The 55262-nt window shown below is 60.7% G+C and carries 57 protein-coding genes and 1 pseudogene (1 of these 58 running past the window's edge); 29 read left to right on the forward strand and 29 right to left on the reverse strand.

The window, feature by feature from the left end; translation table 11 throughout:
• From JFU58_RS20380 to JFU58_RS20390, 3 genes are all read left to right on the forward strand, one after another.
• Positions 1–693, forward strand: a 693-nt coding sequence (locus JFU58_RS20380) for an alpha/beta fold hydrolase (protein ID WP_201141940.1), incomplete at its 5' end; no start/stop codon positions are given.
• A 136-nt stretch (positions 694–829) separates the two neighbouring features.
• Positions 830–1882 carry an alpha/beta fold hydrolase gene (locus JFU58_RS20385; protein ID WP_201141942.1) on the forward strand — a complete coding sequence of 351 codons (1053 nt, stop codon included), beginning with the start codon at positions 830–832 and terminating at the stop codon, positions 1880–1882.
• On the forward strand, positions 1882–2391 hold the full coding sequence (locus JFU58_RS20390) for a cytochrome P460 family protein (RefSeq protein ID WP_063029738.1): 510 nt from the start codon (positions 1882–1884) through the stop codon (positions 2389–2391). Before JFU58_RS20385 ends, JFU58_RS20390 begins: the two co-directional genes overlap by 1 nt.
• A gap of 152 nt (positions 2392–2543) precedes the next feature.
• Here the strand turns inward: JFU58_RS20390 and JFU58_RS20395 are convergent, their stop codons facing one another.
• The 4 genes from JFU58_RS20395 to JFU58_RS20410 form a co-directional block, all read right to left on the reverse strand.
• On the reverse strand, positions 2544–2972 hold the full coding sequence (locus JFU58_RS20395; protein WP_201141944.1) for a TOBE domain-containing protein: 429 nt from the start codon (positions 2970–2972) through the stop codon (positions 2544–2546).
• Positions 2973–3135: 163 nt separating this feature from the next.
• Positions 3136–4545: an OprD family outer membrane porin gene (locus JFU58_RS20400; RefSeq protein ID WP_201141946.1), complete on the reverse strand. Its 1410-nt coding sequence runs from the start codon at positions 4543–4545 to the stop codon at positions 3136–3138.
• A 204-nt stretch (positions 4546–4749) separates the two neighbouring features.
• Positions 4750–6159, reverse strand: coding sequence for an amino acid permease (locus JFU58_RS20405; RefSeq protein WP_201141948.1), 1410 nt, complete (start codon positions 6157–6159; stop codon positions 4750–4752).
• Between the two features lie 77 nt (positions 6160–6236).
• The gene (locus JFU58_RS20410) at positions 6237–7271 is read right to left on the reverse strand and encodes a histone deacetylase family protein (RefSeq protein ID WP_201141950.1); all 1035 of its coding nucleotides are present in this window, start codon (positions 7269–7271) and stop codon (positions 6237–6239) included.
• Between the two features lie 118 nt (positions 7272–7389).
• On the opposite strand from JFU58_RS20410, the gene JFU58_RS20415 reads away from it, so the two are divergent.
• The gene (locus JFU58_RS20415; protein ID WP_201141952.1) at positions 7390–7896 is read left to right on the forward strand and encodes an Lrp/AsnC family transcriptional regulator; all 507 of its coding nucleotides are present in this window, start codon (positions 7390–7392) and stop codon (positions 7894–7896) included.
• Between the two features lie 26 nt (positions 7897–7922).
• Here JFU58_RS20415 and JFU58_RS20420 read toward each other — a convergent pair whose 3' ends face one another.
• Positions 7923–8960 (reverse strand): alpha/beta hydrolase family protein, encoded by a 1038-nt coding sequence (locus tag JFU58_RS20420; protein ID WP_201141954.1) that lies wholly within the window; start codon positions 8958–8960, stop codon positions 7923–7925.
• Positions 8961–9074: 114 nt separating this feature from the next.
• On the opposite strand from JFU58_RS20420, the gene JFU58_RS20425 reads away from it, so the two are divergent.
• Together JFU58_RS20425 and JFU58_RS20430 are read left to right on the forward strand one after the other, a co-directional pair.
• Complete coding sequence (locus JFU58_RS20425) at positions 9075–9656, forward strand: DUF6630 family protein (protein ID WP_201141956.1); 582 nt, start codon at positions 9075–9077, stop codon at positions 9654–9656.
• Between the two features lie 16 nt (positions 9657–9672).
• Positions 9673–10293, forward strand: a complete 621-nt coding sequence (locus JFU58_RS20430) for a LysE family translocator (RefSeq protein ID WP_201141958.1) — start codon at positions 9673–9675, stop codon at positions 10291–10293.
• A 2-nt stretch (positions 10294–10295) separates the two neighbouring features.
• Here JFU58_RS20430 and JFU58_RS20435 read toward each other — a convergent pair whose 3' ends face one another.
• The gene (locus JFU58_RS20435; RefSeq protein ID WP_201141960.1) at positions 10296–11000 is read right to left on the reverse strand and encodes a CerR family C-terminal domain-containing protein; all 705 of its coding nucleotides are present in this window, start codon (positions 10998–11000) and stop codon (positions 10296–10298) included.
• Positions 11001–11099: 99 nt separating this feature from the next.
• On the opposite strand from JFU58_RS20435, the gene JFU58_RS20440 reads away from it, so the two are divergent.
• From JFU58_RS20440 to JFU58_RS20450, 3 genes are read left to right on the forward strand one after another with little or no spacing between them, the layout of a single operon-like run.
• Positions 11100–12212: an HlyD family secretion protein gene (locus tag JFU58_RS20440; protein WP_177026091.1), complete on the forward strand. Its 1113-nt coding sequence runs from the start codon at positions 11100–11102 to the stop codon at positions 12210–12212.
• Positions 12205–13785 (forward strand): DHA2 family efflux MFS transporter permease subunit, encoded by a 1581-nt coding sequence (locus JFU58_RS20445; protein WP_201141962.1) that lies wholly within the window; start codon positions 12205–12207, stop codon positions 13783–13785. Before JFU58_RS20440 ends, JFU58_RS20445 begins: the two co-directional genes overlap by 8 nt.
• The gene (locus tag JFU58_RS20450) at positions 13782–15203 is read left to right on the forward strand and encodes an efflux transporter outer membrane subunit (protein ID WP_063029718.1); all 1422 of its coding nucleotides are present in this window, start codon (positions 13782–13784) and stop codon (positions 15201–15203) included. Before JFU58_RS20445 ends, JFU58_RS20450 begins: the two co-directional genes overlap by 4 nt.
• 130 nt (positions 15204–15333) lie before the next feature.
• Here the strand turns inward: JFU58_RS20450 and JFU58_RS20455 are convergent, their stop codons facing one another.
• The 5 genes from JFU58_RS20455 to JFU58_RS20475 all read right to left on the reverse strand — a co-directional run bounded on the left by JFU58_RS20455 (position 15334) and on the right by JFU58_RS20475 (position 20533).
• On the reverse strand, positions 15334–17529 hold the full coding sequence (locus JFU58_RS20455; RefSeq protein WP_063029716.1) for an OsmC domain/YcaO domain-containing protein: 2196 nt from the start codon (positions 17527–17529) through the stop codon (positions 15334–15336).
• A 101-nt stretch (positions 17530–17630) separates the two neighbouring features.
• Positions 17631–18437 carry an alpha/beta fold hydrolase gene (locus JFU58_RS20460; protein ID WP_063029714.1) on the reverse strand — a complete coding sequence of 269 codons (807 nt, stop codon included), beginning with the start codon at positions 18435–18437 and terminating at the stop codon, positions 17631–17633.
• Between the two features lie 129 nt (positions 18438–18566).
• Positions 18567–19193, reverse strand: a complete 627-nt coding sequence (locus tag JFU58_RS20465; protein WP_063029712.1) for a hypothetical protein — start codon at positions 19191–19193, stop codon at positions 18567–18569.
• Between the two features lie 41 nt (positions 19194–19234).
• Positions 19235–19567 carry a DUF2388 domain-containing protein gene (locus tag JFU58_RS20470; RefSeq protein WP_063029710.1) on the reverse strand — a complete coding sequence of 111 codons (333 nt, stop codon included), beginning with the start codon at positions 19565–19567 and terminating at the stop codon, positions 19235–19237.
• 81 nt (positions 19568–19648) lie between these two features.
• The gene (locus JFU58_RS20475) at positions 19649–20533 is read right to left on the reverse strand and encodes a LysR family transcriptional regulator (protein WP_201141964.1); all 885 of its coding nucleotides are present in this window, start codon (positions 20531–20533) and stop codon (positions 19649–19651) included.
• A gap of 112 nt (positions 20534–20645) precedes the next feature.
• Between JFU58_RS20475 and argC the strand changes: the two genes are divergently transcribed.
• Entirely contained in the window at positions 20646–21578 is a 933-nt protein-coding gene (argC, locus tag JFU58_RS20480) for an N-acetyl-gamma-glutamyl-phosphate reductase (RefSeq protein WP_201141966.1), read from the forward strand.
• On the opposite strand, the gene JFU58_RS20485 is transcribed toward argC, so the two are convergent.
• Positions 21562–22692, reverse strand: coding sequence for an epoxide hydrolase family protein (locus tag JFU58_RS20485; RefSeq protein ID WP_177071540.1), 1131 nt, complete (start codon positions 22690–22692; stop codon positions 21562–21564). The genes argC and JFU58_RS20485 overlap by 17 nt on opposite strands.
• A 45-nt stretch (positions 22693–22737) precedes the next feature.
• Positions 22738–23109 (reverse strand): hypothetical protein, encoded by a 372-nt coding sequence (locus JFU58_RS20490; protein ID WP_063029703.1) that lies wholly within the window; start codon positions 23107–23109, stop codon positions 22738–22740.
• 121 nt (positions 23110–23230) lie between these two features.
• Here JFU58_RS20490 and JFU58_RS20495 point away from each other — a divergent pair, with 121 nt between their 5' ends.
• Both JFU58_RS20495 and JFU58_RS20500 read left to right on the forward strand, forming a co-directional pair.
• Positions 23231–23767, forward strand: coding sequence for an AAA family ATPase (locus JFU58_RS20495; RefSeq protein ID WP_201141968.1), 537 nt, complete (start codon positions 23231–23233; stop codon positions 23765–23767).
• Between the two features lie 12 nt (positions 23768–23779).
• Positions 23780–24838, forward strand: coding sequence for an NAD(P)/FAD-dependent oxidoreductase (locus JFU58_RS20500; protein ID WP_201141970.1), 1059 nt, complete (start codon positions 23780–23782; stop codon positions 24836–24838).
• Between the two features lie 42 nt (positions 24839–24880).
• Here JFU58_RS20500 and JFU58_RS20505 read toward each other — a convergent pair whose 3' ends face one another.
• Positions 24881–25444, reverse strand: coding sequence for a recombinase family protein (locus JFU58_RS20505; RefSeq protein WP_201141972.1), 564 nt, complete (start codon positions 25442–25444; stop codon positions 24881–24883).
• Between the two features lie 318 nt (positions 25445–25762).
• Here JFU58_RS20505 and JFU58_RS20510 point away from each other — a divergent pair, with 318 nt between their 5' ends.
• Complete coding sequence (locus JFU58_RS20510) at positions 25763–26830, forward strand: fatty acid desaturase (RefSeq protein ID WP_201141974.1); 1068 nt, start codon at positions 25763–25765, stop codon at positions 26828–26830.
• Between the two features lie 71 nt (positions 26831–26901).
• A complete protein-coding gene (locus JFU58_RS20515; RefSeq protein ID WP_201141976.1) occupies positions 26902–28047 on the forward strand; it encodes a serine hydrolase domain-containing protein in 1146 nt (381 codons plus the stop codon).
• A 176-nt stretch (positions 28048–28223) separates the two neighbouring features.
• Here the strand turns inward: JFU58_RS20515 and JFU58_RS20520 are convergent, their stop codons facing one another.
• Positions 28224–28790, reverse strand: a complete 567-nt coding sequence (locus JFU58_RS20520) for a hypothetical protein (RefSeq protein ID WP_201141978.1) — start codon at positions 28788–28790, stop codon at positions 28224–28226.
• 239 nt (positions 28791–29029) lie between these two features.
• Here JFU58_RS20520 and JFU58_RS20525 point away from each other — a divergent pair, with 239 nt between their 5' ends.
• Together JFU58_RS20525 and JFU58_RS20530 are read left to right on the forward strand one after the other, a co-directional pair.
• Entirely contained in the window at positions 29030–29650 is a 621-nt protein-coding gene (locus JFU58_RS20525) for a LysE family translocator (protein WP_177026104.1), read from the forward strand.
• Between the two features lie 70 nt (positions 29651–29720).
• Positions 29721–30884, forward strand: coding sequence for a GGDEF domain-containing protein (locus JFU58_RS20530; protein ID WP_201141980.1), 1164 nt, complete (start codon positions 29721–29723; stop codon positions 30882–30884).
• Positions 30885–30897: 13 nt separating this feature from the next.
• Here JFU58_RS20530 and JFU58_RS20535 read toward each other — a convergent pair whose 3' ends face one another.
• Positions 30898–31377, reverse strand: a complete 480-nt coding sequence (locus tag JFU58_RS20535) for a VOC family protein (protein ID WP_201141982.1) — start codon at positions 31375–31377, stop codon at positions 30898–30900.
• 106 nt (positions 31378–31483) lie between these two features.
• Here JFU58_RS20535 and JFU58_RS20540 point away from each other — a divergent pair, with 106 nt between their 5' ends.
• Positions 31484–32452 (forward strand): alpha/beta hydrolase fold domain-containing protein, encoded by a 969-nt coding sequence (locus JFU58_RS20540; protein ID WP_201141984.1) that lies wholly within the window; start codon positions 31484–31486, stop codon positions 32450–32452.
• Between the two features lie 292 nt (positions 32453–32744).
• The gene (gene dapA / locus JFU58_RS20545; protein WP_201141986.1) at positions 32745–33608 is read left to right on the forward strand and encodes a 4-hydroxy-tetrahydrodipicolinate synthase; all 864 of its coding nucleotides are present in this window, start codon (positions 32745–32747) and stop codon (positions 33606–33608) included.
• Between the two features lie 17 nt (positions 33609–33625).
• Here dapA and JFU58_RS20550 read toward each other — a convergent pair whose 3' ends face one another.
• Positions 33626–34312 (reverse strand): GntR family transcriptional regulator, encoded by a 687-nt coding sequence (locus tag JFU58_RS20550; protein WP_201141988.1) that lies wholly within the window; start codon positions 34310–34312, stop codon positions 33626–33628.
• Between the two features lie 2 nt (positions 34313–34314).
• Positions 34315–36114 carry an allophanate hydrolase gene (atzF, locus tag JFU58_RS20555; RefSeq protein WP_201141990.1) on the reverse strand — a complete coding sequence of 600 codons (1800 nt, stop codon included), beginning with the start codon at positions 36112–36114 and terminating at the stop codon, positions 34315–34317.
• Between the two features lie 263 nt (positions 36115–36377).
• Between atzF and JFU58_RS20560 the strand changes: the two genes are divergently transcribed.
• Positions 36378–37754, forward strand: coding sequence for a pyridoxal-phosphate dependent enzyme (locus JFU58_RS20560; RefSeq protein ID WP_201141992.1), 1377 nt, complete (start codon positions 36378–36380; stop codon positions 37752–37754).
• On the forward strand, positions 37751–38917 hold the full coding sequence (locus JFU58_RS20565; protein ID WP_063029674.1) for a cystathionine gamma-synthase: 1167 nt from the start codon (positions 37751–37753) through the stop codon (positions 38915–38917). Before JFU58_RS20560 ends, JFU58_RS20565 begins: the two co-directional genes overlap by 4 nt.
• 42 nt (positions 38918–38959) lie before the next feature.
• Here the strand turns inward: JFU58_RS20565 and iolG are convergent, their stop codons facing one another.
• Together iolG and JFU58_RS20575 are read right to left on the reverse strand one after the other, a co-directional pair.
• Positions 38960–39964, reverse strand: coding sequence for an inositol 2-dehydrogenase (iolG, locus tag JFU58_RS20570; protein ID WP_063029672.1), 1005 nt, complete (start codon positions 39962–39964; stop codon positions 38960–38962).
• A gap of 36 nt (positions 39965–40000) precedes the next feature.
• Positions 40001–41026: a LacI family DNA-binding transcriptional regulator gene (locus tag JFU58_RS20575; protein WP_177026109.1), complete on the reverse strand. Its 1026-nt coding sequence runs from the start codon at positions 41024–41026 to the stop codon at positions 40001–40003.
• A gap of 123 nt (positions 41027–41149) precedes the next feature.
• Here JFU58_RS20575 and JFU58_RS20580 point away from each other — a divergent pair, with 123 nt between their 5' ends.
• From JFU58_RS20580 to JFU58_RS20590, 3 genes are read left to right on the forward strand one after another with little or no spacing between them, the layout of a single operon-like run.
• Positions 41150–41995, forward strand: a complete 846-nt coding sequence (locus JFU58_RS20580; protein WP_063029668.1) for an SDR family oxidoreductase — start codon at positions 41150–41152, stop codon at positions 41993–41995.
• Positions 41995–43137, forward strand: coding sequence for a phytanoyl-CoA dioxygenase family protein (locus JFU58_RS20585; protein WP_201141994.1), 1143 nt, complete (start codon positions 41995–41997; stop codon positions 43135–43137). Before JFU58_RS20580 ends, JFU58_RS20585 begins: the two co-directional genes overlap by 1 nt.
• A gap of 47 nt (positions 43138–43184) precedes the next feature.
• Positions 43185–44108, forward strand: coding sequence for a sugar ABC transporter substrate-binding protein (locus tag JFU58_RS20590; RefSeq protein ID WP_008436286.1), 924 nt, complete (start codon positions 43185–43187; stop codon positions 44106–44108).
• Here the strand turns inward: JFU58_RS20590 and JFU58_RS20595 are convergent.
• Positions 44098–44520, reverse strand: coding sequence for an MAPEG family protein (locus JFU58_RS20595; protein WP_093209496.1), 423 nt, complete (start codon positions 44518–44520; stop codon positions 44098–44100). The two genes, JFU58_RS20590 and JFU58_RS20595, sit on opposite strands and share 11 nt — an antisense overlap.
• The gene (locus JFU58_RS20600) at positions 44520–44837 is read right to left on the reverse strand and encodes a DUF2834 domain-containing protein (protein ID WP_063029662.1); all 318 of its coding nucleotides are present in this window, start codon (positions 44835–44837) and stop codon (positions 44520–44522) included. Before JFU58_RS20600 ends, JFU58_RS20595 begins: the two co-directional genes overlap by 1 nt.
• Before the next feature lie 116 nt (positions 44838–44953).
• Between JFU58_RS20600 and JFU58_RS20605 the strand changes: the two genes are divergently transcribed.
• Entirely contained in the window at positions 44954–45757 is an 804-nt protein-coding gene (locus JFU58_RS20605; protein ID WP_242488302.1) for a helix-turn-helix domain-containing protein, read from the forward strand.
• 123 nt (positions 45758–45880) lie between these two features.
• Positions 45881–46300: a hypothetical protein gene (locus JFU58_RS20610; protein ID WP_242488303.1), complete on the forward strand. Its 420-nt coding sequence runs from the start codon at positions 45881–45883 to the stop codon at positions 46298–46300.
• Positions 46301–46306: 6 nt separating this feature from the next.
• On the opposite strand, the gene JFU58_RS20615 is transcribed toward JFU58_RS20610, so the two are convergent.
• Together JFU58_RS20615 and JFU58_RS20620 are read right to left on the reverse strand one after the other, a co-directional pair.
• Entirely contained in the window at positions 46307–47041 is a 735-nt protein-coding gene (locus JFU58_RS20615) for a CPBP family glutamic-type intramembrane protease (RefSeq protein ID WP_201141996.1), read from the reverse strand.
• 6 nt (positions 47042–47047) lie between these two features.
• Complete coding sequence (locus JFU58_RS20620; RefSeq protein ID WP_201141998.1) at positions 47048–47518, reverse strand: RidA family protein; 471 nt, start codon at positions 47516–47518, stop codon at positions 47048–47050.
• Between the two features lie 255 nt (positions 47519–47773).
• Here JFU58_RS20620 and JFU58_RS20625 point away from each other — a divergent pair, with 255 nt between their 5' ends.
• The gene (locus tag JFU58_RS20625) at positions 47774–48205 is read left to right on the forward strand and encodes a nuclear transport factor 2 family protein (protein ID WP_063029654.1); all 432 of its coding nucleotides are present in this window, start codon (positions 47774–47776) and stop codon (positions 48203–48205) included.
• A 10-nt stretch (positions 48206–48215) separates the two neighbouring features.
• Here the strand turns inward: JFU58_RS20625 and JFU58_RS20630 are convergent.
• Positions 48216–49532, reverse strand: a pseudogene (locus JFU58_RS20630) (aminotransferase-like domain-containing protein); the annotation flags it as partial.
• A gap of 90 nt (positions 49533–49622) precedes the next feature.
• Here JFU58_RS20630 and JFU58_RS20635 point away from each other — a divergent pair.
• Entirely contained in the window at positions 49623–50516 is an 894-nt protein-coding gene (locus JFU58_RS20635; protein WP_201142000.1) for a DMT family transporter, read from the forward strand.
• Here JFU58_RS20635 and JFU58_RS20640 read toward each other — a convergent pair.
• Complete coding sequence (locus JFU58_RS20640) at positions 50513–51667, reverse strand: MFS transporter (RefSeq protein WP_201142002.1); 1155 nt, start codon at positions 51665–51667, stop codon at positions 50513–50515. The genes JFU58_RS20635 and JFU58_RS20640 overlap by 4 nt on opposite strands.
• 42 nt (positions 51668–51709) lie before the next feature.
• Complete coding sequence (locus tag JFU58_RS20645; RefSeq protein ID WP_201142004.1) at positions 51710–52264, reverse strand: YceI family protein; 555 nt, start codon at positions 52262–52264, stop codon at positions 51710–51712.
• A 118-nt stretch (positions 52265–52382) separates the two neighbouring features.
• On the opposite strand from JFU58_RS20645, the gene JFU58_RS20650 reads away from it, so the two are divergent.
• Together JFU58_RS20650 and yghX are read left to right on the forward strand one after the other, a co-directional pair.
• Positions 52383–52877: a PaaI family thioesterase gene (locus tag JFU58_RS20650; RefSeq protein ID WP_063029646.1), complete on the forward strand. Its 495-nt coding sequence runs from the start codon at positions 52383–52385 to the stop codon at positions 52875–52877.
• Positions 52878–52921: 44 nt separating this feature from the next.
• On the forward strand, positions 52922–53809 hold the full coding sequence (gene yghX, locus JFU58_RS20655) for a YghX family hydrolase (protein ID WP_201142006.1): 888 nt from the start codon (positions 52922–52924) through the stop codon (positions 53807–53809).
• A gap of 42 nt (positions 53810–53851) precedes the next feature.
• Here the strand turns inward: yghX and phzG are convergent, their stop codons facing one another.
• Both phzG and JFU58_RS20665 read right to left on the reverse strand, forming a co-directional pair.
• The gene (phzG, locus tag JFU58_RS20660; protein ID WP_201142008.1) at positions 53852–54520 is read right to left on the reverse strand and encodes a phenazine biosynthesis FMN-dependent oxidase PhzG; all 669 of its coding nucleotides are present in this window, start codon (positions 54518–54520) and stop codon (positions 53852–53854) included.
• On the reverse strand, positions 54517–55262 hold the 3' portion of the coding sequence (locus JFU58_RS20665) for a PhzF family phenazine biosynthesis protein (RefSeq protein WP_063029640.1). It continues 91 nt past the right edge of the window; 746 of the gene's 837 nt are visible here — the last part of the coding sequence; its start codon lies off the right edge, out of view; it ends in the stop codon at positions 54517–54519. The genes phzG and JFU58_RS20665 overlap by 4 nt, the downstream gene beginning before the upstream one ends.

Genomic DNA, 55262 nt, shown 5'->3' on the forward strand with positions numbered 1-55262 from the left:
CCGCAACTACAACGTTTTCGCATGATCACCTACGACCTGCGCGGCCATGGCCTTTCGAGCAAACCCGCCGAAGACGCGGCCTACATCGAAGGCCGTCGCTGGGCGGATGATCTCAATGCGGTGATAACCGCCTCCCATGCCGACAAACCCTTACTGGTCGGCTGGTCGCTGGGCGGCGCAGTGATTTCCAACTACCTGGCCCGGTACGGCGATAGCCAGATTGCGGGCGCGGTGTATGTCGACGGCGTCATTGAGCTTAAGGCGGACCAAATCGTGGCGCATCCCGAGGTGTACCGCGACTTGAACTCGCCAAACCTGAAGACTCATCTGGACACCGTGCGCGAGTTCCTGGCCCTGTGTTTTCACACCCAACCCGACAGCCGCACATTCGAACGCCTGCTGGCCAACGCAGCCATGGCTTCCTGGGACATGCAGCGCGCCGTGCAATCCATGACGGTCGACGCCGCCAAAGGCCTGGGCGGCGCGAAAGTGCCGGTGTTGCTGCTGTATGGCGCCCGCGATGCCCTGGTCCAGGCGGGGCCGGCCATCGCCCGGGCGAAACAGCTCAATCCACAGGTGCACAGTAGGTTGTATGCAAACGCCGGCCATGCACCGTTCACCGAAGAGCCCGACCGATTCAATCACGACCTGGCAGGTTTCTTCGACGCGCTCCAGGCCAACGCCAATCATTAACCTGCCTTGTATCGCAGTGTGTCCAAACCACTCTGCGATACAAAAGCTTTAACCCAAGGGTTTTCCCGAAACAGGCGGGATACACAACTGCGTTCAACTGTGAGCCAGGCACATCACCCGCCGCTGGAGACTCACCATGCACACACAGTTGAACACCCCGCCCGGTTTCAAACCCCGCCGCCTGATGGGCGGGTCGTTGCTGGCCTTTGCGCTGTTGCAGTTCGGTGCCGTCGGCGTAGCCAGTGCACAGGACACACAAGCACCTGCGGTTGCCAGCGCAAGTGCCCACACCGCGCTTGGCCCGTTGAAGCATGTAAAGGCCGGCTTGCTGGATGTGGCCTACGCCGAAGTCGGCCCGGCCGATGGACCGGTGGTGATCCTGCTGCATGGCTGGCCCTACGACATTGACAGCTACTCCGAAGTAGCGCCGCTGCTGGGCGCCCAGGGCTACCGGGTGTTGGTGCCTTACGCCCGCGGCTATGGCGACACACATTTCCTGTCGGCGAAGACCCTGCGCAACGGCCAGCCGGCCGCACTCGCGGTCGATCTGATCGACTTCATGGATGCACTGAAAATCAAACACGCGGTGCTCGGCGGCTACGACTGGGGCGCACGCACCGCCGACATCGTCTCCGCGCTGTGGCCGGAGCGGGTCAAGGCGCTGGTGTCGGTCAGCGGCTACCTGATCGGCAACCAGGCTGCCGGCAAGAACCCGCTGCCGCCCAAGGCCGAGCTGCAATGGTGGTACCAGTTCTACTTCGCCACCGACCGCGGCGCCGCCGGCTATGCAAAAAACACCCACGACTTCGCCAAGCTGATCTGGCAGATCGCCTCGCCGAAATGGGCGTTTGACGACGCCACCTTCGACCGCAGCGCCAAAGGCCTGGACAACCCCGACCATGTCGCCGTGTCGATCTTCAACTACCGCTGGCGCCTCGGGCTGGTGCAGGGCGAAAAGAAATACGCAGCGCTGGAGCAAAAACTCGCCACTGCCCCGTCCATCGGCGTACCCACCATCACCCTGGAAGGCGACGCCAACGGCGCACCGCATCCGGCAGCGGAAGACTACGCCAAGCGCTTTACCGGCAAATACGAGTACCGGTTGATCAGCGGCGGCATCGGCCACAACCTGCCGCAGGAAGCACCGCAAGCTTTTGCCAAGGCTGTAATTGATGCGGATCACCTGTGATGAAGCGCCTGCATCTTGCTGCACTCGTCGCTGCAACCGCCGCCGTGGTGGCCACGGCGACCGGGTTCGCCTTTGGCGGCTCTACCACCAGCGAGCCATCGCCGATCTACGGCGTGACGATTCCCGACGGCTACCGCCAATGGGAACTCGTCGCGCCGGCCCAGGAAGCCGACCCGTTGAATGAACTGCGCGTGGTACTCGGCAACAAGGTCGCGCTCAAGGCCTACCGCGACGGTACGCTGCCCTTCCCCGACGGCACCGTGCTGGCCAAGCTCGCCTGGAAACATGTGCAGTCGCCCGAGTTCAAGACCGCGTCGATTCCCGGCGCGGCCACCACCGTGCAGTTCATGGTCAAGGATTCGAAGAAATACGCAGCGACGGGAGGCTGGGGTTTTGGGCGGTTCATCAATGGCAAACCGGTGGACCAGGCGCAGCATGAGACGTGCTTTGCCTGCCATCAGGCGCTGGTGAAGAACCACGATTATGTGTTTACCCGGCTGGCGCCTTAGCGCAATAGCCCTCTCCCACAACAAACGCCGCGGCAACCGGACATCCCGTAGCAGCTTTCGAGCCCGAGCGAGGCTGCGTCGGCGGTGTGTCAGATACACCGCAAACGCAGCCTCGCTCGGGCTCGACAGCTGCTACGTTGTGTGGGGTGTTATCAGGCCGGCACGCCCAGGATGATATGGGACGCCTTGATCACCGCCGTGGCACTCACGCCCGGCTTCAAACCCAGCTCGGTTACCGCATCGCAGGTCACGATGGAAAACACCTTCGAACCGCCCGCCAATTCGATTACCACCTCAGCATTCACCGCGCCGTCATTCACGCTCAGCACCTTGCCTTCCAGGCAGTTGCGGGCCGACAGGCGGATGTCGCTGGATTCAGTCATCAGCATCACCCACGGCGCCTTGATCAGCGCGACCGCTTCCTTGCCTACGGCAATGCCCAGGTTGCGGATGCTTTCCATGGTCACCACCGCCACCAACTGTTCGCCGCCGGGCAGGGTCAACACCACTTCAGCGTTGACCGCGCCGTCCTGGACCTGGCTGACCTGGCCTTTGAATACGTTGCGTGCACTGACTTTCATGGGAACGGTCCTTTTCTTGACTTATGGGTTAGGAATTGCCGCGCATGATCAAACGTAGCGTTGTGTAAAAACAACTATAGCGCCCTGCTCTGCCGGAAATCCCGCGCAAAAAAAAGGCCGCCCAATGGGCCGGCCTTCGGGTGGAGCGTTTACCGACGACTCATTAAAACAGCGCGTAGGTGTAGTTGAAGATCAGGCGGGTTTGATCCTGGTCGGCAGTGCCGGTGTTGTGGCCGTGGTAGCTACCGGTACGGAAGGTGGTACCGAAGCCTTTCAGCGGGCCTTCCTGCACGACGTAATCAAGACGGAAATCGGTTTCGCGTTCCGACTGATCGCTGCCACCGGCAACCTTGGCCTTGATGTCGCTGCCGTTGAGGTAAGCAATGGACGCTTTGAGGCCAGGCACCAGGGTTCTGAAGTCATACAGATACTGGCCGAAATTGACCTGCTCGCCCGCGCGGGAGAACTGCCCAACCACTGCGTCCGTAAACAGGTAGAAGTCGGAGCCCGCCGCGCCTTGTGCGGTTGGGTCGGCGATGCTGCCCTGGTTGACCCAGACGAAGCCGCCGTCATCGCTCACGCCAATGTGGCCGAGCATCAACTGACTGCCGCCCAACTGGTACGTGAATGCAGCACTGTAGGTTTTGTTGTCGACTTCACCAGCGTGCTTGGCATAGCCGCCGTTGTTGTTGAACGCATAGCCGGCCGAACCGTTTTTACCGTCGCTGGTGCTGTCGAAATAGCGCAGGTCGGTTTTGAACGATTGGTCATTGCCCAACGGCAGTACGTGCACCAGGCCGAAATAGTTCTGTTTGTAGAAGTCTTCCAGGTTGGCGTAGTAGTACTGCAACGTCAGGTTTTTAGCGATGACGTTGTCAGAAGAACCAAACGGCTGGTAGTCAACGCCGCCAAAACGGAAGCTGTCGCTGTCACGAGTGGCACCGGCAACGCTCAAGCCTGTGGAGTTACTCGATGCACGACCTTCAGCCTTGTTCAGCTCGCCACCGGTGAAGGTGACGTTAGGGATGTCCTTGGAGGTCAGGATACCGCCGTCGAACGTTTGCGGCGCTGCGCGGCTATCGTTGGACACCAGGATCGGCAGGATCGGCGCCAAACCACCGCCCACGTGCAATTCAGTCTGGGAAATACGGAATTTAACGTTGCCGGCTGCACGACCGAAGCTGTCAGCAGGCTCGGTGCCGTTGTTCTTCACCGGGAAGAAGCTGTTGCCGTTACCCGACAGGCCATTGCCCGCTGCGTGGCCATCGCCACCGTCGAGACGCAAGGCGCCGAACGCCATCACGTCAAAACCTACCCCGACGGTGCCTTGGGTGTAGCCGGATTTGTAGTCGAAACGCAGTACTTGAGCCGCTTCACGCAGGTCGTTCGCGGTGCCGGAGTGAACGTCGGCGTTGTAGTACATGGTGCGCGAACTGATCGACGAGTGGCTGTCTTCGAGGAAGCCGCTATGGCCGTCACCCGTGCCGAGTGAACCAAGACCAAAACCATCTGCGCTGGCTTGTTGTGCAAGGACAGCCGCCGTGATGGCCAACGCTAATGTAGAGAGTTTCATTTACTGCGCCCCTGTGAACATTATTTTTTTACTGTCCTTCGAGCGAATACCGTTGCGGCCCTGCAAACGCTGCGGATTGTGGCATGGGGTCTATGGCGCAGATTGTGAAATCTTTGTCATGTTGGAATGAAAAAACCGTCATGAAAAGGCCGTAAAAGCCGGCCTTTTCCGAGGATTGAATGCCGTTGAGTTGTATGACGACCGCTAACGTGCGGTGTGCTGATCAGGCTGGAGTCGGTGGCGAAAATGCGAGAAATGGTAGGCAACCGCCAGCCACATAAACCAGGCAGGCATCACGCAAAGGGCCAGGCGGGTATCTGGGCGAAGTGCCAGTAAGCAAAGTACGAACGCCAGGAAGCCAAGTGAAACCCACGCCAACGGCACGCCACCGGGCATTTTGTAGAGGGATTTTTCATGTAGCTCCGGGCACTTTTTCCGATAGGCAATGTAGGACGCCAGGATAGTCGACCAGGTAAAGATCACCAGAATCGCCGAAACGGTGGAGACGATGGTAAAGGCCGTCATCACTTCCGGGACTATAAACAGCAGCAGCAAGCCAAGCAGCATCAGGAAGGTGGTAAACGCCAGGCTGATAAACGGCACGCTGCTTTTTGATAGCCGTCGGAATATCCCCGGTGCGTCCCCCAGATCCGCCAAACCAAACAACATGCGACTGGCCGAAAACACCCCACTGTTGGCCGACGAAGCCGCTGACGTCAGCACCACAAAATTCACAATCCCCGCGGCGGCAGGAAAGCCGGCCACCAGGAACAGCTCGACAAACGGACTCTTGCTCGGTGACACCTGCTCCCAGGACGTCACTGCGATGATGCACGCCAGGGCCAGCACATAGAACAGGATGATCCGCAGCGGAATCGAGTTGATCGCCTTGGGCAGCGTCTTCTCCGGCGAGCGGGTTTCCGCCGCCGCCGTGCCAATCAACTCAGTGCCGGCAAACGAAAAGATCGCCATCTGGAATCCGGCAAAGAACCCGAACAAGCCATTGGGAAACGCCGCCTGCTTATCCAGCAAATGATTGAGGGAGGCCGTGACACCGGTGGGTGACACAAACGAGCTGACGATCAATACCACGCTCACGCTGATCAAGGTCACCACGGCGATGATCTTGATGATCGCAAACCAGAATTCCACCTCGCCGAATAACCTCACCGTCAGCACATTCAAGGCAAACAGGGTCAGCAACATCGCTATCGCCGGGATCCAGGCCGGCACGTCCGGGAACCAATACTGGAAAAAGCCCCCGACCACCACCGCATCCCCCACCACCGCTACGCTCCAGCTCAGCCAATACGACCAGCCGAGAAAAAACGCCGCACGCGGCCCCAGGTACGCACCGGCAAAGTCGGCGAAGCTTTTGAACTTGAGGTTGGATAACAGCAGCTCGCCCATGGCGCGCATCACAAAATACACAAACAGCCCGATGATCATGTAGATCAGGATGATCGAGGTGCCGGACAGCGCGATGATCTTGCCCGAGCCCATGAACAGGCCGGTGCCAATCGCACCGCCCATGGCCATCAGCTGGATATGCCGGTTGTTGAGGGTGCGTTGCAAAGCGGGCTTTTCAATCAGCCCGGGCGCGGTTGTTTTCATCACAAAACCTCTTGTTATGTTTTTGAGTTTTGGCAGAAAAAAGTCAGGCGGTTTTTATTGTTGGAATGGGGTCGGGATCAGGCGTGTTTGTTCTCGAAACCATGCAGCACGTTGACGGCATTGATGCCGATTTCATCGACCATGTAGCCGCCTTCCATCACAAACAGGGTGGGCACGCCGACGCTGGCGATGATCTCGCCAATGCCCAGGAAGTCGCGGCTTTCGAGGAGGAAATGGCTGATGGGATCGTCCTTGAAGGTGTCGACGCCGAGGGATATCACCAGCACTTCAGGTGAGAACTTTCGCAGTTGGATGCAGGCGTCGAGCAACGCGTCTCTATAGGTGCTCCAACCGGTGTTTTTTGCCAGCGGGTAGTTGAGGTTGAAGCCCTCGCCTGCCCCTGTGCCGCGCTCGGTACTGAAGCCCGAATAGTACGGATACGACACGGACGGTTCGCCATGCAGCGAGACGAACATCACGTCACTGCGGTCGTAGAAAATGTTCTGCGTGCCGTTACCGTGGTGGAAATCCACGTCCAGCACCGCAACACGCTTGGCGCCTTGAGTGATCGCCTGCTGCGCTGCGATGGCCGCGTTATTCAGGTAGCAATAACCGCCCATGTATTCCCGCGCCGCATGGTGGCCCGGTGGACGGCACAAGGCGAAGGCGCTGTTGTGGCCTTCATCGATCAACGCCAGTCCGGTGAGCGCGATATCGGCGCTGGTCTTCACCGCTTCCCAGGTGGTACTGGTGATGGGTGAACCGGCATCCATCGCGAAGAAGCCGAGCTTGCCGTCGATGAATTCCGGCACCTGCTCATTGGCCAGGTCACGCACCGGCCACACCAGCGGCAAGGCGTCGTGGGCACGGCCGATGGCGGTCCATTCAGCCCAGGCGGTTTCCAGGAAAGACACGTAGCGTTCACTGTGGGCGTTGACGTAACAGGCCCGGTCAAACTTGCGCGGGACGATGATATCGCCCAGGCCCACATGCTTGACCCGGTCACGCACGGTGTCGGCCCGGCTGGGTTGTTCGAAGGACGGTTTGAGCACGCCATCCTTGAGTTCGGTGCCATGGTGCAAACGATGAGAATCACTAAAAACAGTCAACATGAAAGACATCCACCCGTGAAAGACAGGTGATTATTTTGTTCTGGCTACGGTGGGCTTTCTTTGCTTTTATGTGCGCCGATGCTAGCGTAATCGGGCATTTTTACCCCAATGAGCCGCCATGAAGAAAAATAAAACCAAACAGGTCGCACTTGACGACACCGATCTCGCCATCCTCGCGTTGCTGCAGGAAGACGCGAGTATCTCCAACGCCGAACTCAGCGAACGCCTGTCCCTTAGCCTCACGCCGTGCTGGAGACGGCGTAAGCGGCTGGAGGAAGAAGGCGTGATCAAGGACTACCAGGCCAACCTCGATCGCAAGATGTTGGGCCTGGAAATCATGGCGTTTGTGCACGTGCGGTTTGCGGTGCATTCCGACCATACGCCGGAAGATTTTGAGGCAGTAATCAAGGAACTGCCGCAGGTGCAGGCGTGCCACAAGATCACTGGGGATGCGGATTATCTGTTGCAGGTGCTGGCGGAGGATCTGGATGCGTACAGCGATTTTTTGGAGAGCGTGTTGCGACGGCAGTTGGGGATTGCGTCGATTCAGTCGAGTTTGGCGTTGAAGGAGGTGAAGGCGACGAGTCGGGTGGCGATTCCGGCGGCAGACCGGAATCGAACATAACGCCTCGACGCAAAGGCAGCTAACGGCTAGCGCAGGGACTGCTGCAGGAACTCACTGATCAAGCTGATTACCTGCTGCTGAATCTGCGGCTTGGGACGAGCCCCCTTGGCATCCAGGCAGATAAAGCCTTCACCGGGGTCGCTCTGTTCAATCCGCTCCACCGCGCCCGGCTTGCAGAGGGGCAGGAAGCTGAAGTGCGTGGCGTCGCTGATTTCCACGTAGCGCGACGTGGCCTGCGGCAAGCGCTTGGCCAAGTCGGCCGACTCCAGCGCGGCGGGCAATTCCGGGGACGGCGTACCCGCCGCAATCACCAGTGTGGGCCGGTTCAGCGCCGCCAGACTTTCGTCGCTGAAGCCGCGGGCAAAGCCCAGGTCCAGCGAAACGATGGCCGCCACGCGCTTGTCGCTCAAGTCCTCGGCCAGGCGCTGTTTGGCCTGCTCCGTGCGACCCACCTCGATCAGGTCGTACGCCTTGCAAGGGGCGATCTCGGAATGCACCTTGCAGTCCTCGGTAAAGCGCTGTGGGTCGAAGCGTGCGCCGCCAACTTCCATCGCGGTCCAGCCGCCGAGCGAGTGCCCCACCACGGCGATCTTGTGCTCGGCCACCGCGCCAAAGCGTTTTGGCTGTGCGATCACGGCATCAATCACCCGATGGATATCAAGGGGACGTTTCCATAGTTCGGAGGCCGCGGGCTGGGTGCGGTCCTTGCTGGTAGTGCCGGGGTGGTTGGGCGAGGCAACGATGTAACCCTGCCCGGCCAACGCACTGGCGAGCCACGACTGGTTGATCCAGTTGCCGAAAATGCCGTGGGAGATCACCACCAGCGGGTGTTCGCCAGCAGCCGGCGTGGCCTCCTTCAAGGCGGGTGCGCCGACAAACACCGGATTGTCAGCAATCAGTTCTGGTGTGCCGGAAGCATGGGTCGGGTACCACACCGCCACCTGCAACGGCCTGCCGTGCTCAGCGTCGGGAATCACTATTTCCTGGAAGCCGATCCGAACCTCATTGGCCTGGACCAGGGTGGTTACAACCGTCAACAACAGCGCAGCACACAGCGTTTTCATCCTTGAGTTCCCTAAGTGGCTAAGCGCCATATTCTTGCACAGTATCGACAGCCCTGCGTCCATGACAGTAACCTGCTTCACCAATAAGGAAAGCCGCGTATACAGGGAGGCAGCATGGGCATTTGGGATCGTCTGTTTGGCGGGCGCTTTACCATGCCACCGCCCGAGGAAACCAACGCCAGCCATGCCGCCATCATGCGAGAGATGCGCCCTCCCGAATTCCCGCAGCAGAAGCAGGCGCTCAAAACACTGACCCAAACGCTGCTGGCCCGTGCGCCGGAAGAGGAAAGCGCCAGGCTGGTACGGCGAGTGCTGCGCCAGTACTCCGTCCGGCAAGACGCAGTCACTGCACTGTCGTTGGGTTTGCTTGAAGACACCCGCGGACAGAAACTCGACTACCTGACGCTGCTGGCTGTCGATTGGCGTGGGTATGACAGCTTTGAATACCTCGCGCCCTACCTGGCAAGCGCCAGCGGCGTGCAAGAACCTTACGTCTACGTGCATGACGGCAAGTCATCAATGGCTGAGGTGCTGGAACGTTTCGACCAATGGCTGGCTCGATTCGGCAAGCGTTACGTCCACCTGGACTCGGGAGATGACGATTTCCAGGGCTTTATCATCGATGCTGAACAGGTCGACGCAACCATCCAGCTGGCGCGTGTCGCCGGTATCAACGCCAGTCTTGAGAATTTCTGATTTCAGGTAAATATCCATGTCCATCACCGATAACCTGCTGGCCTTTACCTTCGCCGCCACACTGCTGACGCTGACCCCAGGGCTGGACACGGCCCTGGTGCTGCGCACCGCCACCGTCGAGGGCAAGCAACAAGCGCTGCGCGCCACCCTGGGCATCAACGCCGGCTGTTTGTTATGGGGTGCCGCGGTTGCCTTTGGGCTGGGCGCGTTGATTGCCGTGTCCGAGGTGGCCTTCAACGTCTTGAAGTATTGCGGCGCGGCTTACCTGGCGTGGCTGGGCTTGAACATGCTGTTGCGCCCGCGCATCTCACTGGCGCCAATCGAGAACGATGGAAAATCCGGCGCCAACTGGTTTTTGAAGGGCATGATGGGCAACGTGCTCAACCCCAAGATCGGGATTTTCTACGTGTCTTTCCTGCCGCAGTTCATTCCCCAGGGGCATTCCCTGGTGGTGTGGACGTTCGGCCTGGTGAGCATCCATGTGGTGATCAGCCTGATCTGGTCACTGATACTGATTGGCGCCACGCAGCCTTTGGCCGGTGTGCTGCGGCGCGAAAAGGTCATCAAGTGGATGGACCGCACCACCGGCATGATCTTTGTGCTGTTCGCGGCCCGGCTGGCGTTCAGCAAGCGCTGAGGTCAGTGCCGGCCCCGGTGCCGCACCAGACCTTCGAGGGTGAACCGCGCCTGCATCAGCACCACCTCCCGCACCAATTCCATTTCCTTCTGGTTCACTTCAGTCCAGTTCAAAGCTGATAGCAGCTTGGGTTTCTGCACCCGAAACGCCAGGCCCTGGGTGAACAGCGCCATGGAGTGAATCACCGTGCGCTCGTCGTCAACGGCAAGGCCCGCCAGGCGCGCGATCAGCAGGCGGATCACGTTGGCGATGCGCGCCTTGAAGCGTTCCTCGAAAGCCATGGTCGCGCTTTCGGGGCACAGTCCAACCTGATGACGATCAAGAAACGCTCGCCACGCAGTAGTCTGGGGACTGTCCTGGATCGTGGAAACCACTGCGCCCAGGATGCCCAATGAGGCTTCGATCAACCCTTGATCATTAGCGCCGTCTTCCGCCAATGCGCTTTCGGCCGCTTCAACAGTGGGCGCCATTTTCCGCCATAACAGCGTGATCAAATGCTCGACGCATTCCAGGTAGACGCCTTCCTTGCCGTCGAAGTAGTACTGGATCGCTGGCGCATTGACCCCGGCGGCATTCGCGATGTCCCGGGTGGACGCACCGTCGTAGCCGCGCTCGCCAAAGACCACGACGGCAGCCTCGACAATACGTGCACGGGTTTCTTCACCCCGCTGATAACCCCCTTCGGCGGCCGGTTTGTGTCGTGCCATGGGTAACTCCATTTTTTTAACGTAACCAAAATATACCAGTTGACAAATTTTCGCGAAAAAACGAATTTATTCCAACTGATATAAAACTGGAGTGACTTGATGTCCGCTGCACCTCCCTCTTCTCAGGTCATTCCTGAAACCACCGTCAACGGCCAACGCGGCAAAGCCCGACGGATTCTGCTGAGTCTCGCCGGCGTGGCGCTGTTGGCCGGGCTGGCGTGGGGCGCCTGGTGGTGGCTCACCGGGCGCTTTATCGAGACCACCGACGACGCTTACCTGCAAGCCGACAGCATCAGCGTCGCCCCCAAAATCAATGGCTACGTCGCCGAGGTGTTGGTGGCGGATAACCAGAACGTGAGGCGCGGCGACGTGCTGGTGCGCCTGGACGCCCGCAAATACCAAGCGGTGAGTGACGAAGCCTCGGCGACGATTGCCGCCCGCGAGGCCGACTTTGCCAAGGCCCAGGCCGACCTGGTGCAACAGGACTCGACCATCGCCGAGGCGCGCGCCCAACTCCAAGGCGCCCAAGCCGACGCCCAGCACGCTCAAACCGAAGTCGCGCGTTATGCACCCTTGGCGCGCTCAGGAGCCGAGCCGGAAGAGCGCCTGGCGCAGCTCAATAACCAACTCGCCCAAGCCCGCAGCACCGTGGCCGCCAAGCAGGCCGCATTGCGCTCCAGCCAAACCCGCTACGGCACCCTCGAAGCCCAGCTCAAGCAAGCCCAGGCGCAACTCGGCGTGGCCAAGGCCAGTGAAGCGCAAAGCCAGCTGGATGTGGACGACGCGGTGATCCGCAGCCCCCTCGATGGTCGCGTGGCTGACCGTGGTGTGCGTGTCGGCCAATACGTGCAGCCGGGCACGCGCCTGTTGACGGTAGTGCCAGTCAGCGCGATCTACCTGACCGCCAACTACAAGGAAACCCAGATCGGCGAGATGCGCGCCGGGCAGACCGTCACCGTGCATGTGGATGCACTGCCCGGCCATGCCATCCAGGGCCATATCGACAGCCTCTCCCCTGGCACGGGCGCACAGTTCGCGTTGCTGCCGCCGTCGAACGCCACCGGCAACTTCACCAAGATCGTGCAGCGCGTGCCAGTACGGATTTCCCTGGATGTACCGGATGACGACGTTCGCCAGGCACTGGTGCCCGGCTTGTCCGCCACCGTAGACGTCGACACTCGCACCCACACGGCAGACGCCAACCATGGCTGAAGCCATCTTGACCGAGGTGCCTGCGGACAAACCGCGCAATGCTTCGCTGACGGACTGGATCGCGGTCGCCGCCGGTTCTCTGGGGGCTTTGCTGGCGACCCTGGACATCTCGATCACCAACTCGGCACTCCCGCAAATCCAAGGCCAGATCGGCGCAACCGGGACTGAAGGCACGTGGATCGCCACGGGTTACCTGATGTCGGAGATCGTCATGATCCCCCTCGCCGCCTGGCTGACTCGGGTATTCGGCCTGCGCCGATTCCTGATCGGCACCGCGTTGATGTTCACGTTTTTCTCGATGTTCTGCGGCCTGTCTTCAAGCCTCGGCGCGATGATTGCCGGGCGCATCGGCCAAGGCTTTGCCGGCGGTGCAATGATCCCGACCGCGCAGACCATCGTGCGCACCCGCCTCCCCGCCCACCAGTTGGCAATCGGCACCACAATGTTTGGCATGACCGTGATCCTCGGCCCACTGTTGGGCCCGGTGATTGGCGGATGGCTCACGGAAAACATCAACTGGCGCTGGTGCTTCTTCATCAACCTGCCTGTCAGCATCACCTTGATCACCCTGCTGATCACCGGCCTGCCCAGCGAGCGCATGAACCTTCAGCAATTCATCAAGGCCGACTGGCTGGGCATCATTGGCCTGGCCATGGGCTTGAGCTCACTCACCGTGGTGCTGGAAGAAGGCCAGCGTGAACACTGGTTCGACTCGCAGTTGATCATCGGGTTAAGCATCACGATGGTGATCGGTTTCTTCCTGATCGCCGTCGGGCAAGTCCGCTCGAGCACGCCGATCCTGCGCCTGCAACTGGTGCTCAACCGCAGCTTTGGCAGCGTGCTGCTGATTGCCACGGCGGTCGGCGCCGGGTTGTATGGCACGGCGTATCTGGTGCCGCAGTTCCTCGGGATTTTGTCGGGCTACAACGCGCAACAGTCAGGTTCAATCATGCTGCTGTCGGGGATTCCGGCGTTTTTGCTGATGCCGATTCTGCCGAGAATGCTTGGCCGCCTGGACCTCAGGATGATGGTCGGCGTGGGTCTGTTGATGTACTGGGCCAGCTGTTTTCTCGACACCCAGCTCACCGCCCAGAGCGTCGGCCATGATTTTTACTGGTCGCAGATACTGCGGGGCTTCGGGCAGATCCTGGTGATGATGCCCCTCAGTCAGCTGTCCATGCGCTCGGTGGAAACCCGCGATGCGGGCGATGCCGCCGGGCTCTACAACATGTCGCGCAACCTGGGCGGCACCTTGGGGCTGGCGCTGCTCGGCGTACTGATGGACCGGCGCAGCCACTTTCATGACGACATGCTGCGCGAAGGCATCCAGGCCAACACCCAGTTGACCCAGGACCAAATGGCGAGCAACACCGCCAGCTACCTGGCGCAAACCGGCGACCCGTCCACCGCCTCGCTGCAAGCCCTCAGCCACCTGGCCAACGACATCGCACAACAAGCGGCGGTGATGGCCTATAACGACGCGTTCTACGTGCTGGGACTCGCCATGCTGGCGTGCCTTCCCCTGATCTTCATCCTGAAAAAGCGCGCGGCGCAGGCAGGCCAACGAACATGATTTATCGCTCACTTCCCCTGCTCTTCACCGTCGGGCTGCTGGCAGCCTGTACTGTGGGGCAGGACTACCATGGCGCGCCAGATGCCGCGCCAAAAACCCTGGGGGCCGGGCGCTTGCCCCACGCCGATACGGGTCTGCCGCGCACCCCCGCTGTCGCCCAATGGTGGCAAGCCCTCGGCGATCCGCAACTCAATCAACTGGTGGCCCAGGCGCTGCAAAACAGCCCGGACATGGCGACTGCCCAGGCCCGACTCAAGCAATCGCGGGCCAGCCTGAGTGGCGCCAATGCCAACGCCCTGCCCAAGGTCACCGGCGATGCGGCGATGCTCAAGCTGCGCTCCCCCGACACCTCGGCGCTGGGTGGCAACAGTGGCGGCGGCCGCGGGCCATTGAGCCTCTACCTCGCCGGCTTTGATGCCAGCTGGGAAGCCGACCTGTTTGGCGGCACCCGGCGTGCCATCGAGGCGGCCCAGGCGGAAAACGACGCTTCGCAGGCGCAACTGGCCGATGCCCAGGTGCAGTTGGCGGCCGAGGTGGTGCAGACCTACGCCGACCTGCGCGACCAACAGGCACGCCTCGCCTTGGTGGACGCCAGTGTCGATATCGAGCAGCAGGCGCTGGACTTGACCCAGCAACGGCGCAGCCGTGGTGTGGCCTCACAGTTGCAACTGGAGCAGGTACTGACCCAGGCAGAAAATACCCGGGCCCAGCGACTGCCGTTGCAAGCCTCCATTGTCGAGGCCGTGGATCAACTGAACCTGCTCTGCGGCCTGGAACCGGGCGAGCTGGACGCACAGCTCAGCACGCCCCGCGCCCTGCCCGCCATCCCGAGCCAGGTGCCGTTTGCCGACCCGGCGGCGATCCTGAAAGCACGGCCTGACATCCGCGTCGCCGAGCGCCAGCTGGCCTCCAGCAACGCGCAGATCGGTGAGAAAACCGCCGACTGGTTTCCCAAGCTCAGCCTGATGGGTGACTTGTCGTTCTCGGCGGCCGACCCCGGGCACCTGGCGCGCAAGGACAGCGGCACCTGGCTGCTGTTGCCGCGTTTGACCTGGAACGCACTGGATTTCGGCCGGGTGGCGGCCAGTGTCAAAGGCGCCGAAGCCGGGCGCGATGAGGCCCTCGCGCATTACAAAAGTGTGGTGTTGAGTGCGTTGCGTGATGCGGATGTGGCGTTGGCCCGGTATGGCAACCAGCGGCAGAACGTGGTGCTGCTGCGTAATGTGGAGTCTTCGGCGGTACGGGCTGCGGACCTGACGCGCCAGCGTTATAAAGCAGGCACGGCGAGCACGCTGGACTGGCTGGATGCGGAACGTACGCGGTATCAGGCGCAGGAAAGCCGGATTTCCGGGGATGCGGCGTTGCTCAAGGACTTTGCGTCGTTGCACAAGGCGCTGGGGTTGGGTTGGACTCTGTAACGCGTCAGGACAACGCTAAACCCTGTGGGAGCTGGCTTGCCTGCGATGGCATCAACTGGGTGTACCAGATACACCGAGTTGCCTGCATCGCAGGCAAGCCAGCTCCCACAAGGGTTCCCTCACTAGCAGGTTAGCGCGCCGTATTGGCCCGCGCCGCGTGCAGCTTCTTGTAGCTGTCGATCAACCGCAGGTGCCGATCCAGCCCTTCCAGCTTCATGCTCGTCGGCGTCAAACCATAGAACCGCACGCTACCATTCACCGACCCTATCGCCGCATCCATCCGCTCGTTGCCAAACATGCGGCGGAAGTTCACTTCGTAATCCGCCAGTTCCAGATCTTCGTCCAGCTCCATCTCCAGCACCGCATTCACGGCCTGGTAGAACAAGCCACGCTCGACCGTGTTGTCGTTGTACTGCTGGAACATTTCCACCAGTTCCTTGGCCTCTTCAAACTGCTGCAAGGCCAGGTAAATCAGCAGCTTCAATTCCAGAATCGTCAGCTGACCCCACGCCGTGTTGTCATCAAATTCGATGCCGATCAAGGTGGTGATGTCGGTGTAGTCGTCCAGCTCGCTTTCCACCAGACGCTCAACCAGACCCTTCAATTCAGCCTCATCAAGGCGATGCAGGTTCAGGATGTCTTCGCGGAAAAACAGCGCCTTGTTGGTGTTGTCCCAGATCAGATCGTCGATCGGATAGATCTCCGAATAATCCGGCACCAGGATGCGGCAGGCGGTCGCGCCGATGTGCTCGTACACCGCCATGTACACTTCCTTGCCCATGCCTTCGAGGATGCCGAACAAGGTTGCCGCCTCTTCGGCGTTGGAGTTTTCACCCTGGCCGGAGAAGTCCCACTCGACGAACTCGTAATCCGACTTGGAGCTGAAGAAGCGCCACGACACCACGCCGCTGGAGTCGATGAAGTGCTCGACAAAGTTGTTCGGCTCGGTCACTGCGTGGCCTTCAAACGTCGGCTGCGGCAAGTCGTTCAAGCCTTCGAAGCTGCGGCCTTGCAACAGCTCGGTCAGGCTGCGTTCCAGCGCCACTTCCAGGCTTGGGTGCGCGCCGAACGAAGCAAATACGCCGCCGGTGCGCGGGTTCATCAAGGTGACGCACATCACTGGGAATTCCCCGCCCAGGGACGCATCCTTCACCAGTACCGGAAAGCCTTGGGCTTCCAGGCCCTGAATACCGGCGAGGATGCCCGGGAATTTCGCCAGCACTTCCTGCGGTACATCCGGCAGCGCGAATTCGCCTTCGATGATTTCGCGTTTTACCGCGCGCTCGAAGATTTCCGACAGGCACTGCACCTGCGCTTCAGCCAGGGTGTTACCGGCACTCATGCCGTTGCTGAGGTACAGGTTCTCGATCAGGTTGGACGGGAAATACACCACCTCGCCATCGGACTGGCGCACGAACGGCAGCGAAACAATGCCACGATCTTCGTTACCTGAGTTGGTGTCGTAAAGGTGCGAGCCACGCAGTTCGCCATCGCGGTTGTAGATGTGCAGGCAATGGGCGTCGAGAATTTCCGGCGGCAGTTCGTCTTTACGGCCCGGCTTGAACCAGCGCTCGTCCGGGTAATGCACAAACGCCGCATTGGCGATGTCTTCGCCCCAGAACTGGTCGTTGTAGAAGAAGTTGCAGTTCAGCCGCTCGATAAACTCGCCCAATGCCGACGCCAGCGCGCCTTCCTTGGTCGCGCCCTTGCCGTTGGTAAAGCACATTGGCGAGTGCGCATCGCGGATATGCAGCGACCACACGTTGGGCACGATATTGCGCCACGAAGCGATTTCAATCTTCATGCCCAGGCCCGCCAGAATGGCCGACATGTTGGCGATGGTTGTTTCCAGCGGCAGGTCCTTGCCCGCGATGTAGGTGCCCGCATCCGACGCCGCGCTTGGCATCAGCAATGCCTGGGCATCGGCATCCAGGTTTTCCACTTCCTCGATCACAAACTCCGGCCCGGCCTGCACCACTTTCTTCACGGTGCAACGGTCGATGGAACGCAGGATGCCCTGGCGGTCTTTATCAGAGATATCCGCCGGCAGCTCTACCTGGATCTTGAAGATCTGGTTGTAGCGGTTTTCCGGGTCGACAATGTTGTTCTGGGACAGGCGAATGTTGTCGGTGGGGATGTTGCGGGTTTCGCAGTACAACTTCACAAAGTAAGCCGCACACAACGCCGACGAAGCCAGGAAGTAATCGAACGGACCCGGGGCCGAGCCATCGCCTTTGTAGCGAATAGGCTGGTCGGCCACCACGGTGAAGTCGTCGAACTTGGCTTCAAGTCGAAGGTTGTCGAGAAAATTGACCTTGATTTCCATGCGGGTTTACCAGAATAGCGAGCAAAATATGGCCGCCATTATCCGGGTTTCGAGGCGTAAGTCTTGTGCTTTCGGGCCTGTCTGATCGCTGGCGGTTGAGATCAGCTGTGCTGAAAGTCCGCAATCTGCTGCCACATCGCGATCGGGTTGGAGTACATCGGGAAGTGCCCGCACTGCGCAATCGGCGCCAGCCGCACGCCCTGCGCCTGGATATGCGCCAGGTACGACAGGTGTGCATTCTGCTCGCCGTACATGAACAGGCGCGGGCATTCCAGGCCGAGGAACTTGCCCATCAGGTCGGCGTTATCGGACAGCTCGACCATGGACTGGAAAATCCCCCGCACCGCACCGGCGCGCACCTTGTGCCTCAGGCTCGCCGAATACAGCGCGCTGGCGTAGGCCGGTGCCTGGCGAGTGCGCTCGATAAAAGCGCTGAAGAACGCCTCGGGATCATCTGCCGGGTAGTCGACGATCTGCCGGCTGAGGAAGCAGTCTTCCGGCGCGATATTGCCTTCGATATCGACAAAGCTCAGCACCCTGCCCGGGAACTGGTGCGCCAGCATCAGAGCGGTGAGCCCGCCCATGGAGTGGCCTACCAGATGGAAGCGCTCGATGTTGAAGTGGTCAAGCACTTGCGTGGCGGTTTGCAGCAGAAACGGGATCGAGATCTTCGACAGGTCGCTGCACTGGCTTTCACCGCAGCCAGGGGCGTCGTAGGCCACAAACGGGTGACCGTCGAATGCAGGTTGCTGGACGATGTCGGCGTAGTCTTCCTTGGTGGAGCCAAAGCCATGCAGGAACACGATTGGCGCCAGGCCGCCCGCGCGGTGGATCGTTGCGATGCTCAACGGCACACCGTCGACCGTCATGGGGAGCTGTGCATGGGTGAACGGTTCGGGTAGGGACATATGGCTGACTCCTTGAAAAAAACGACCGCGCCAATCTCAAGGAGATTCAGGCCTGTGTAAATTCCTGAGTCACTAAGGCACTCATAGCCCAATCGTATGATTCAGCGCGTCATGGTCAAGGACAGCGCATTACTTCTTAACCGGCGCATCCCAGCACTCCGGGTTACGTGCGCACACGTTGTATTGTCGGTCCATCAAGGCCATGCGATTGATATGCGCATCGGCAGCGGCGCGCAGCGATTGCTCGCTGGTCTTTATGTACTGCGACAGTCTATCGGCCATGCGGGCGTTCCACTGACGCCGCGTCTGCTCATTCAGCGTCTTGGGCGCCGTGGCCATGACTTGCAGCGTGCTGTCATCGACTCGGCTCAATTCGTCACGATACGTCTGCTCGTACTGCACACGGGCGGCGTCATGCTGGTGATTGAGGTCGTACTGCATCGCTTCAAGGTTTTGTTTGTAGAGTGCCCAGTAACCGTCAGGCAGTGCGCCGCCGTCTGCTTTGCGTAGTTTGGCGATGCGCGCATCGTTATCAGAGGCCGCGAGAACCGGCTTTTGCGATGAGATCACCACCGGGTCCTTGACGATGATCTGGTCGATCAGCGCAGTACGGACGCTGGTCTGCGCCAGCGGCTGGCCCAGGGGTTCAAGATCAAAGGGCGCCGCCGGTGCGACAGTAACCTGAGGGTTTGCACAGCCTGAAAGCAACAGCGCTAAGGCGAGATGGGTAAAAACGAGGACGTTACGAAATGGCATAAGCTCTCCATGAGCAGGTCAAGTTCAGGGTTGAAACGTGTTTACTCAATCACCGCCACCGCCTCGGCAAACTGCGCATCGCTGACATCAGGGTTACCGCCAGCACCGCGAAAATCCCGCAACGCCTGCTCAAAATACGCACCCCGGATCTGGCCCTCGGACCCTACAAACGCCAACGCGTCATTCTTGGCTGAAAGAAAGCTGCCGGGACGGGTGGTCAGTTCCGAAGTCAGCAAGGTGAAGGTGGAGAACTTCAGGCATGACCACCCAAGCGGATCGTCGCCAAAGGAGACACCGTCTTTAGCCTGGGCAACGCTGCAACCGAGCAACAGGCCTAATCCCGCCAACCCGATCACTCCTTGAAAAATCCTCACGCGCGCTTCCTTCCTTGAAATGGCTAGTTACATCGGGGCGCAAGGCTACCCGTCCCGCACGGTACACACAACTTTAAGGCGCTACCCCGCACTCAACCCCCACAACACATCCAGCACATGTTGCGTTGGCCGCTCGATGTCCCCGGCGCGGTGGGCAATCCCCAGTTGGCGCCACAGCAAGGGCTGGATTGGACGCATCACGATCCGGCTGTCAGGCAAAGGCGTGCTCGCTTCATGGGGCAACAACGTAGCGCCATAACCGGCAGCCACCAGGCTTTTGATTGCGTCGTTATAGTTGAGTTGAATACGCGGCGTGGGCTGATGCCCGTCACTGGCGAACCACTCCGAAGTCAGGCGTGAAAGCCGGGTGGTGGTGTCATTCAGAATCAAGGGCTGGGCGGCCAGCCAAGCAGGTGTCACCACTTCCGGGCATTCCCGGCGCGCCGGCAAAAATGCCATGACCGGATCCCGCCGCCAGGGCTCGATGCGCAAACCCTTCACTGGCGCCTGCGGCAGCGCCACCAGGCCAATTTCGAGTGCGCCTTCGGCAAGTTTCTTCAGCGTGTCCTGCGAGGTGAGCACTGCGACCTGCACATCGATGGCTGGGTGGTGTTGGCTCAAGGTCTCGAGGGCTTGCGGCAGCAACTGTGCGATGGCCCCGGTCGAGGCGCCAAGACGCACCCGCCCTGCCAGACCCAGCACCTGACGCTCCACGTCTTCAAGCGCCTGTTCCGCATCCGCCAACAACCGGCGTGCACGCTCCACCAGGGTTTCGCCAATCGCCGAAGGCTGAACCCGCCCACGGGTACGCGACAACAGCTTGCCGCCCACTCGCGACTCAAGATCAGCAATGTGCAGGCTGACCGTCGGTGGCGCGAGGTTCAGCATGCGGGCCGCCTCGGCGAACGAACCAAGGTCGGCAATCGCCACGAGTGTGCGCAGGCGGTCCAGGCTGATTTCGCGCATGGGTCAATCCTTATTCAGAAAACCTGAACTTCATCGTTTGGAAATTCAACTTTTCCTATCCTAGCGGCTCGCCGAAGATTGGAACACCTGATTTCCTCTGCGAGTGCATCCCATGGCAAATCCTCTTGTATTTATCGACGGCGACCAAGGCACCACCGGGTTGCAGATCCATCAGCGCCTGCGCGACCGCACCGATCTGCAACTGATCACCCTGAGCCCGGAACACCGCAAGGACCCGCAGCAGCGCGCCGAGATGATCAATGCTTGCGACATCGCGATTCTCTGCCTGCCCGACGACGCCGCACGCGACGCCGTCGCCAGCATCCAGAACCCGGCTGTGCGAGTGATCGACGCGAGTTCGGCCCACCGTACTCACCCTGAATGGACCTACGGTTTCGCCGAAATGAGCCCGCAACAGGCGCAACGCATTGCCACGGCGCAGCGAGTCAGCAATCCCGGTTGCTACCCCACCGGAGCGATCGGACTGTTGCGCCCCTTGCTTGAGGCCGGATTGTTGCCAAAGGACTATCCGACGACCATTCATGCCGTGTCGGGCTATTCCGGCAAGGGCCGCGCCGGGGTGCAGGAACATGAGGGCGCCGACGCCTCACAAGCGCCCGCCTTCCTGGTGTATGGGCTTGGGCTGGCACACAAGCATGTGCCGGAGATTCAGCTGCAAAGCGGGCTGACGGAAAGGCCCATGTTTGTGCCGGCCTACGGGGCGTTCCGCCAGGGCATCGTACTGACCATTCCGCTGCAACTGCGGCTGTTGGCCCCGGGCGTGGACGCGACACGCTTGCATGCCTGCCTGACGCAGCACTACCGCGATACGAATCACGTCCAGGTGCTGTCGATGCAGGCCGCCAAAGAACTGACCTACCTCGATCCTCAAGCGCTGAACGGCACGGACGATGTGCGTTTGATCGTGTGTGAAAACCACGAGACGGGCCAGGTCCTGCTGGCGGCGGTGTTCGACAACCTCGGCAAGGGCGCCGCAGGTGCCGCCGTGCAAAACCTGGACTTGATGATCAAGCACAGACCTTAGCAATGAAGGCTCTCAAGTCCGCCAGCATCAACGCCGGCTGCTCCCAGGCCGCAAAGTGACCGCCGGCGGGCATCTCGCTCCAGTGCACGATGTTGAAGGTCTTTTCGGCAAATGAGCGTGGCGGCGGCACGAACACCGGGTCGCGAAAGGCGGCAAATCCGGTCGGCACCTGGATGCGGGTGCCGGCCGGGAATCTCGATGAGCCCTCCAGGCGTTTGCCGTGATACATCCACGTCGCGGTGACCATGGAAGACGGCGCGAGATACAGCATGATGTTGGTGAGCAGTTGCTCTTCGGTAAAGGTGTGCCAGAGGTCCGGACTGCCGTCAGCGGTCCTGGGCAGATCGGCCCATGTACCGATTTTTTCGAGAATCCAGCCCGCGGCGCCCACCGGGCTATCAGCCAGCGCGACGCCCAGGGTTTGCGGACGGGTTTCCTGCTGGTGGTTGTAGCCGGTTTCCCAGTCAATCAGCACTTTACGCCGGGCGACGAAAGCCTCCTCTTCAGCCGTGGTTGCAACGGTTCCCTTGGCCAGCAGGTCGGCCATATTCAGGTGAATCCCCAATAACGCCTCAGGCCGATCATGGGCCATCCAGCCCGCGATGCCTGAACCCCAATCTCCGCCCTGAACGATGAAGCGGGATGGCCCGAACAAACGAACCATCAGCCCGTGCATCAGTTCGGCAGCCCGGCGCGGACCCATTACGCCGGTGATCGGCTTGGAAAACGCAAACCCCGGAAGCGACGGCACGATCACATCGTGTCCGTCAGCCGCCAGCGGCTCAAGCAACGCCTCGAACTCCAGGTACGAACCTGGCCAGCCGTGGAGCAACAGCACCGGCGGCTTGGAACCGTCCCCCCGCACATGGAGGAAATGCAGATGCTCGCCCTCAATTTCGGTGATGAAGTTGGGTAGTTGATTCAGATGTTTTTCGACCTGGCGCCAGTCGTAGGACTCAAGCCAGTAACGGGTCAGGCGCTTGAGGTCGCTGACGCCTACACCCGACTTCCACCCGCCCAGATCGGGAAGTTGGGTCCAATCGTAGGCGGCGACTTTGTCGCGGATGGCGGCAAGACGTTCGTCGGGGATGTTGATGGTGTAGGGCAAGATCATGGGGGGCTCCTGGTGAGTTTCCATGGACGCTGCCAGCGCACTCCATCACGACTCCGGGACTAGCTCGACATAGCTGGACTCCCCGCCGCCCGTCGCGCCTGACAACCAACCCCATACGAAGGCCAGGGTGGTCCGCCCGGTGTGATCAACGCTTACCGTGCCCCGCGACCAACCGGCCAGAATCTCGCCCTCTGTGGTCAGGCACTGATAAAGCAGCTCAATTGTATCGGGCCCTGTGGCGCGCCCGACCTGATTACCCATACGAATCCGGCCACCCTGGTAAGTTCCCCAGATGGCATTGGCGTCAACATGGTAATCAAACACGGTGCCTGTACCGGACAGTCCATGGGTGTTGCCCGCTACGACAAATCGGCGATTGTTCAGGCGTTCGCTGATTTGGGAAAAGGCGGTTGGCATATGAAGGCGCTTCCTTGGTCGACAGGGTCCGTTCCCTGGGTGGTCAACCTACCGCATATGGCTTTAACCGGTCATGCAAAACCTGCACAATTGCGGGCTTTTCCGCGACAGGACGCCCCTCATGCAACGCATCGTGATTCTCGGCAATGCCGGCAGCGGAAAATCCACCCTCGCTCGGGCCCTCGGCGAACGTCTGAGCCTGCCCGTGGTGCACCTCGACACCTTGTTCTGGTCGCCCGGCTGGGTCGAGCCCGATGCCGAGCAGTTCCGAACGCGGGTTCGCAACGCAGTCGCACCCGATGGATGGGTCTGCGAGGGCAACTACGCTCGACGCACGTTCGACCTGCGCCTGCCCCGGGCCGACCTGATCATCTGGCTCGACACGCCACGGCTCACCTGCTTCGGCCGGGTGATCCTGCGCAGTGTGCTGAACCGCCCGCGCCCGGACATTCCCGCAGGCTGTACCGAGAAACTCGACCGGGAGTTCCTGACGTTCCTGAAGTACGTGTGGACGTTTGATCGCAGCTACCGGCCCAGTATCGAGGCGGTGCGCCTGGCAGCAGGTCCGTTGGTGCCCGTGGTGCACTTGCGCGGTGGCCAGCAGATCGCCGAATTCCTCGACGGTTTGCCCGCAGCCTCTGCAGGCTGCTTTGAATAGATGGAGCAGGATATGAAAGAGCAAGGAGAAAAGCGCGTCGTGGTCATTGGCGCAGGCATCGTCGGCGCTTCCCTGGCGTATCACCTTGCCGTCAAAGGTGCGAGCGTGACCTTGGTCGAGGCTGCAGAAGTCGCCTCCGGCGTGACGGCCACTTCATTTGCCTGGATCACCACTTCACACCGAGGGCCGGACCCGATCGCCGCCTTGCGTGGTGAGGCCGTCAACGACTATCACCGTCTTGAAACCCAACTGCCGGGCCTGAACATTCGTTGGACAGGCGCCCTGTCTTACGGCGCGAACTCAAGGGCGTTGCAGCAACCTTCGGCGCACCGGTTGTCGCGCTCGCAGATTCTCGACCTTGAGCCCAACCTGAGAAACCCTCCCGAACATGCCCTGTATGTCGCCGAAGAAGGCGCCCTGGATGCGGTGCACGCCACCCATACGTTGGTCGCTGGCGCCCAGGCACTGGGCGCGAAGGTACACACACAAACTCGGGTTCTCGGCTTCAAAACCGCGAATGGCCGGGTGACGGGCGTCGAAACCGCCAAGGGCATCATCGATGCCGACGTTGTGGTAATGGCCGCCGGGACGGGCATCTCGACGCTGGCAGACATGCTTGGGGCACCCCTTCCCATACACGCATCGCCCTCCATTTTCATCCGCTACACCGCGCAATCCAACCTGGTGCAGACACTTATCTCCAGCCCGGAAATGGAAGTCAGGCAAGCGGCCGACGGTACGTTGCTGGCGGCAGAGGATTACCTGGGCGATGCCGTGGAAAACCAGCCGATGGCGATCGCGCTACGCACGGCCAACGCCATTCGGCACGAGTTCCATGGAGTTGGTTCGATTGAGCCGCAGTTGGCGTGTATCGGACTCAGGCCCATCCCCGCAGACAGCATCCCCATCATTGGTTATCTACCCAACGTCAAGGACGTGTACGTATGTGTGATGCACCCTGGGGTTGCGCTGGCCGCAATAGTGGGCCGTCTTGCCAGTGAAGAAATCACTGATGGCAAGACCTGCGCCGCTTTCGGGCCATGTCGTCCTGACAGGTTTTTTCAACGGTAGGGGCTTGTTGGCACCCGTTCCCGCGCGCTACCTGAAGATGCCCTATCTAGATCTCAGGTACCGATAAAGCGTCTGCCGACTGATCTCAAAATCACGTGCCAATTTAGATTTACTTTCTCCAGCACCGGCCCGGTCAATTAGATTTACAACCTGATTGTCAGACAGTTTCTTCTTGCGGCCCTTGTACATCCCCCGGACCTTTGCAGTAGCAATGCCTGCCGCTTGTTTTTCCCTCATCGCCGCGCGCTCGAATTCTGCAATCAGCTCCATCACCGCAATGATGGACTCCACAACTTCAAGGCAGTCATGCCGGAAAATCAGGTTTTCGTTCAAGCACTCCAGCGTGACCTGCTTTTCAATCAGCCGGCGAATGAGGGTGCACAGCTGCTCCGTACTGGAGGTGAGGGAGGCCATGCTGTCCACTACCACGGTATCTCCACACTGCAGGTAGCGAAGTAGCCTTTCCTGGCCCGCGGGATTCGCGGCATTGTCTGCCGGCTCATCGCAAAACACGGCATCAAATACATCATCGCTCGTTATTGTCTCTATAGCGCCCTCGGACGCTTGTAGGGAACGCCGAAAATATTTGATGCGATGCAATCTCATGGTGCCTCCTTGGCAATACTTGTACAGAGTCTTTTTTATACTTGTACAAACTGTAACTAAATTATCAAACCCTTACACCGATACTTGTAACACTGACCCCACCCAAAATACACAGTTGCAAAGAGTTGAACTTGCCTTATCATTTTGAAGCTTGGAATTCTAACAAGCTTTTCGCAAAAAAGTCGATTTCATATTTCTTGGATGACGCAAGTAATTCAAGGAGGCGAATATGAATAACTACTGTTTTATAGCTCAAACAATTGACTTGACCGGCTTCACTCGGCTGGTAATTTCCCAATGCAATCAGAGGATGAATGGATGAAGGTCTTGGAAAACGCCATCGAAATTGATCACCCAACTACCGATCAGGAAAAGATTGATAAGGTAACTCGGAGCATTACGGACCATGGAAACTACCTGCGAAAGCGTTATCCGATCCTGCAGCACCAGGATGCGCTGGGCACGGGTGTCATGGCGTTCTCCCTGATAGGGATGGTCATTACGGGAGGGCTCTATATAAAGGGTTTTATCCCCGCATGGATGTGTATTCTGGTCAATGCGCTGCTGACTTCGTTCATTCATGAAATCGAACACGACCTGATTCATCGCCTTTATTTTAGAAAACAGCCGCTGGCCCATAATGCCATGATGCTCTTCTGCTGGCTGGCACGCCCGGGTATGCCCAGCCCGTGGCTAAGACGTAATCTGCACTTTCATCACCATAAGGAGTCCGGAACTGATTCTGATGTTGAAGCCTGGATCACCACGAGCGGCAGCCCTTGGGGAATACTGCGATTATTGAAACTGGTGGACGGATTTGTATTTGGTTTTCTAAATGCGATTTTTGCCCCGGGATGGCGGCAAAAGGTAAAATTGTTAGGCAAGATTATTCGGCTCAATACACCATTCGGGCTTCTGTATTGGGGGTGCTGGTATGTGTTCCTCGGCTACCACCTGTATGTCTGGTCAGGGTCAATGATTGGGATGGAGGTTCATAGCTCTGCCACGACGCTGGAATTAATGGATATCGTTAATAGCGCAGTAGTTATTCTTATAGCGCCCAATATGATACGGCAGTTCTGCCTATTTTTTATAAGTTCAAACATGCACTATTACGGCGATGTTGCCCCGCGTAACGCATTACAACAAACCCAGGTGATGAACCCTTGGTGGCTGTGGCCCTTCCAGTTGTTCTGTTTCAACTTTGGCAGCACCCACAGCATCCATCACTTCGTGGTGAGAGACCCGTTTTATCTGCGTCAGATGACGGCACCTTATGCTCATAAAGTCATGGCCCAGGCCGGTGTCAGGTTCAATGACTTCGGCACCTACAAGCGAGCGAACCGCTTCTCCGTGGAGCACTCCCAAACTCGGTCTCGTGGGTGAATTCCCCGACAACCATTATCGGTGTTCGGCAAGTATCAAGGGCCACACTTTAAATACGAGGACGTTGAGGTATGAAAGCGCAAGGGATGTGTGCGAAGCAGTTTGAAGCGGTCAAGCAGGCCTTCGAGGACATGTTTGATGATCCGCAGGAACGTGGGGCCGGCCTATGCGTGCAGGTAGGCGCAGAGACCGTTGTCGACCTCTGGGCGGGCATGGCGGATCTGGCAGGCACGAAGCCCTGGACCCGCGATACGCTGGCCAATACCTTTTGCGTTATAAAACCCTACGTCGCGGTGGCCGTCCTGATGTTGGTCGAGGACGGCAAGTTGGAGCTGGATGCGCCCGTGGCCCGTTACTGGCCTGAATTCGCCCAGGGCGGGAAAGCACGGGTCACCTTGCGCCAGGTGATGAACCACACCGCAGGCCTGCCGGCGCTGCGAGCACCCGACCATAACCCGATGATGTATGACTGGGAACATATGCTGCGGGTGCTGGAGGCCGAGCCGCTTTGGTGGGAAGCGGGAACAGACCTGGGGTACGGCACCACCACGTTTGGCTGGATTCTCGGTGAATTGATTCGTCGGGTGGACGGACGCGATCCCTGTGTGTTTATCCACGAAGAGATTCTGGATCCCCATGAGTTGGACGTGCACCTTGGCGTGGACGAAGAACACTTTCATCGTATCGCGCGTTTCGACAGTGCCACCGGACGGGTCGGTGATCCTTACTCGCAGGCATTGCGAACCGTGGTGAAAAACGAGCCGTCGCATATCGCGACACTCGCCTTCACCAACCCCGGAATGGTGCCCAGACGAACCAGTGACCCGCGCTGGTGGGCCTACCGGCAACCCGCCGTATGTGGACACGGTTCGGCTCACGGCCTGGCCGGTTTCTACAGTGCATTGATGGCAGGAAACTTTATCGGTCCCGAACTGCTTACTGAATTCAGCCGTGAGCACAGTCATGGCATGGATCGAGTATGGATGCGCCCCATGCGTTATGGATTGGGTTGCATGCTCGAGCAGCAACGCGACCCGACGGCTTCCCATGCAATGGGCCCGAACACCTTTGGCCATATCGGGCTTGGTGGCCCGATCAGTTTCGCTGATCCCGAAAAACAAGTGAGCTTCGGTTTTGTCACCACGACTTCGGGCAGCCATTCGATGATTGATCCACGCCCACGCCGACTTTCATCCCTTGTCTATGCGGCGCTTTGAGAGGCAAGGGGCGGATCTGTTCATCTGAGGCTTTCAAGGGGGCGCAATACTGCCGAATGCAACGCAGCAAGTTTGTGGCAAAACACAAGTTGCTGATGGCAAACCGAAACCTTCCCCTCCCGGCCAACAATGAGTCATTGGCTTATGAACGAAGGCTGGTACAACGACGACATGATTTATTTATAAATAAATTCATACCCCTCGATATAAGAACCTATCTTGTTTGAATGGGCAGTCACCCACACTGCATTCATGCCTTTCTTTCTTTGATCGTTGAATTCCGACTGAGTGGTACAAAGCTCAACCCAGCGTTCAGTCTTTAAATCCTTAATCCGCAGACCCGCCTCACAACGACTGAACTTTCCAACGTAGGGCCCCGGAGTAACCAGCTCGTAAGGTGACGCATACTGAACAATGTCGCCGGGCAACAGGTACGTAACGACGTCATAACTGTGCAAGGACAAAATCAGACCCAGGCAAAAACCACCAAAAAAAGATTCTCCAACACGGTTCGGGTTTCTTACAGCCGGACGATAGTAGGTGGCCCTTGCAGCAAAAAAGAGTCCAACCAGACAACCAATGACTATATAGGTCGTCCACTCGGGAATCGATGGCATTAAAACCGTTCGCATTACAATGCGACCGGCCCAGAGCATATAAGCAATCCATGCTCCAAATACCAGACACACCACCAACAACAAGGTTCTTTTCTTTGATTTGTTTTCAAATGAAGGATATTCCATTCCCTGCCTACTCTATTTTTAATTCCCGGGAAAAGCGCTTCGTGCTTCACGCCAACTTCCTTTACCCGATTGGCATGCCGGGCATATTAACGAATGAGCGTCATGGTGACCGATCTATTTACCCACGACTCACAGACATGGCCAGAGCACCATCGGTTCTACCCATCAGCGCAAATTGTTCAACCGCCTCACATCCCTTATCCTCGTGGCCTTACCTGCCAACGCCCGCCGGAGCCCTCATGGACCTCGCCACCCTCACCCTCTTCCTCCCGGCCTGCTTCGCCCTGAACATGGCGCCCGGCCCGAACAACCTGCTGTCCGTAAGCAACTCCACCCGCTACGGCTACCGTACTTCGTGCCTGGCGGGCGTCGGGCGCTTGTTGGCCTTTGCCGGGATGATCGCCCTCGCGTCCGCCGGGCTGGCGGTGGTGTTGCAAACCTCGGAGTTGTTGTTCTACGGGATCAAGATCCTGGGGGCGGCATATCTGTTTTATCTGGCGTATCAACTGTGGCGGGCCAATCCGCAGGCGGAGGCTGAGTCGACAGCGCCCAAGGCAGGTTTGTGGGCATTGGCAAGACAGGAGTTCCTGGTGGCCGCCGGCAATCCCAAGGCGATCCTGATTTTTACCGCCTTCCTGCCGCAATTCGTCGACCCGGCACAGCCGATCACACCGCAATTCGCCCTGCTGGGGGCGATGTTCCTGGCCCTGGAATGGGTCGCCATCAGCGCCTACGCCTACATGGGTTTGCATATGCGCCGCTGGTTCGCGCAGCCTCGGGGCAAGCGGATTTTCAACCGGTGCTGTGCGGGGTTGTTGTCGGCCGCCGCGACGGTATTGCTGATGGCGCGCAAGGCCTGAGCACTGCGAAAAACTGGCCAAAACGCTTACAATCGCCGTCTCACCGCAACTCAGGCAGGCCAGTTCGCCCATGGCGCTCGACCCCATCACCATACTGGTCCTCACCATCGCCCTGGCAGGCGCCGCCGCGCTGTACCTGGCGGTCGAGTGGCGCAACGTTCGCGAACCGTCGCTGCTGTACTGGACCGCCGGTTTCGCCATCATCAGCGTGGGCAGCACCCTGGCGCTGTTGCGGGCCAGCGGCCTGGTGTTGATCGGCATCTGGTTCGCCAACGGGTTGCTGATCACCGCTCATTGGCTGTTCTTGCTGGGCGTTGCGCGTTTTACTCAGGTGCGCCTGTCTCGCGCCTGGTGCCTGATCTTCGTGGCCTGGTTTGCCATGCTGCTGTTGCCGGAAGGACAGTCGTGGTCCAAGGCCATGCTGCTGGCCAACTCGCTGCTGGTTGCTCTGCCGACCCTGCGGGCCAGTTTCCTGCTGCGGCCCCATGGCCGGTCACTCAGCGTAGGGGCGGTGCAGCTGCGTTATGTGCTGCTGGCCCACGGGCTGTTTTATCTGGCCAAGTCGCTGGTGGCGATCGTGCCGGGTACGCTGATCGACCTGACGGCGTTTCGTGGCGAGATCATTCAGGTGTCGCTGGTGGAAGGTGCCATGGCGATCATGCTGATTGCATTGTCGATGACCGGCACCGAGCGCTACCGCCGTGAGGAACAGATTGCACGGTTGGCCGCCCGCGACCCGTTGACCGCGCTGTACAACCGCCGCGCCCTTGAAATGCGGGCGCCGAGCCTGCTGAGCAAGGTCTCGCAGTCCCGGCCAGGTGCCCTGCTGTTGATCGACATCGACAATTTCAAGCTGATCAACGACCTGTACGGCCATACCGCAGGCGACCGGCTTCTGGTGGCGCTGAGCGAGATGATCCGCGCGCAGTTGCCCGATGATTCGCTGGCGGCGCGGTTGGGCGGCGACGAGTTCGTGATCCTGCTTAATGACACCTCGAACGCGCGCATTGTCGCGCTGGGCAGCGTCCTACGTGAAGAGTTTCATAAAACCGCCTCACAGGCGTTCGCCACGCCCGAGGCGGTGACATTGAGCATCGGCGCCAGCCTGTTCGACGCGCCGCCCGCGAGCCTTGCCGCCTTGATCGAGCAAGGCGACGCAGCGCTTTATGAATCCAAGCGCGGTGGACGCAACCGTATTCGTCTGGTGGACCGGACTGCGGTGAGCGCTGATTGACTCAATCGGCGCGTCAACCTTTAAGCGCCGCCTCAATCCCCGCGACATCAATCTTGGTCATTCCCATCATCGCGTCAAACGCCCGCTTGGCTGCTGCAGGGTCGGGATTAGTGATCGCCGCGCTCAGCACCCTCGGGGTAATCTGCCAACGCACGCCCCATTTATCCTGACACCAGCCGCAGACATTTTCCTGGCCGCCATGGCTGACAATTGCGTGCCACAAGCGGTCGGTTTCCGCCTGGTCGTCGGTGGCCACCTGAAACGAGAACGCCTCGTTGTGCTGCACGCCAGAGCCGCCGTTCAGCCCCAGGCAAGGAATACCCATGACCGTGAACTCCACGGTCAGGACATCGCCCTGTTTGCCGGCGGGATAATCACCGGGCGCATGATGGACTGCGGTCACTGCGCTGTTCGGGAAGGTCTTGGCGTAAAAGTTGGCAGCGTCCAATGCGCTGCCGTCGTACCAAAGGCACACCGTGTTTTTGCTGAGCATGAGTGTTCTCCAACGTGGAGGTTCGGACTTGCAGTGTAGTACCGCTACCGACAAGAATGCGTTCGCTTCCTGGCACGCCCCCGCTTTAACCCCAACGGTGCAGATTATGAGTAACGGTGTAAGGATCGACCCGCGAACAGTCCCGGTCCCGCAATCCATCAGTCCCGAGGCCCAAGCAATGTTGCGTCGCGCGGTGAATGACGAGGGCGTACCGCTGAACAGCCTTTACACCCTGCCCGCCGCCGATGACCACGATGGCTGGCGACGCATGCAAGCCGCAGTCGCCCAACAGTACGCAGCGTCACAGGTGGGACAGACGGCAGAACACGTTGAGCCATTCACCGTGGAAGACGCCACCGTGTACCGGGCGACACCGTCATACGGGGCCGAGTTCGCCTATATCGACCTGCACGGCGGCGCGCTGGTGTTCGGCGGCGGCGAAAACGCCCGCCTCGCCGCCGGCAAACACGCTGACCTGCACAACGTGACCTGCTACGGCGTGGACTACCGCATGCCACCTGACCACCCATACCCGGCGGCACTCGATGACTGCATGGCCACCTACCGGCACGTACTGGCGCATCACACCCCGGACAAGATTGTGATCGGCGGCCGCTCGGCCGGTGGCAACCTTGCCGCCGCCACGGTGCTGCGGGCCCGCGACGAAGGCTTGCCGCTGCCGGCCGCGCTGGTATTGCTGTCCCCCGAAGTGGACCTGACCGAATCGGGCGACAGCTTCCAGGTCAACCGCACCGTCGACGTGGTGCTGCCCAACCCGTTGATGAGCACCAACCTGCTGTACGCCGCTGGCGCGGATTTGTCTCACCCATACCTGTCGCCGCTGTTCGGGGATTTCGCTGCGGGCTTCCCGCCGACGTTCGTGCAAAGCGGCACCCGTGACCTGTTCCTCTCCAACGCTGTGCGCCTGCATCGCGCACTGCGACGGGCCGAGGTGCCGGTGGATCTGCATATTTTTGAAGCAATGCCCCACGGCGGTTTCATGGGCGCGCCGGAAGACGCAGAACTGTCGGCGGAACAGGTACGTTTCGTGCGCCACTGGCTGAACCGCGCCTGATCGCTGCGAGTTGACACACCCTGTAATAATCCATAAAGATGAGCGTCTTCTTCAGGGTGTGTCCTCAATGTCTGCAACGACCTTCAACTTTTCCGTCATTGGCTTGATTGCCAAGGCGCAAGGTTGCGTTGCGCACGCCCTCAAATCGAAGAAACAGTCGCTCATGTGACCGGGGCGCGCTGTCCCGTCAGATGAGCTGACAGGACATTGAGCGCGAAGGCCCCCTCCTCTTGCTTACTTCCCTCTGCCCTTCTGACGGTGACGAAATCGGTCAACCATCAGGAGAAAGCGCATGTCATCGTTTCAAGGTATCTGGGTTCCCGTCGTTACACCGTTTCATAACGGCGCCATCGACTTCATTGGCTTGCGCCGCCTGGTCTGCCATCTGCTGGAAAAAGGCGTGGCCGGGATCATGGTCTGCACCACCACCGGCGAAGCCGCCTCGCTGAGCCGCCAGGAGCAGTTGGCGATGCTGGATGCCGTCCTGGAACTCGTACCGCCGCAGCAGGTGGTGATGGGCCTGGCGGGGTATAACCAGATTGAGCTGTTGCAGTTCCAGGCCGAAATCCTGAAGCGCCCGGTGGCCGGTTTGCTGGTGCCGCCGCCGAGCTACATCCGCCCGTCCCAGCCGGGCCTCGAGGCGTTCTTCCGCACCGTGGCCGATGCGTCCAGCGTGCCGATCATTCTGTATGACATCCCCTATCGCACCGGTATTGCCTTCGAACAGGCGACGCTGCTGAACATCGTTGCCCATGAACGAATCGTCGCGATCAAGGATTGCGGCGGCAACCTGGCCAGCACCTTGGCGTTGCTGGCCAGTGGGAAGGTTGATGTGTTGTGTGGCGAGGATGTGCAGATATTCAACGCACTGTGCCTGGGAGCGACCGGGGCGATTGCCGCGTCGGCGCATGTGCGGACCGAGGATTTTGTGACGCTGCATCGGCAGGTTCGGGATAACCAATTGATGGCGGCTCGCGAGACGTTTTTCGGCTTGCTGCCGTTGATCCACACAATGTTCGTGGAGCCCAACCCCGCGCCGGTGAAGGCGGCACTGGCGATGGAAGGGTTGATCGGCAGTGAGTTGCGGGCGCCGATGTTGAGGGCGAGTGAGGCGCTGAAAAGCCGGTTGCAACACGTATTAGCCGCGCGGGAATAACCTGTGGCGAGGGCTGCTTATCCTCTCGCCACCGCCAACCGATGCAACGTGATCTTGCGCACCTCCTGCTTGCTCACCTCAATGTGAGTCTTGAGCAGTTGCTGCGCCTGATCGCTTTGCCGTTGCAAGATCGCATCGAGGATGCTTCCGTGCTCCTCATAGGTCGCTGCAATACGCGCTTGCTGAGTGAAATCCAGCCGCCGAATGATGCGGATTTTCTCGGTAATCTCGTAATGCATGCGCGCCATTTCAGCATTGCCCGTGGCCTGCACCAGCCCGCAGTGGAACGCCTCATCCAGCGCCGAAACGAGCTGGGCGTCATCCAGCCGCGCACTTTCGTCGACCTGCCAAATCGCCCCAAGCCCTTCAAGCCCCTGCTCCGCCATGCCACACAAGCGATTGACGGCGGCCAACTCCAGCACGATCCGAACGTCGTAAAGCTCTTCGAAATAGTTGAAGTCGAACGGCCGCACCTGCCAGCCGCTCCTGAAGAACACCTCCAGGTACCCTTCCCGCTCCAGACGATACAGCGCCTGGCGCACCGGCGTGCGGCTGGCCTGCATGCGCTCGGCCACGTCACCTTCACTGAAGCGATCACCCGGCAACAAACGAAAGTCGAAGATGTCGTCCTTCAACTGCTGGTAGACCCGTTCCGCCAGGCTATCCGGCCGTTCGCTGGGCTTTCTCGTGGTTGAGAGCTGCATGGCTATTTCCTGCTCGCCATGTAGGCGCGCCAGCCACCGAATTCGGTGATGTCGGTGGCGCCTGCCAGGGCCCAGGGCTCGCAGATAAACCCTTTCACACTGCGCCCGTCCGCCAGGGTCAGGTTGCCGATACCCAGCGGCGCCGGAATCTCCGCGACGAACTCGCCAAAGCGGGCGATCGGCATGTCCCACAGTTCAACGATGATCGAGCGGCCCGAATCATCCTTGGCCAGCCCCGGCTTGGGCGGAACCGTGCCAGGCAGCGCATGCAAGCGGTAGTGGCTCGCCGTCAGGGTTTGCTCCACCAGCACGGCGTTGCGGCTGGTCAGTTGGAAATTCAGCGGCATCCCGGTGAGGTGCGCGCCCACCACCGCCACCCGCACGCTGCCCGGAGCCTGCCGCGCGGGTGCCGGTTGCGGCAGATTGCGTTCGGTAGCTCCCAGCGACAGATCGAGGCCGGCCTGCCAACGCTTACCCAGATGCGCCAGGGCGGCGTCGTGCCAGGCAGGCGCAATCAGGGTGATGCCGCACGGCAGGCCATCGCTGCGCAGCCCGGCGGGCACGGCCAGTGCCGAGAGATCGGCCAGGTTGGTGAAGTTGGTGTAGAAACCAAACTGCGAGTTGTAGAGCACCGGTTCCAAGGCCATTTCCGCCAGGGTACGAATCGTCGGCGAGGTCGGCACCAGCAAGGCGTCGAAACCGGCCAGGGTGTCGTTGATGCGGCGGCTCAGTTCGGCGCGCAGGTATTCGGCTTTATAGGCATCGCAGGCGCTGTACTTGTGGCCGTTTTCAACGATGCCACGCACCACCGGGTTGATCGCTTCGGCGTTGCTGGCGAGCATGCCTTCCAATGCCACCGTGCGCTCCGCAACCCAGGAGCCGTAATAGAGCTGCTCGGCGAGTTGCTGGAACGGGCTGAAATCCACCGCCGTGATCTCGGCCCCGAGGGATCGAAACCTGAGCAGCGCCTGTTCGAACACGGCCTGGTTCTGTGCGTCGCCAAAAAACTCCAGGCTGGCCGGCACCGCCAGTTTGAACGTGGCCCCCACCGCTACCGGCGCGGTGTTGGGATTGATGCGTGAATAAGCGTCGCTCCCGTCGTAAGCCGCAGCGACGCCCGCAACCGTCTCGGCATCTTCAACGGTCAACGCAAACACCGAAATACAGTCCACGGTGCGACAGGCCGGCACCAACCCGGTGTTGGACAGTCGACCCTTGGTCGGTTTCAGCCCGACGATATTGTTGAAGCCCGCCGGTACCCGCCCGGAGCCGGCGGTGTCGGTGCCCAGGGAGAACGCTACCAGGCCACGGGCAACCACCGACGCAGAACCCGAGCTGGAACCGCCGCTGACATAGTCCGGGTTGAAGCTGTTACCCACCGTGCCGTAGGGCGAGCGTGTACCCACCAGGCCAGTGGCGAACTGATCCAGGTTGGTCTTGCCCATCAGGATCGCCCCGGCCGCCCGCAGCCGGGCCACCACTGATGCATCCGCCTTGGCTGTATAGGCAAACTCAGGACACGCCGCCGTGGTCTCCCAACCTGCCGCATCGATGTTGTCCTTGATGGCAAACGGCACGCCATACAACGGCAACTTGTCGATATCGCCGTCGACCGCCACAAGCCGCTCGGCCAGTTGCGCCAACTGGTCACGCAACTGCTGCGGTTGTACCCGGCTGATCCAGGCGTTGTCGTCGGCGGGAAGCGTGCCCGCCAGGGTCAACAGGATGTCGGGGGTCAGCGCCTGGCTGCGGTAAGCGGCCTGCCATTCGCCAAGGGTCCAGCCAAGTTGTTCGTTGCGCATTGAGGATTCCATCTTGTATCCAAGTTTGGATTTCTTTTAGCAATCGCTGGGCCAATCAGCTGCAAGCCAATGAATACGTGGCGCTGGCAGAAAACCGGCGAATTAGCCGCCCTCAACCGTGCTCCGTGATGAAGCAGCAATGCGCCAAAAAAGACATTCAGGCGGCCGCCCGGTTGCGAGCGGGTCGATACCGGCCTATGTTCGAAACCATGCTGTAGACGCTGCTGTCCATCCCATACGCCCTTTCCGTAGCAGGTGACGACATGCCCACCGCTTCCCGCCCAGCCGTGCTCGAACTGATCGGCAACACCCCGCTGGTGCGGGTCAGCCGCTTCGATACCGGCCCGTGCACGCTGTTCCTCAAGCTTGAATCCCAGAACCCCGGCGGCTCCATCAAGGACCGCATCGGCCTGGCCATGATCGACGCCGCCGAACGCGACGGCCGCCTTCGCCCCGGTGGCACCATCATCGAAGCCACCGCCGGCAATACCGGCCTCGGCCTGGCGCTGGTGGGCCGCGCCAAAGGTTACCGGGTGGTGTTGGTGGTGCCGGACAAGATGTCCACCGAAAAGGTCTTGCACCTGAAAGCCATGGGCGCCGAGGTGCACATCACCCGCTCCGACGTCGGCAAAGGCCACCCCGAGTATTACCAGGACGTGGCGGCACGGCTGGCCAAGGACATTCCCGATTCGTTCTTCGCCGACCAGTTCAACAACCCGGCCAATCCCCTGGCCCACGAGACCAGCACTGCGCCGGAAATCTGGGCCCAGACCCAGCATGACCTCGACGCCATCGTGGTCGGCGTCGGCTCGGCCGGCACCCTCACCGGCCTGACCCGTTTCTTCAAGCGCGTACAACCCGACCTGGCCATGGTGCTGGCCGACCCGGTCGGCTCGGTGATGGCGGAATACAGCCGCAGCGGTACCATGATCGAACCCGGCTCGTGGGCCGTGGAAGGCATCGGTGAAGACTTCATCCCCTCCATCGCCGACCTCTCCAGCGTGTGCCACGCCTACTCCATCAGCGACGAAGAAAGCTTCGACCACGCCCGCCAGCTGCTGCGGGCCGAAGGCATTCTCGGCGGCTCTTCCACCGGTACCCTGCTCGCCGCCGCCCTGCGCTATTGCCGCGAACAGACCGAGCCCAAGCGCGTCGTCACCTTCGTCTGCGACACCGGCACGCGCTACCTGTCCAAGGTCTACAACGACCAATGGATGAACGATGCCGGCCTGCTCCAATACAAACACTACGGAGACCTGCGCGACCTGATCGCCCGCCGTTTCGAGGACGGCCGGGTGATCAGCGTCGGCCCCGACGACAGCCTGCTCACCGCCTTCCAGCGCATGCGCCTGGCGGACGTGTCGCAATTACCGGTGCTGGTGGACGGCCAAAAACTGGTGGGGGTGCTCGACGAGTCGGACGTATTGCTCGGCCTGCATCAGAACGCCGCGCATTTTTCCATGACCGTGGCCAGCGCCATGACCAATGCTCTTCACACCCTTGCGCCCAGCGCCAGCCTTGCGCAATTGCAGGCCGAACTGGATCGCGGACTGGTGGCAATCATTGCCGACGCCTCGGGCTTTTACGGCCTGATCACCCGCGTCGACCTGCTCAATCACTTACGGAGATCCCTTGCATGACCCAGCACGATAAAAGCGCCTTCGCCACCCGCGTGATCCATGCCGGGCAATCCCCGGACCCGACCACCGGGGCGCTGATGCCGCCGATCTACGCCAACTCCACCTACCTGCAGGAAAGCCCCGGTGTTCACAAAGGCTTCGACTACGGGCGCTCCCACAACCCGACGCGCTTCGCCCTGGAACGCTGCGTGGCCGACCTGGAAGGCGGCACCCAGGCCTTCGCGTTTGCCTCGGGGCTGGCGGCGATTTCCACCGTGCTGGAACTGCTCGACGCCGGTTCCCACGTGGTCTCCGGCAATGACTTGTACGGCGGCACCTTCCGCCTGTTCGACAAAGTTCGCCAACGCAGCGCCGGGCATCGTTTCAGCTTCGTCGACCTGACCGACCTGTCGGCTTTCGAAGCCGCGTTGCAGGACGACACCCGCATGGTCTGGGTCGAAACCCCGAGCAACCCGCTGCTGAGCCTGACCGACCTCAGCGCCATCTCCCGTATCTGCAAGGCCCGGGGCATCATCTGCGTAGCAGACAACACCTTCGCCAGCCCATGGATCCAGCGCCCGCTGGAGTTGGGTTTCGACATCGTGGTGCACTCCACCACCAAGTACCTCAACGGCCACTCGGATGTGATCGGCGGCATTGCGGTGGTGGGCCAGAATCCTGAACTGGCCGAACGCGTGGGCTTCCTGCAAAACTCCGTGGGTGCGATTGCCGGACCGTTTGATGCGTTCCTGACCCTGCGTGGGGTGAAGACATTGGCGTTGCGCATGGAGCGCCATTGCAGCAATGCGCTGGAGCTGGCGACATGGCTGGAGCAACAGCCGCAAGTGGCGCGGGTTTATTACCCAGGCCTGGCATCACACCCGCAGCATGAGCTGGCACGCCGGCAGATGCGTGGGTTTGGCGGGATGATTTCGGTAGACCTGAAAAGCGACCTGGCGGGCGCCACACGCTTCCTGGAAAACGTGAAGATCTTTGCGTTGGCTGAAAGTCTGGGGGGCGTCGAAAGTTTGATTGAGCACCCGGCGATCATGACCCATGCGAGCATCCCGGCAGCGACCCGGGCGCAGCTGGGGATTGGTGATGGGTTGGTGCGGTTGTCGGTGGGGGTTGAGGACGTGGAAGACCTGCGGGCGGATCTGGCGCAGGCGTTGGCAAAAATCTAACGCGCAAACTGCCGGAGCGAGCATGCCCGCTCCGGCAACACTTTAAATAGCGTAATTGACCTCTACCATTCGCCCGGTCTTGATGGACTCCAGCGCACAGTCCGCCAAGTGCAACGCATACAGCCCATCGCGCATGTTGGTGGGCAGCGCGCGCCCCGCGCTCAGTGCCTGGATAAACTGCCCCAACTCATTGCGGTAGGCCTCCGCATAACGTTCCAGGAAGAAATGCTGCAACGGCTCCAACGCCTCGGTGTGCTCGTGGTTCCAATGGCGCAAGGTGCTGGGGCGATGGTTATCCGTGAGCAACACCCCCTTGGCCCCGGACACCTCAAGTCGCTGGTCATACCCGTAGACCGCCTCCCGACAGCAGTTAATATGGCACTGTTTCCCGGATGCGGTGCGCAGTAGCACCATCACGCTGTCGAAGTCGTCAATCTGCGCCAGGCTCGGGTCTACCAGCCGGCTGGCTATCGCGCTGACTTCGATGGGCTCTTCACCCAGCAGGTGCCGCGCCATGTCGAAGTCATGAATGGTCATGTCCCGCAGGATGCCGCCGGAATGTGCCAGGTAATCCCGTGGCGCCAACCCCGGGTCACGGCTGGTGATGATCACCTGCCGCACAGCACCAATTTGCCCCGCGTCGATGGCCTGGCGCAGGCGCAGCGTGTCGGGATCGAAGCGGCGGTTGAAGCCCAGCATTACTTTGCCGCCCTCGCGCTCCACAGCTTGCGCCGCCGCCCGCGCCTTGGCGAAATTCAGGTCAATGGGCTTCTCGCACAGCACGGCCTTGCCCTGGGACACGGCCGCCAGCAGCAAATCGATATGAGTGTCGGTGGGTGTGCCAATCACCACCGCGTCGATATCGTCCCGACTTAGCACTGCTGCGCAGTCATAGGCCGCCTCGCAACCCAGCTGCGCAGCCAAGCCATCGACGCCCTCCCGCCAGGGGTCGGCGACCACCACCAGAGTGGCATCAGGATGGGCCGCGACATTGGCCGCGTGAATGTTGGCGATGCGCCCTGCACCAAGGACAGCGATACGTAGCATGGTCGAACTCCTGGGATTGTTATTGGGTTTGGAGATTCAGTCCGGCAGGTTGAACGGTGTGACGATCTGTACCTGTGACGGCGCAATCGGCCCAGCCTTCCACAGCCGATGAAATTGCAGGATGTGCAGGAACACATGGCGCGCATCGATCTGCAGGTTGTGATCGATAATCGCGGCGACTTTTTCTTCAGCCAACAGCTGGCGATTCTCTTCGTCGAGGTCGTGAGCAATAAACACGTCCAACGGGCGATCCAGAGCCGCGAAGGCGTCGACAATTGCGCGGTTGCCACCGCCGACGCTGTACACCGCCTTCAGTTCGGGATGCTGCTTCAACGCATCGGTGACCCGGGCAAACGTTCGGTCATACACGCCGTACCCACCGCTGATATCCAGTACCCGCAGGTGCGTCGCGCGGCCGCGCAGCCACATGCGAAAACCCATTTCGCGTTCTTCCTCGCCCCGGAACAATTCACTGCCAATCACCACCGCCACTTCCTGGGGTTGGGGTGACAGCCAGCGGGACAGAAGGTACGCGGCGGTTTGTCCGGCGGTGCGGTTATCCATGCCTACGTAGCCGATGCGCTCGCTGTGGGGCAGATCGGTGACCAGGGTCACCACCGGAATACCTGCGGCCGCCAGGTGCTTGACCGCCAGATTCACCGCCGGCTCGTCCGCGGCCTTGAGCACCACACCCTGGCTGCCGGTCTCGAGGCAGCGCAGCAATTGGTCGTGCATCGCCTGAGGCTCGATTTCTTCGAACAAATGAAACCGCGGGGCGATACGAAACGGTGCCAGGCTGCCCAGTTGGGCGGTGATGGCGGCCTGCACCGCCGCACTGAAGCGCTTGGGCGTGTGCATGATCACATCGACATGAAAGGTCCGGCCTACTGCCAAGCCATTTTTTTCCTGGGATTCCAGCTCATCCAGAGCCTGTTCGATACGCCGCCGGGTTTGGGCGTGCACGCTGCCGCGCTCATGCAAGACGCGATCGACCGTCGCCTTGCTGACGCCCGCCTGGGTGGCCAGTTGCTTGATGGAAAAGTGTTTAGCGCGTTCGAGCATGCCGTTGAGCCTGAGGTTTTTTTGAGGTCTTTTTGAGACTCATTGAGGTGACCGCAATGCTAGTCTCAGTTTTGCCCGGCGTCGAGCCCGGCCTTCAAAACAACAAAAACCCAGGAGACCCCGATGCCTTCAACCGACCTCAGCCATACCTTCAAAGGCCAATACTTTGTCGTCACCGGCAGCACCCAGGGGTTGGGTGCTGCCGTCGCCCATACCCTCGCGCGGCGCGGTGCTGCCGGCCTGATCATCTGCGGACGCCGCCCGGACCAGGGCCAGGAGCAAGTACGGCAGTTGGCCGCGCTCGATTGCCGCGCGGTGTTTGTCCAGGCGGACCTGGAACAGATCGGCGACTGCCGCGCCGTGATCGAGGCGGCCCGTGCCCACTTCGGCACCCTCCACGGGCTGATCAACTGCGCCGGGATGTCGGATCGCGGCACCATTCTCGACACCTCCCCCGAACTGTTTGACCGACTATTTGCGGTCAATGTGAGGGCGCCGTTTTTCCTGATGCAGGAAGCCTTGAAGCTGATGATCAGCCAGAGGGTTGAAGGTGCAGTGGTCAATATCCAGAGTGTCACCGGCCACGGCGGGCAATCGTTCTTGAGTGCCTACGCGGCGTCCAAGGGCGCTCTCGCGATTCTGACCAAAAACGTAGCGTTCAGCGCCCTGCGCAACCGGATTCGGGTCAACGGCTTGAACATCGGCTGGATGGACACACCTCACGAGGATGAAATCCAGCGGCACTACCACGGTGCCGGGGATGGCTGGTTGGAGGCCGCCGAAGCCGCGCAGCCCTTCGGCCGCCTGCTCAAACCTGAAGAGGTGGCCCAGAGCGTGGCATTTCTATTGTCACGCGAGTCGGGAATGATGACCGGCACGGTGATCGACCTGGAGCAAGGCGTCATCGGCTGTGGCGACGGCGGCACCCCACGCCCCGATCAGGCCCTGAGCCTGGTGGAGGGTGCGTGATGCCTGCCTTTGTCAGCGCCGACGCAGTGCAACTGGAAGATTTTCACTCGATCTGTGCCAAGCAGGCGGCTGCCGAGGACTACCCGCACTGCGCCGAAGTGTGCAGCAACATCCCGATCTATCAAGCCCAGGCACTGCGCAACGGCGATCATCACGCCGTGCTGGACGAACTGCATCGCCTGTTCAGCCAGGGGCCGGGAGTGATGGTGGTGCGCCAGGGCTACGCCGACCTGGACGTGGTCGACCGTCACAGCCAGGTATTCGAAGCGATCTTTGCCCAAGAGGCTGCGCAAGGTGTGGCCGCCGACCACTTCGCCAAGGCCGGCAGTAACGGACGTATCTGGAACTCATTACAGAAGGCGGCACTACAGTCACCGGCATCCTTTGTCGAATATTACGCCAACCCACTGCTGGGGTTGATCGCACAAGCCTGGCTCGGCCCAGGCTACCAAGTCACGGCCCAGGTCAACGTGGTGCACCCCGGTGGCCAAGCCCAGCAACCGCACCGTGATTATCACCTGGGATTCCAGACCATCGACGTGGTGGAGCGCTTTCCGTTGCCCCTGCATACGCTGTCCCAATACCTCACGCTGCAAGGGGCCGTGGCCCATAGCGACATGCCCCTGGAAACCGGCCCGACCCAACTGCTGCCGTTTTCCCAGCAATACCCGCTGGGCTACCTGGCCTGGAGGCGCACTGAATTCATCGAGTACTTCCAGCAGCATGCAGTGCAATTGCCGCTGAACAAAGGTGACCTGCTGTTCTTCAACCCGGCCCTGTTTCACGCCGCTGGCACCAATCGCACACCGGACCGCCAGCGCATGGCCAACCTGCTGCAAATCTCCTCGGCGTTCGGCAAAACGATGGAGGCTGTGGACCGCGACCGGATGATGCTGGCGCTCTACCCTTGCCTGTTGGAGCGCCTGGCGGACAACGTCATGGATGACGAGGCGCTGCACGCGGTGATCGCCTGCACCGCCGATGGCTATTCCTTTCCCACCAATCTGGATACCGACCCACCCTTACAGGGCCTGGCTCCGCAAACCGGGCAGCAACTGATGTTGCAGGCACTGAACGAACGCTGGCCCTACGAGACCTTTGCCGAACACGTTGCGCAACTACGCGCCAAACGCCAAGGCTGAGGAATGTTTTCAACGTCTTCCAAAACAACAAAAAACGGACTGAAACCATGAAAAAACAGCTGCTGACCTTGCTCCTGACCCTCATCGTTACCCCGCTCGCCCTCGCCGAGACACGCATCGGCGTCAGCATCGCCCAGGTGGACGATGTGTTCCTCGCCCAGATGCGTGACTACATGGCGGCCCACGCCAGGGACCTCACCGACGTGACCCTGCAATTCGAAGACGCCCAAGGCGATGTGGTGCGCCAACTGAACCAGGTGCAGAGCTTTTCTGCCCAAGGCATGGACGCGATTATCGTCAACGCGGTCGACACCGCCGCTACCCAGAAAATGACTGTGAATGCCCAGCAGGCGGGTATCCCGCTGGTGTACGTCAACCGTCGCCCGGACATCCCCGGCTTACCGGCCGGGGTGGGTTATGTCGGCTCGGACGAGATCAAAGCGGGCGAGATTCAGATGCGCTACCTCGCGGAAAAAATGAACGGCAAGGGCAACCTCGCAATCATGCTCGGCTTGCTCTCTAACAACGCCACCCACAACCGCACACAGGGCGTGAAAAACGTACTGAAGGATTACCCCAACATCCATATCGTCGAAGAACAAAGCGCCGACTGGCAGCGCAGCAAGGCCATGGACCTGATGAACAACTGGATCGTCTCGGGCAAGAAAATCGACGCCGTGGCGGCCAATGCCGATGAAATGGCTATCGGTGCCGCGATGGCGATTACCCAGGCCGGTATGCACCCTGGCAAGGACATCCTGGTGGGCGGCAGCGACGGCGGACCCGCCGGCCTGGATGCGATCAAAAAAGATCTATTGGTAGTCACGGCCTATCAGGACAACAAGGGCCAGGCCGTCGGCTCGATTGACCTGGCGCTGAAGATGATCAGGAAGCAGCCCTACACGGCGGAGCTGACCATTCCCTATCAACAGATCACCAAGGACAACTATCAGGCCTTTCTCACCCCTTGATTGTTATCAGCCCAGCGCCAAGCAGACCGGCCAGCCCCGACAAACAGAGCACTCCCACTCCATAAGCGAGGGTGCGCCAGGGCTGGCGGCCGCTCAGATACATCACCGTATGCATCACACGGGCAGCGGTGAACAGACAGAACAACCCCGCGGTAGCGGTGCCTGGCGTTTCCATCGCCAGGCACAGGCCACCCAAAATGAAGAACAACGGAATATTTTCCAGATCATTGGCCCAAGCCTTTTCGGCCCGGGAGACTTGCGGTAACTCCTGGGGATTCGCATCGCGATGGAAGAAAGCTGCATCCTCATGGTTAGTGAATGCACGGTATCTGAGCCGAAAGAAGCCTTGGTAGCAAGAGATCGCCAGCATCTTCAAGAACAGCACCAGCACGCACAGCGCATAAACCTCCATCACTGGCCCCCTGAAGGTTCGCGGAACCCGTTGACCACGATATACAGCAGCGGACCGATGGATACGAAAACCGCCGTTACCAGTAAATAAGGCAATACCGATGCCAAGGATTTGCCCCTGGACCGCGCATCCCGGCACATCCACATGCACGCCATCACCGCCATCAGATACAAGTCAATCACCACCTGGGCAGTGTCCGGCCTCGACATCAATTCAAGCCCGAACGCCATGAGCGATTGATCGGCGATCAGCATCGTGATCAATGTGTACAGGGCAAAAGCCAACAACCCGGCCAGGGCAATCCAGGGTCTGCGCATGTTCTCCTCCTTGGAGACAACGGTTCGGGAAGCTGCACATTAGTGATAACGTCGTTCCCCTCTCAATGACCTCAAAGGTCATCGACACCACCGACCCGCACGGCCAGAGTCAACCCATGAGCAGCCAACCTTTCCCCCGCGCCAACCCCGACACTACCGCCGGCACGCAATTGCGCGTGCTGCGTCGGCACGCCAGATTGAGCCAGCTGGAACTGGCGCTGATCACCGGGGTTTCCCAACGCCACCTGAGCTGCATCGAGACCGGACGCGCCAAGCCGAGCCCGGGCACCTTGCATAATTTGCTGATGGCGCTGGAGGTTCCGCTGGAGCAATGCAACAGCGTGTTCCTCGCCGCCGGCTTCGCCCCGCGTTATGAGGCAACCCCGCTCTCCTCGCCCTCCATGGAGGCCATTCGCGAGGCGATCAGCCATGTGCTCCACGCGAACAATCCTGCGCCGGCGATCGTGCTGGGCAGCCATTGGGAAGTGCTCGCCGCCAACGCCAGTACCCAGGTGCTGTTCGAGCTGGTGGGGATCAAACCGGAGGCGGCTGATGGATTGAATTTGCTGGTCACCCTGCTACAGCCTGGCGGCCTGGGTGATCATTTGATCAACGCTGAAGAAATCCGCACCATCGCTTGGCAACGGGCGACGCGCGAGGCGTTGGGCAACCCCGAACTTGCCAGGCTTCTGGACAGCCTGCCAGCCCCGCAAAGTACCGAAGCCTTGGTCAATGAACCACCGCCACTGGTGCTGACACGCGTCAACTCCCGTGAAGGTGAGCTGAACTTCATGTCGACCTTCACCACCTTCGGCATGCCCCAGGACATCACGGTGACGTCGTTGCGCATTGAGCATTTGATTCCGGCGGATGCGCAGACGTGGCAGGTGATGACCGCGGCGTATGAGCGGTCGAAATAGGCAATGCCTTGCCGGATCCGGCAACCCCTGACCACTCCCCTGCCCAGCGGCCCCGCAGCACTGGCCTTGCAGCACATGGCCTGACTCTTGCTCTGCCTCTGCTACCAACCAGGGAGCAGCATCATGATCGGAAGCACCAGCCTCATCGCACTGGCCCAGAAGAGCCTGACCCAGTCCATGGAAAACGGCACCCTGCGGGCCGGCAGGATTGAAGTCACCAACGCCACGCCCGAGATCAAGGCCAAGCTGGAAGCCAGCTATCAGGAGCAAGTGCGCTCGACCGCGCAAACCGTTGCCACCGCCAGGGCCAATCCCTCTTGGGCGACCTTCGACGATGAAAACAATGCCGTCGCACTGCCTGATGTTCAGTCACTCAGCAAAAGCGACGCCACCCATGTGGCCAACGGTCTTCAGTACCTGCTCGATATCGGGCGCCTGGACGGCAAGACCGTCACCGCGAAAAATGGCGACCAGTCGACCGATAACATCGCGGTCTACAAGGATTGGCTCCAGGCCCACATCGGCGTGGATGTACAGGCCTGAGACAACTCACACCATCGGCACGGCAATCAGCAAGATCGCCGTGCCATGGGTGGCCGTCGCCGCCACCACACCGTAGCGCATTCGCACCAGCCCGCAGACCACGCCTTCAATCAGGGTAAAGGCCAGCACCGGCCAGCCCAGTTGCGTCACGCTCAGGGCCAAAAATGAATGGCACGCGGCGAACGCCAGCCCGCTGAGCAACGCCGCACGCAGCGGCCTAACGTGCTGTTCGAGATAGCCCTGCAAGAAGCCGCGAAACAACACCTCTTCCAGCGCATTGGCGCAGTAGGCAAGCACCAGCATGCCCATCAGCCAGGTCCAGTAAGCCGGGATTGCCGCCGGTTCGATGCCTTGATACAGGCGCAATGGCAGGCCAATCAAACTGCCGGCCACCAACCCCACTGCCAGGCCCACAGCGCGATTGCCCTTGAACAGCACCGTCAGTTGCCATAACTCCGGGGCCAGGCGCGCGAGCAGTGCGATCAGCCCAAGGGATAAGCCGCCCAGCGCCGCCAGCACGAAGGGATTGGCCGTGAACTGGATCTGCACCTCGCGGCTCAGCGACCACATGCCCAATGGCGTCATCGCATCGCGCATCAGCACGAAGGCCAACAGCAGAATAACGATGCGCACGCCCGGCAACGTTTTTGGCGTGAGGCCGAACCACAGGCCAAACAGGATCAGCCCTGGAAGCAGATAAATCCCATAGTGAATCAGGACTGTAAAAGCGTCGGCGATCACTCGGCGTCAGCCCTGTGCTACAGCGATCATGTCGATTTCCACGGCGGCGCCCTTGGGCAGTTGCAGCACGCCCACCGAGGTGCGCGTGTGAGAACCGGCAGTCCCCAGGATCTCGCTCAACAGGTCCGACGCACCGTTGGCCACTTCGCTTTGCTGGTCAAAGTCATCCGCGCTGCGCACGTACACATTGATCTTGAGGATCGCCTTGACCTGATCCAGGGAGCCCAGTGCCTGCTTGAGCAAGCCCAGGCAACGCAATGCGCTGACGCCGGCGGCAATCTGTGCATCGGCCAGGCTTAGGCTTTCGCCGACCTTGCCGGGCAGCACGATCGTGTCACCCACCCGTGGGATCTGGCCGCTGATATAAACGTGATTGCCATCCCTCAGCAGCGGCGTGTAGTTGCCGCCGATCTTGAACTCGTTGAGTTGATAACCCAGGCGCACCATGGCCGCCGCGTATTTTTGGTCCGGTGTCATTTTTGTTGTCCTCACTGGCTGTTGCGATCCACACCATGAAGTCGCCGGCCACAGCATAGCCATGTGCCATTTCCACGGGAAGTGCCGAGCGCTATTTCGCAAGTGATACGACGACCAATACTGACAAACAGCGCTTATATTCTGGCCCACTACAAATTTCACTTTCCTTGATCCCACGAAATACGGCATGGTTGTACGACGACTTAAGCGCAACTCCTGAGTCGTCCCAGTACCCACAACAACAAGGAAACACCCATGCAAAACGTCAAGGTTCTGATTGGTTTTCTGTGCCTGTTCAGCGGTTACGCGGCCGCCGCGCCTGCCGCAGCCGACAAGGATGTCGCCGTTGCGGTCGACCACCTGACCCAGGCCATGCTGCACAAGGACATTCCGCAACTGCAGGCCCTCACCGCCAACAACCTCACCTACGGCCATTCCAGCGGCAAGGTCCAGAACAAGCAGGAATTTATCGCCGACATTGAAACCGGCAGAAGCGGCTTCAAGACCCTGGAAATGCAGAAACAGACCATCACCCTCAATGGCGACACCGCCCTGGTGCGCAACCACTTTTCCGCCCAGGCGGTAAACAGTGGCGTCGAGGTGCCTACCGAAATTGAAAACTTCCAGGTCTGGCAGAAGCAGAAAGGCAAATGGCTGCTGATCGGGCGCCAGGCGTACAAATTCTGAGTCCCGCCTCCACCGCCCAGCGCACTTTCAGCAGCGCCTCGCGCAACACCTCCCGGTCCACCGACCCCAGCGCCACTCGCAAGGCATGGGGCACGTGGGCCGAGACGGCAAACGGTTCGGCCGTGGACACCGAGATATTTTCCCGTGCCAGTGCCATGGTGATCTGGTCGGCGCGGGCATCTTCCGGCAAGGGCAGCCACAGAAAATACGAAGACGGATGGCGGATAACGTTCAACCCCGCCAACACCTCATCGGCCACCGCCTGGCGCGCCTGGGCGTCTTCACGTTTTTGCGCTTCCAGCTGCAGCACCGTGCCGTCGTCGATCCACGCGGCAGCCACCGCAGTCATCACCCCCGGAGTGTTCCAGGTAGTGGCCATGACCGTACGCTCCAGCGCCGCCATCCACGGGTGCGGAGCGGCGACGAAACCCACCCGCAGGCCGGTGGCAACGCTCTTGGACAGCCCCGACACATACACCGTGCGTTCCGGTGCCAGCTCGGCCACAGGCGGCGGCGGGTCCTCAGCTAAAAATGCGTAGGCAGCGTCCTCGATCAGAATCAAATCATGCTGGCGGGCAATCGCCACCAGGTGCTCGCGCTGCTCCCTGCTCATCACCCAGCCCAACGGGTTATGCAGGGTCGGCATGCTGTACACCGCGCGTACCGGACGCCGGGTGCAAAGTTTTTCTAGAAAGACCAAGTCGGGGCCCGTCGCGGTCACCGGGATTGCAACGATTTCCAGGTGCAACGTCTCGGCCAGCACCTTGAAACCGGAATAGGTCAACGCATCCACCGCCACCACATCGCCGGGCTTGAGCAACGACATCATGGTCACCGCCAGCCCGTGCTGGGCACCGCTGACGATCAATACCTGCTCGGCCTGCACCGTCAACCCACGGCTCGCCAGGTGGCGCGCCACCGCCGCCCGTTCGTGCAACCGACCGGCGTGGGGCTGGTAGCGCAGCAGGGCCGACAGGTCGCCGGACAACGCCAACTGACGCAACGCCGTGCGCAGCAGGTCGGTCTGGCCCGGCAACGACGGATAGTTGAAGTTGAGGTCGATCATGCCCGCCGCCACGGCGATCTGCCCTATGCCCTGCCCCGGCGACAACGCGATTTCCCGCACAAAGGTCCCGCGCCCGGTCTCGCCGCTGACCAGGCCCATGGCCTCAAGTTCGGTGTACACCCGGCTGGCCGTGACCAGCGCCAGGCCGTGGCTGGCGGCCAACTGGCGGTGGGTCGGCAAACGGGTGCCCGCCGCCAGCGTGCCGGAGCGGATATCCCGGGCGAAGGTATCCACCAGTGTCTTGTAGCGGGCGCGAGGCATAGAGGATGTATCCATGACAATTTTTTGATTGTCTCAATGGTGAATCATAGGATGCGGGAGACGCAACTTATCCTTATCGAGCCAACCCCCATGGAACGCACCACGCACCTCAACACCCAGGAACACAACCCCAGCGGCTGGATCAATGGCTTGATCGGCGTGGTGATCTTCAGCGGATCGCTGCCCGCCACACGCCTGGCGGTGCTGGAGTTTGATCCGGTGTTTCTGACCGTCGCCCGCGCCACCATCGCCGCCCTGCTGGGCCTGTGCCTGCTGTGGCTGTTCAAGGAAAAACGCCCGGCCCGTTCCCAGTTGTTGCCCTTGGCAATCGTCGCACTGGGCGTGGTGATCGGCTTCCCGCTACTCACCGCCCTGGCGTTGCAGTACGTCACCAGCGCCCACTCCATCGTGTTTGTCGGCTTGCTGCCGCTGGCTACCGCGGTGTTCGGTGTATTGTTGCGTGGCGGCGAGCGGCCCAAGCCGGTGTTCTGGCTGTTTTCGATTCTGGGCAGCCTGCTGGTGGTGGGCTACGCCATCGCCCAGGGCCTGAGCGCCGCGCCCGCCGGGGATTTGCTGATGCTGCTGGCGATACTGGTGTGCGGCCTGGGTTATGCCGAAGGCGCCAAGCTGTCGCGCACCCTGGGTGGCTGGCAGGTAATCTGCTGGGCACTGGTGATCTCGCTGCCGATTGTGGCGCCTCTGACGGCGATCCTCGCCCCTGCCTCCTTCGTGAACATCAGCCTGCCGGCCTGGCTGAGCCTGGCCTATGTGTCGCTGTTCAGCATGCTGATCGGGTTTGTGTTCTGGTACCGCGGGCTGGCCCAGGGCGGCATCGCCGCCGTCGGGCAATTGCAGTTGCTGCAACCGTTTTTCGGCCTGGCACTGGCCGCCACACTGCTGCATGAACCGGTGAGCCTGGGCATGCTGGTGGTGACGTTTGCGGTGATTGCGTGTGTGGCGGGGGCCAGGAAATTCGCCCGTTAAGGGATTCTCCTGAGCATCAATAGCGCGATAAACAGCCCGCCGGCCACCCCGACACTGATCATCAAGCCATGGGGGCTGACATAGGACACCGTCGCCCCCGCGGCAATCGGCCCGAGCACACTGCCCAGGGTGTAGAACAGCGCAATCGCAGTCATGGCGGTAGACACCTGATGCTCGGCCACCCGGTCCCCTGCTTCGATCACCGCCAGGGTGTTCATCCCGCCGATCGCGCCGCCCCATACAAAGACGATCAACGTCGACAGCCACGGCAGCCCTTGGCTGAATGGAATCGCCAGGGTGCCCAACAGCACCACCAGGCCACAGATCAGCTGACCGGTCTTGTAGGAGCTTTTGTCGGCCATCCAGCCAATGGGCAGTTGCAGCACGGTGCCGCCAATGCCGAAGACCGAAATCAACAACGTCGCCGCCGTGAGTACATAGCCCGCCGAGAGGCTGTAGGCGCCGAGGAAGGACACCGAAGAAGCCTCCGAGAACCCGGCGATAAACGCGCCACACAACGCCACCGGGATCACACTGAACAGTTTCCCGTGACGTTTCTCCACCGGCGTTTTTGGCCGCGAGTCATGCGCCTTCAAGCTCAGTGCCAGCCCGCCAGACAACAGCACGATGGCGGCGCAGGCGTAATAGGGAATCCCACTGTCGACGCCGAACACCACCAGCAGCAATGGCCCGACGGCAATCCCCAGGCCCATCAGGGTTTCGTGCACACCAATGGCCCGACCGCGCTCGCTGTCGGTGGCCACGGAGACGATCCAGGTATCACAGGCGATCCAGCGCAGAATCAACCCGATACCCAGCACAAAGTTCAGGGCGAACAGCAGCGTCAGTGATTGGGTCAGCGTCATGCCGATCAACCCCAACACGGTCAGCACAACACTGAGAAGATTGGCCTTGACCAGCCCCAGGTGCCCCAGCAACCGCGGGACGACCTTGTACAGCAGCAGGATCGCGATCCAAGAGGCACTGACAATCACCCCGATTTTCGCCGGGTCCACGCCCTTCTGCTCCAGGGACAGCGACAGCAACGGCGTGATGGTGCCGATTTGCACAATCTGGGACAGCACCGACAGGGTGTTGATGCGGGTCAAGGCCAGCCAGCGTTGCCTGTCGCTGTAAGCAATATCGTCCATGACGTTACCGACCGTTATTCAGAGCCGCCAGAATCTCAGCTCTCAGCGCTCAGGCGCAACCATCTTGAACTTGATGACAATCCCATTGGACACCACGCTGTCCGCCCACTCCCCCGCGCCGATCTTGAAGTCGTCGCGCTTGAGCACGAATTCACCGTCGAACACGCCAATGCCGCTCTGCTCCTTGAGCGCCACCTTGACCTCCACCGGCCGGGTCTGGCCCTTGAGGGTCAGGTCGCCGCTGAACAGGTAGCGGTTGCCGCCCAGGTCTGTGATGTGGGTCGAGGTAAAGGTGCCCACCGGGTAAGTCGTCATGTCGAACCAGCCGGGCTTGGGCAGTTCGGTGTTGGCGTCGTCGCTGCCGGCATTGATGCTCGGCAGCTGGATGGTCAGTACGGTGCTGGCGGCGGCCGGGTTTTGCGTGTCGAAATTCAGGGTCGCCGAATAGCTGCCAAACGTGCCGTACACCTGCTGGCCCATCTGGTCATAGGTGAAGCTGAGGGTGCTGGCCGCCGGATTCACGTCGGTGTATTCAACCGCATACGCGTTGGACAAGGTGCCGAGGGTAAGGAAGGCCGCTAGCAATCGAGGTTTCATGGGATTCTCAATCGGGAATGAACACGCTGTGCACTGCTAACAGCGTAGGTGCTGGATTTATTCACGTGCCTGGCATTAGGCTCGTACCCCGACGGAACTCAAACAATAAGGAGCCACGATGCCCGCGCTTTCCCTGCAAGACACCACCGCCCCCGAAGGCGTCTGTTATGGCTGCGGCAGCCGCAACCCCCACGGCCTGCACATCAAGAGCCGCTGGGACGCCGACGGTATCCACGTGATCGCCGAGCACCAGCCGGACGCCCAATACTGCGGCTGGCCAGACCTGGTCTACGGCGGCTTGATCGCGATGCTGGTGGACTGTCACTCGAACTGGACCGCCATGGCCTACCACTACCGGGCCGAGCAACGCGAACCCGGCAGCCTGCCGCGTATCGACTGCGTGACCGGCAACCTGGGGATCAAATTCATCAAGCCGACACCGATGGGCGTACCGCTGACCTTGCGCGCGAAAGTCGAAGGTGACGTGGGCCGCAAGAGCCGCGTGGTGTGCGAGGTGTACGCCGATGGCGTGCTGACGGCCATTGGCGATTCGGTCTTCGTGCGGGTCGACACCGGGCAATTGGCAGCCGCCGCCCATGGCCGGGAAGCCTGATACTGGTCTACATTCAGTCCCACTGCTAATCGAGGACGCTACCGATGACTCGTCTGACCGCCAAAGATTTCGCCCCTGAACTGCTGGAGCTTTACGACGGCTACGCCCACGGCAAGATCAACCGCCGGGAATTTCTCGACCGAGCGGCGCTGTTCACCTTTGGCGGGCTGACGGCCTCGGCGCTGCTCGCCGCCCTGAGCCCCAACTACGCGCTGGCCGAGCAGGTGAAATTCACCGACCCGGATATCGTCGCCGACTACATCACCTACCCGTCACCCAAGGGCAACGGCACGGTGCGCGGCTACCTGGTGCGCCCGGCCAAGGCCAGCGGCAAGGTGCCGGCGGTGGTGGTGGTGCATGAGAACCGTGGGCTGAACCCGTATATCGAAGACGTCGCCCGTCGGTTGGCCAAGGCCGGATTCATTGCCCTGGCACCGGATGGCTTGACCTCCGTTGGCGGTTATCCCGGCAACGATGAGAAAGGTGTGGAGCTGCAGCAGAAAGTCGATCCCGAGAAGCTGATGAACGACTTTTTCGCGGCCATCGAATGGTTGATGCACCACGATGCAAGCACTGGCAAGGTGGGGATCACCGGGTTCTGTTATGGCGGCGGCGTGACGAATGCGGCGGCGGTGGCTTATCCGGAGTTGAGTGCGGCGGTGTCGTTTTACGGGCGTCAGCCTGAGGCCAAGGACGTGCCACGGATCAAGGCACCGATCATGTTGCATTACGGTGAGCTGGATACACGGATCAATGAGGGCTGGCCGGCGTATGAGAAGGCGTTGAAGGCAGCCGGCACGACGTACGAGGCGTTTATCTACAAAGGCGCCAATCACGGGTTTCACAATGATTCGACGCCAAGGTATGACGAGGCGGCGGCGAATCTGGCGTGGGAGCGGACCTTGGGTTGGTTTAAAAAGTATCTGGTCTGAACACACCCTGTCGGGGGGCTGGCACGCCAGCCCCCCTGCTACTCAAGGCTGCAAACGTCGCACCCGCCAGCCTGTATCGCTGCGGTCATACCGCAACCGCTCATGCAGCCGTTCCTGCCCATTCCCCCAAAACTCCAGGGATTCCAGTCGCAACTCAAATACACAATACCCCTCGGGACGCGGCAGCGGGCCTTGAACATCAGCCAGCTCCCTGGCGGCATCGCGCATGGCCTGCACATCTTCCAGCTCTTCACTCTGGCGCGACACCGACGACATCGGATGCGTGGCATACGGGCGCTTGAGCCACGCCTCATCCGCCTTGGCATCCGGCAAGCGCACGGCCTGGCCATTGAGGATGATCTGCTGACTGGTTTCGCGCCAATACAGCACACCCGAAGCCCAGGGGTTGTGGGTCAGTTCACGGCCTTTCTGGCTGCCGGCATGGGTGCTGAACAGCAACCCCGTGTCACTGATCTCACTGATGACCACGATCCGTGTCGAGGGCCGGCCCTGGCTGTCGGCGGTGGCCAGCGCCAGCGCCTTGGGTTCGCGGATGCCCACCCGTCGTGCACGCTCCAGCCAGTTGCGCAGCACGCCGATGGGGTCGGCGGGCAGGGTCTGGTACTCGGGGAACGGGGCATCCAGCGTGCCGGTGAGGGATTCCGACATGCCTTTACCCAACAGCGGTTTGCCTTGTACTGAACTGTTCATAAAACGATGGTCCCCCGTCCGAACGTGACGCCATTCCCCGATACTTCGACGCGCGTCAGTTGATCGGCGCGGCCCTCCGCCCTGGCAAACATCAGTGAAGGGCGGCCGATTTCCACGCCCTGCAAAATCTCCACCTGCTGGCCGAACTCGACCTGGCCATGGCGCGCCAGGTGAATCGCCAGTGGCCCGGCAGCGGAGCCGGTGGCCGCATCCTCGACCACACCGTAAGCCGGTGAGAACATCCGGCTGCGCCAGCGCCGTCCCGCGCCGGCAAAACAGTTGATGGCCATGTCGTGGAAGCTGGACAGCGCACGATGGTCTGGGTGCAGGGCCGACAAGGCCTCGATACTCGGCAGACCAACAAACACATGGCGCGGGCCGTTGTGATAGATCTCGATGGGAAAGGTCGATTCACTGATGCCCAAGGCCTTGAGCAATTCGGCGTCGCGGCCCAGGGCCGTCCAGGTCGGTATCGGCTGGTCCATGCTGGCGGCGATCACGCTGCCGTTCTGGCGCTCCAGTTCAAAAGCGATGGTGCCCATCTGGGTTTCCAGGTACAGCCGGTGATTATCGGTGTGCGCGCCCAGGGCAATGGCCGTACCCAGTAACGGATGGCCGGCAAAGGGCAGTTCGTTGACCGGGGTGAAAATCCGGATCAGCGCATCACCACCGTTACGTGGCTTGAGCACGAAGGTGGTTTCCGACAGGTTCATCTCTCGGGCGATGCGTTGCATTTGCGCGG

Origin of the sequence: Pseudomonas sp. TH34 (assembly GCF_016650865.1) — a bacterium.
Classification (GTDB): domain Bacteria; phylum Pseudomonadota; class Gammaproteobacteria; order Pseudomonadales; family Pseudomonadaceae; genus Aquipseudomonas; species Aquipseudomonas yamanorum.

Excerpts from the sequence above, each read along its gene's own strand:
- JFU58_RS20385 (WP_201141942.1), top strand. The coding sequence starts at position 830 with ATGCACACACAGTTGAACACCCCGCCCGGTTTCAAACCCCGCCGCCTG.
- JFU58_RS20390 (WP_063029738.1), top strand. The coding sequence starts at position 1,882 with ATGAAGCGCCTGCATCTTGCTGCACTCGTCGCTGCAACCGCCGCCGTG.
- JFU58_RS20395 (WP_201141944.1), bottom strand. The coding sequence starts at position 2,972 with ATGAAAGTCAGTGCACGCAACGTATTCAAAGGCCAGGTCAGCCAGGTC.
- JFU58_RS20400 (WP_201141946.1), bottom strand. The coding sequence starts at position 4,545 with ATGAAACTCTCTACATTAGCGTTGGCCATCACGGCGGCTGTCCTTGCA.
- JFU58_RS20405 (WP_201141948.1), bottom strand. The coding sequence starts at position 6,159 with ATGAAAACAACCGCGCCCGGGCTGATTGAAAAGCCCGCTTTGCAACGC.
- JFU58_RS20410 (WP_201141950.1), bottom strand. The coding sequence starts at position 7,271 with ATGTTGACTGTTTTTAGTGATTCTCATCGTTTGCACCATGGCACCGAA.
- JFU58_RS20415 (WP_201141952.1), top strand. The coding sequence starts at position 7,390 with ATGAAGAAAAATAAAACCAAACAGGTCGCACTTGACGACACCGATCTC.
- JFU58_RS20420 (WP_201141954.1), bottom strand. The coding sequence starts at position 8,960 with ATGAAAACGCTGTGTGCTGCGCTGTTGTTGACGGTTGTAACCACCCTG.
- JFU58_RS20425 (WP_201141956.1), top strand. The coding sequence starts at position 9,075 with ATGGGCATTTGGGATCGTCTGTTTGGCGGGCGCTTTACCATGCCACCG.
- JFU58_RS20430 (WP_201141958.1), top strand. The coding sequence starts at position 9,673 with ATGTCCATCACCGATAACCTGCTGGCCTTTACCTTCGCCGCCACACTG.
- JFU58_RS20435 (WP_201141960.1), bottom strand. The coding sequence starts at position 11,000 with ATGGCACGACACAAACCGGCCGCCGAAGGGGGTTATCAGCGGGGTGAA.
- JFU58_RS20440 (WP_177026091.1), top strand. The coding sequence starts at position 11,100 with ATGTCCGCTGCACCTCCCTCTTCTCAGGTCATTCCTGAAACCACCGTC.
- JFU58_RS20445 (WP_201141962.1), top strand. The coding sequence starts at position 12,205 with ATGGCTGAAGCCATCTTGACCGAGGTGCCTGCGGACAAACCGCGCAAT.
- JFU58_RS20450 (WP_063029718.1), top strand. The coding sequence starts at position 13,782 with ATGATTTATCGCTCACTTCCCCTGCTCTTCACCGTCGGGCTGCTGGCA.
- JFU58_RS20455 (WP_063029716.1), bottom strand. The coding sequence starts at position 17,529 with ATGGAAATCAAGGTCAATTTTCTCGACAACCTTCGACTTGAAGCCAAG.
- JFU58_RS20460 (WP_063029714.1), bottom strand. The coding sequence starts at position 18,437 with ATGTCCCTACCCGAACCGTTCACCCATGCACAGCTCCCCATGACGGTC.
- JFU58_RS20465 (WP_063029712.1), bottom strand. The coding sequence starts at position 19,193 with ATGCCATTTCGTAACGTCCTCGTTTTTACCCATCTCGCCTTAGCGCTG.
- JFU58_RS20475 (WP_201141964.1), bottom strand. The coding sequence starts at position 20,533 with ATGCGCGAAATCAGCCTGGACCGCCTGCGCACACTCGTGGCGATTGCC.
- argC (WP_201141966.1), top strand. The coding sequence starts at position 20,646 with ATGGCAAATCCTCTTGTATTTATCGACGGCGACCAAGGCACCACCGGG.
- JFU58_RS20485 (WP_177071540.1), bottom strand. The coding sequence starts at position 22,692 with ATGATCTTGCCCTACACCATCAACATCCCCGACGAACGTCTTGCCGCC.
- JFU58_RS20490 (WP_063029703.1), bottom strand. The coding sequence starts at position 23,109 with ATGCCAACCGCCTTTTCCCAAATCAGCGAACGCCTGAACAATCGCCGA.
- JFU58_RS20495 (WP_201141968.1), top strand. The coding sequence starts at position 23,231 with ATGCAACGCATCGTGATTCTCGGCAATGCCGGCAGCGGAAAATCCACC.
- JFU58_RS20500 (WP_201141970.1), top strand. The coding sequence starts at position 23,780 with ATGAAAGAGCAAGGAGAAAAGCGCGTCGTGGTCATTGGCGCAGGCATC.
- JFU58_RS20505 (WP_201141972.1), bottom strand. The coding sequence starts at position 25,444 with ATGAGATTGCATCGCATCAAATATTTTCGGCGTTCCCTACAAGCGTCC.
- JFU58_RS20510 (WP_201141974.1), top strand. The coding sequence starts at position 25,763 with ATGAAGGTCTTGGAAAACGCCATCGAAATTGATCACCCAACTACCGAT.
- JFU58_RS20515 (WP_201141976.1), top strand. The coding sequence starts at position 26,902 with ATGAAAGCGCAAGGGATGTGTGCGAAGCAGTTTGAAGCGGTCAAGCAG.
- JFU58_RS20520 (WP_201141978.1), bottom strand. The coding sequence starts at position 28,790 with ATGGAATATCCTTCATTTGAAAACAAATCAAAGAAAAGAACCTTGTTG.
- JFU58_RS20525 (WP_177026104.1), top strand. The coding sequence starts at position 29,030 with ATGGACCTCGCCACCCTCACCCTCTTCCTCCCGGCCTGCTTCGCCCTG.
- JFU58_RS20530 (WP_201141980.1), top strand. The coding sequence starts at position 29,721 with ATGGCGCTCGACCCCATCACCATACTGGTCCTCACCATCGCCCTGGCA.
- JFU58_RS20535 (WP_201141982.1), bottom strand. The coding sequence starts at position 31,377 with ATGCTCAGCAAAAACACGGTGTGCCTTTGGTACGACGGCAGCGCATTG.
- JFU58_RS20540 (WP_201141984.1), top strand. The coding sequence starts at position 31,484 with ATGAGTAACGGTGTAAGGATCGACCCGCGAACAGTCCCGGTCCCGCAA.
- dapA (WP_201141986.1), top strand. The coding sequence starts at position 32,745 with ATGTCATCGTTTCAAGGTATCTGGGTTCCCGTCGTTACACCGTTTCAT.
- JFU58_RS20550 (WP_201141988.1), bottom strand. The coding sequence starts at position 34,312 with ATGCAGCTCTCAACCACGAGAAAGCCCAGCGAACGGCCGGATAGCCTG.
- atzF (WP_201141990.1), bottom strand. The coding sequence starts at position 36,114 with ATGCGCAACGAACAACTTGGCTGGACCCTTGGCGAATGGCAGGCCGCT.
- JFU58_RS20560 (WP_201141992.1), top strand. The coding sequence starts at position 36,378 with ATGCCCACCGCTTCCCGCCCAGCCGTGCTCGAACTGATCGGCAACACC.
- JFU58_RS20565 (WP_063029674.1), top strand. The coding sequence starts at position 37,751 with ATGACCCAGCACGATAAAAGCGCCTTCGCCACCCGCGTGATCCATGCC.
- iolG (WP_063029672.1), bottom strand. The coding sequence starts at position 39,964 with ATGCTACGTATCGCTGTCCTTGGTGCAGGGCGCATCGCCAACATTCAC.
- JFU58_RS20575 (WP_177026109.1), bottom strand. The coding sequence starts at position 41,026 with ATGCTCGAACGCGCTAAACACTTTTCCATCAAGCAACTGGCCACCCAG.
- JFU58_RS20580 (WP_063029668.1), top strand. The coding sequence starts at position 41,150 with ATGCCTTCAACCGACCTCAGCCATACCTTCAAAGGCCAATACTTTGTC.
- JFU58_RS20585 (WP_201141994.1), top strand. The coding sequence starts at position 41,995 with ATGCCTGCCTTTGTCAGCGCCGACGCAGTGCAACTGGAAGATTTTCAC.
- JFU58_RS20590 (WP_008436286.1), top strand. The coding sequence starts at position 43,185 with ATGAAAAAACAGCTGCTGACCTTGCTCCTGACCCTCATCGTTACCCCG.
- JFU58_RS20595 (WP_093209496.1), bottom strand. The coding sequence starts at position 44,520 with ATGGAGGTTTATGCGCTGTGCGTGCTGGTGCTGTTCTTGAAGATGCTG.
- JFU58_RS20600 (WP_063029662.1), bottom strand. The coding sequence starts at position 44,837 with ATGCGCAGACCCTGGATTGCCCTGGCCGGGTTGTTGGCTTTTGCCCTG.
- JFU58_RS20605 (WP_242488302.1), top strand. The coding sequence starts at position 44,954 with ATGAGCAGCCAACCTTTCCCCCGCGCCAACCCCGACACTACCGCCGGC.
- JFU58_RS20610 (WP_242488303.1), top strand. The coding sequence starts at position 45,881 with ATGATCGGAAGCACCAGCCTCATCGCACTGGCCCAGAAGAGCCTGACC.
- JFU58_RS20620 (WP_201141998.1), bottom strand. The coding sequence starts at position 47,518 with ATGACACCGGACCAAAAATACGCGGCGGCCATGGTGCGCCTGGGTTAT.
- JFU58_RS20625 (WP_063029654.1), top strand. The coding sequence starts at position 47,774 with ATGCAAAACGTCAAGGTTCTGATTGGTTTTCTGTGCCTGTTCAGCGGT.
- JFU58_RS20635 (WP_201142000.1), top strand. The coding sequence starts at position 49,623 with ATGGAACGCACCACGCACCTCAACACCCAGGAACACAACCCCAGCGGC.
- JFU58_RS20640 (WP_201142002.1), bottom strand. The coding sequence starts at position 51,667 with ATGGACGATATTGCTTACAGCGACAGGCAACGCTGGCTGGCCTTGACC.
- JFU58_RS20645 (WP_201142004.1), bottom strand. The coding sequence starts at position 52,264 with ATGAAACCTCGATTGCTAGCGGCCTTCCTTACCCTCGGCACCTTGTCC.
- JFU58_RS20650 (WP_063029646.1), top strand. The coding sequence starts at position 52,383 with ATGCCCGCGCTTTCCCTGCAAGACACCACCGCCCCCGAAGGCGTCTGT.
- yghX (WP_201142006.1), top strand. The coding sequence starts at position 52,922 with ATGACTCGTCTGACCGCCAAAGATTTCGCCCCTGAACTGCTGGAGCTT.
- phzG (WP_201142008.1), bottom strand. The coding sequence starts at position 54,520 with ATGAACAGTTCAGTACAAGGCAAACCGCTGTTGGGTAAAGGCATGTCG.